29 protein-coding genes, 1 tRNA gene and 1 pseudogene are annotated in these 40,446 nt (G+C 37.8%); 18 read left to right on the top strand and 13 right to left on the bottom strand.

Features of this window, described 5'->3' with window-relative positions:
* Positions 1-17 precede the first annotated feature (17 nt).
* From FVQ77_09235 to recQ, 4 genes are all read left to right on the top strand, one after another.
* The gene (locus tag FVQ77_09235) at positions 18-836 is read left to right on the top strand and encodes a hypothetical protein (protein ID MBW8050506.1); all 819 of its coding nucleotides are present in this window, start codon (positions 18-20) and stop codon (positions 834-836) included.
* Between the two features lie 393 nt (positions 837-1,229).
* Complete coding sequence (locus tag FVQ77_09240) at positions 1,230-1,496, top strand: UPF0175 family protein (protein MBW8050507.1); 267 nt, start codon at positions 1,230-1,232, stop codon at positions 1,494-1,496.
* Between the two features lie 3 nt (positions 1,497-1,499).
* On the top strand, positions 1,500-1,985 hold the full coding sequence (locus FVQ77_09245) for a DUF3368 domain-containing protein (GenBank protein ID MBW8050508.1): 486 nt from the start codon (positions 1,500-1,502) through the stop codon (positions 1,983-1,985).
* A gap of 441 nt (positions 1,986-2,426) precedes the next feature.
* Positions 2,427-4,637 (top strand): DNA helicase RecQ, encoded by a 2,211-nt coding sequence (gene recQ / locus FVQ77_09250; protein ID MBW8050509.1) that lies wholly within the window; start codon positions 2,427-2,429, stop codon positions 4,635-4,637.
* 586 nt (positions 4,638-5,223) lie between these two features.
* Here recQ and FVQ77_09255 read toward each other — a convergent pair.
* The 8 genes from FVQ77_09255 to FVQ77_09290 form a co-directional block, all read right to left on the bottom strand.
* Entirely contained in the window at positions 5,224-6,234 is a 1,011-nt protein-coding gene (locus FVQ77_09255) for a hypothetical protein (GenBank protein MBW8050510.1), read from the bottom strand.
* Between the two features lie 59 nt (positions 6,235-6,293).
* The gene (locus tag FVQ77_09260; GenBank protein MBW8050511.1) at positions 6,294-6,983 is read right to left on the bottom strand and encodes a nucleotidyl transferase AbiEii/AbiGii toxin family protein; all 690 of its coding nucleotides are present in this window, start codon (positions 6,981-6,983) and stop codon (positions 6,294-6,296) included.
* Positions 6,947-7,243, bottom strand: coding sequence for a hypothetical protein (locus tag FVQ77_09265; GenBank protein MBW8050512.1), 297 nt, complete (start codon positions 7,241-7,243; stop codon positions 6,947-6,949). Before FVQ77_09265 ends, FVQ77_09260 begins: the two co-directional genes overlap by 37 nt.
* Positions 7,244-7,352: 109 nt before the next feature.
* Positions 7,353-10,499 (bottom strand): efflux RND transporter permease subunit, encoded by a 3,147-nt coding sequence (locus FVQ77_09270; GenBank protein MBW8050513.1) that lies wholly within the window; start codon positions 10,497-10,499, stop codon positions 7,353-7,355.
* A gap of 51 nt (positions 10,500-10,550) precedes the next feature.
* Positions 10,551-11,375 (bottom strand): hypothetical protein, encoded by an 825-nt coding sequence (locus FVQ77_09275; protein MBW8050514.1) that lies wholly within the window; start codon positions 11,373-11,375, stop codon positions 10,551-10,553.
* 16 nt (positions 11,376-11,391) lie between these two features.
* Positions 11,392-11,733 carry a heavy-metal-associated domain-containing protein gene (locus FVQ77_09280; protein ID MBW8050515.1) on the bottom strand — a complete coding sequence of 114 codons (342 nt, stop codon included), beginning with the start codon at positions 11,731-11,733 and terminating at the stop codon, positions 11,392-11,394.
* Positions 11,734-11,825: 92 nt separating this feature from the next.
* Complete coding sequence (locus FVQ77_09285) at positions 11,826-13,526, bottom strand: efflux RND transporter periplasmic adaptor subunit (GenBank protein MBW8050516.1); 1,701 nt, start codon at positions 13,524-13,526, stop codon at positions 11,826-11,828.
* Positions 13,523-14,722, bottom strand: a complete 1,200-nt coding sequence (locus FVQ77_09290; protein ID MBW8050517.1) for a TolC family protein — start codon at positions 14,720-14,722, stop codon at positions 13,523-13,525. Before FVQ77_09290 ends, FVQ77_09285 begins: the two co-directional genes overlap by 4 nt.
* A gap of 410 nt (positions 14,723-15,132) precedes the next feature.
* On the opposite strand from FVQ77_09290, the gene FVQ77_09295 reads away from it, so the two are divergent.
* The 4 genes from FVQ77_09295 (at position 15,133) to xth (ending at position 17,371) form a co-directional block, all read left to right on the top strand.
* Positions 15,133-15,207 (top strand) — tRNA-Val (locus FVQ77_09295).
* 38 nt (positions 15,208-15,245) lie between these two features.
* Positions 15,246-15,623, top strand: a complete 378-nt coding sequence (locus FVQ77_09300; protein ID MBW8050518.1) for a rhodanese-like domain-containing protein — start codon at positions 15,246-15,248, stop codon at positions 15,621-15,623.
* Positions 15,624-15,890: 267 nt separating this feature from the next.
* The gene (locus FVQ77_09305; GenBank protein ID MBW8050519.1) at positions 15,891-16,547 is read left to right on the top strand and encodes an NAD(P)H-binding protein; all 657 of its coding nucleotides are present in this window, start codon (positions 15,891-15,893) and stop codon (positions 16,545-16,547) included.
* A 59-nt stretch (positions 16,548-16,606) separates the two neighbouring features.
* A complete protein-coding gene (gene xth, locus FVQ77_09310) occupies positions 16,607-17,371 on the top strand; it encodes an exodeoxyribonuclease III (protein MBW8050520.1) in 765 nt (254 codons plus the stop codon).
* A 3-nt stretch (positions 17,372-17,374) separates the two neighbouring features.
* On the opposite strand, the gene FVQ77_09315 is transcribed toward xth, so the two are convergent.
* Positions 17,375-17,590 carry a DUF2283 domain-containing protein gene (locus FVQ77_09315; protein MBW8050521.1) on the bottom strand — a complete coding sequence of 72 codons (216 nt, stop codon included), beginning with the start codon at positions 17,588-17,590 and terminating at the stop codon, positions 17,375-17,377.
* A gap of 116 nt (positions 17,591-17,706) precedes the next feature.
* On the opposite strand from FVQ77_09315, the gene FVQ77_09320 reads away from it, so the two are divergent.
* The 10 genes and pseudogenes from FVQ77_09320 to FVQ77_09365 all read left to right on the top strand — a co-directional run bounded on the left by FVQ77_09320 (position 17,707) and on the right by FVQ77_09365 (position 33,820).
* Positions 17,707-18,924, top strand: a complete 1,218-nt coding sequence (locus FVQ77_09320; GenBank protein ID MBW8050522.1) for a TCR/Tet family MFS transporter — start codon at positions 17,707-17,709, stop codon at positions 18,922-18,924.
* 160 nt (positions 18,925-19,084) lie between these two features.
* Positions 19,085-20,806 (top strand): DEAD/DEAH box helicase, encoded by a 1,722-nt coding sequence (locus FVQ77_09325; GenBank protein ID MBW8050523.1) that lies wholly within the window; start codon positions 19,085-19,087, stop codon positions 20,804-20,806.
* A gap of 175 nt (positions 20,807-20,981) precedes the next feature.
* Positions 20,982-22,718, top strand: a complete 1,737-nt coding sequence (locus FVQ77_09330; GenBank protein ID MBW8050524.1) for an ABC transporter ATP-binding protein — start codon at positions 20,982-20,984, stop codon at positions 22,716-22,718.
* 366 nt (positions 22,719-23,084) lie between these two features.
* Entirely contained in the window at positions 23,085-24,509 is a 1,425-nt protein-coding gene (locus tag FVQ77_09335) for a site-specific DNA-methyltransferase (protein MBW8050525.1), read from the top strand.
* The gene (locus FVQ77_09340) at positions 24,482-25,462 is read left to right on the top strand and encodes a restriction endonuclease (GenBank protein ID MBW8050526.1); all 981 of its coding nucleotides are present in this window, start codon (positions 24,482-24,484) and stop codon (positions 25,460-25,462) included. Before FVQ77_09335 ends, FVQ77_09340 begins: the two co-directional genes overlap by 28 nt.
* Before the next feature lie 398 nt (positions 25,463-25,860).
* Positions 25,861-28,617: pseudogene (locus FVQ77_09345) on the top strand (class I SAM-dependent DNA methyltransferase).
* 532 nt (positions 28,618-29,149) lie between these two features.
* Entirely contained in the window at positions 29,150-31,819 is a 2,670-nt protein-coding gene (locus FVQ77_09350; GenBank protein ID MBW8050527.1) for an AAA family ATPase, read from the top strand.
* Positions 31,820-32,452: 633 nt separating this feature from the next.
* Complete coding sequence (locus tag FVQ77_09355; GenBank protein ID MBW8050528.1) at positions 32,453-32,944, top strand: hypothetical protein; 492 nt, start codon at positions 32,453-32,455, stop codon at positions 32,942-32,944.
* Entirely contained in the window at positions 32,937-33,377 is a 441-nt protein-coding gene (locus tag FVQ77_09360) for a helix-turn-helix transcriptional regulator (protein ID MBW8050529.1), read from the top strand. Before FVQ77_09355 ends, FVQ77_09360 begins: the two co-directional genes overlap by 8 nt.
* Positions 33,374-33,820 carry a hypothetical protein gene (locus FVQ77_09365; GenBank protein MBW8050530.1) on the top strand — a complete coding sequence of 149 codons (447 nt, stop codon included), beginning with the start codon at positions 33,374-33,376 and terminating at the stop codon, positions 33,818-33,820. Before FVQ77_09360 ends, FVQ77_09365 begins: the two co-directional genes overlap by 4 nt.
* A 419-nt stretch (positions 33,821-34,239) precedes the next feature.
* Here the strand turns inward: FVQ77_09365 and FVQ77_09370 are convergent, their stop codons facing one another.
* From FVQ77_09370 to FVQ77_09385, 4 genes are all read right to left on the bottom strand, one after another.
* On the bottom strand, positions 34,240-35,406 hold the full coding sequence (locus tag FVQ77_09370; protein ID MBW8050531.1) for a tetratricopeptide repeat protein: 1,167 nt from the start codon (positions 35,404-35,406) through the stop codon (positions 34,240-34,242).
* A 21-nt stretch (positions 35,407-35,427) separates the two neighbouring features.
* Positions 35,428-36,588: a hypothetical protein gene (locus tag FVQ77_09375; protein ID MBW8050532.1), complete on the bottom strand. Its 1,161-nt coding sequence runs from the start codon at positions 36,586-36,588 to the stop codon at positions 35,428-35,430.
* A 108-nt stretch (positions 36,589-36,696) separates the two neighbouring features.
* Complete coding sequence (locus FVQ77_09380; GenBank protein MBW8050533.1) at positions 36,697-39,615, bottom strand: insulinase family protein; 2,919 nt, start codon at positions 39,613-39,615, stop codon at positions 36,697-36,699.
* 62 nt (positions 39,616-39,677) lie between these two features.
* The gene (locus FVQ77_09385) at positions 39,678-40,073 is read right to left on the bottom strand and encodes a hypothetical protein (protein ID MBW8050534.1); all 396 of its coding nucleotides are present in this window, start codon (positions 40,071-40,073) and stop codon (positions 39,678-39,680) included.
* Between the last annotated feature and the right edge of the window lie 373 nt (positions 40,074-40,446).

The following is a 40,446-nucleotide window of genomic DNA, read 5'->3' on the forward strand; positions in this document are numbered from 1 at the left end:
CATCTGGTTCTCCAAATTTGAATTGGGCTCTTTATGCTGGATTAGAAGTTAAAGTCGGAGCAAGAATAGAAGCATTTAGTAAGACATTATTTGATTATAGCGCAACAGTAATTAAAGATTCAATAATTTTAGATCAAGGTGTTGGAGGTCCAATTACTTCTACTCTAACTGACCCAAGAGATGGCCAGGTATATAATACAGTACTTATCGGCACTCAATGGTGGATGGCAGAAAACCTCAATTACGGAACTTATGTGCCGATAGCAACCGGACAAGCGGGCGCAGGCACACAAAAATATTGTCAGAATCTTGCCGGAGTTAATGATGCTTCTTGTCCTTTTGGCGGTTTATATGAATGGACAGAAATAATGAATGGCTCCGCTTCCTGCAACGGCACAGGTGCGCCACCTAATGATAAGTGCCCGACAAATGTACAAGGAGTATGCCCTGCAGGCTGGCATGTACCTTCTCATTATGAGTGGACTACTTTAGAAAAAAATGTTGGCACCAACCCGGGTGCTTTCCCTTACGATATAACTACAACCGGAGTATGGCTTGGAACAGATGAAGGCGGCAACCTCAAACAAACCGGCATCGCCAACTGGACAACTCCCAACACAGGCGCCACCAACACCAGCGGTTTTACAGCCCTTCCGAGTGGCCAGTCCTGGTCCGGTTCGTTCTACTATACCGGTAGCTACGGTTACTGGTGGAGTTCTACCGAGAGCAGCGGGGCGAATGCGTGGGCCCGGGAGCTGATCTATAATACCGCTCAGGTGCGCAGGGGCTACGCCAATAAGGCAACCGGCTTTAGTGTGCGTTGCGTTAAGGACTAAGTGTGCCAGGAAGCACATCAAAACGATTACGTTTTAATGTGCATGTTGTTTTCAAGATGGTTTACCCTGTGGAATCCCGCAGAGCTGGACTATTCAACAGGGTGGGCTGTAAACACTTGCTTTGTAAGTATCAGAAACGAGCTGTTATAGATAAACAGAGGTCTCACAAACGATAAGGACAAAGAAAAGCATACAGAATTGAACCACCGACAGGGGGTAACGATGCTGATTCATGGGCCTATCGTTGTTGGATACCAAGATGATAATGAAATCAAACCTTGAAGGTTTAAGAAATAATAGGAATAACATCAAAAAAAATGAAACAAGAAACCAGTTAGGCTTCATAAATTGTAATTTGCATAAAAAACTGTATCTTTGATAAAAATAAATAAAATGAAAAATATTACGGTACCAATAGAAATACCATCAGATTTGTTGATTACGCTTAATCAGTCTGAAAAGGAGTTGAAATCGCATTTTCAGACAGCAATCGCTATTTGGCTATTCCAAGAAGGGAAATTGACAATTGGGAAAGCTATACAATTATCTGGATTAACCCGCTATGAATTTGAAAAAGCACTTACGAAAAACAATATCCCGATCTCAGAATTGGACACTGGCCAGATAATTTCTGATGTTGAAAAACTAAGTAATTTGTAGTCTATGAAAATAGTTATTGCTGACACGGGAGCATTAATTTCCCTTGGTCTGACTGGACATATTTACTTAATTGATAAAATTTTTGGGGACTTCTATATTGCAAATGCAGTTTGGGAGGAACTACAGAGATATGACAACCCTGATTTTGATAAAAGTCTTCTGGTTCAACTAAAAAAACGAGTAGAAAGTATCAAATCCAAAAATCATCTTTCTGTGATAATGGATTACGGTGAATCTGAATCAATAATTTTATACGAGGAATTAAAAGCTGACTATTTGCTTATAGATGACAATAGAGCCAGGATTATTGCTGAATCATTGGACGTTAAATGCATTGGATCAATAGGTTTACTTATAAAAGCAAAACAGAAAGGACTGTTAAGTGATTTGAAACCGATCTTTGAGAAGTGGATTATAACTGGTAGATATTTCTCAAAAAAACTATTGAACAAGATATTATTACAAACTGGAGAAACACTGATTAAATAAGAATTACAAAGCCTAACAAGCGGTCATAAATAATTGCGGGTGAGGTGGTTAGTCAAGCGTTTATGGTTCGTATCAACTTCATCTTGGTTTGAAAGGAAAGTGCCTCGTACTCCGCAACTATTCATACCTCCGATCCGATAACTATAACTCTAAACCAATAAACTAAAAACATTAATAATTCACTTAGCCTGATTAATTCATAAATTATTAATTAAATAGAACGCAGATTTACCCCAGACATTATCAATGCAAATTTTACGGTTTCGTTTATTACCTACATAAAATAAAAAAAACAAATATTGAAAATACGATTCAACATTTGTTAACTTTACTCCATCAAAACAAACAAGCAGCAGTAGGCAGCAGCAGGAGGCAGGACTGCCAACTGCCGCTGCCTACTGCTGCTTGTTAACTTTACTCAATCAAAACATTACAAGCAATATGCCAACTCCACACCAAATCCTAAAAGAAAGTTTCGGATTCTCTGAATTTCGTGACAAGCAACAGCAGATCATTGAATCGGTATTAAACGGCAAAGATAGCTTAGTGCTGATGCCCACGGGTGGAGGCAAATCACTTTGCTACCAGATCCCGGCATTGGTCTTTGAGGGGCTGACGGTGGTTGTTTCGCCATTGATCGCATTGATGAAAGACCAGGTAGATGCGCTAAAGCTCAACGGAATTGATGCGGCTTTTTTAAATTCTACATTAAGCTACGGGGAACAAGATCAAATAACAGCAAACCTGAAAGCCAACAAAATAAAGCTGCTTTATATTGCCCCTGAGCGCTTGTTTTCCCGGGAAATGCAATTTCTAAATTTTCTCAAATCACTATCCCTACCTGCCGACCTGTCCCGTGCCGAAGGTCGGGAAGCATCAGCGCAGGTAGGAATTTCACTATTTGCCATTGACGAAGCGCATTGCATATCACACTGGGGACATGATTTCAGGCCTGAATACCTCATGCTTTCTAAGTTAAAAAAGGAATTTCCAAAAGTGCCTGTGATAGCGCTTACTGCAACCGCAGATGTGCAAACCCGAAAGGATATTCTGCAAAAACTTCAGCTAAATAATCCGGAAACCTTTATATCCAGCTTCAACAGGGAAAACATTCATTATTTTATACAACCAAAAAGAAGGAGCTATGACAGGCTCGTTGATTTTCTTAGGCAGCATGAAGATGAATCAGGTATTGTGTATGTGTTGTCAAGGAAGTCGGCAGAATATACAGCAGAAGACCTTCAGAATGACGGATTTTCTGCTAAACCATACCATGCAGGATTAGACAAAGACATACGCGATAAGCACCATGAACTTTTTATCAAAGACCAGGTAAAGATCATTGTAGCCACCATTGCCTTTGGAATGGGGATTGACAAATCCAACGTCCGCTTTGTGGCACACATGGACTTGCCCAAAAACATAGAAAGCTATTACCAGGAAACAGGCAGGGCGGGACGAGACGGGATTAAAAGTGAAGCCCTGCTATTTTACAGCTATGCCGATGTCATCAAACTAAAAAAATTCGTAGAAATTGAAGATAACAAGGAGCAATCTGCCATTATGCTGCGCAAGCTTGATAAAATGGCTGATTACTGCCAATCAAAAAAGTGCAGGAGAAAATACATGCTGGAATATTTCGGAGAAACTTACCCGCATGAGAACTGTGATTCCTGTGATATCTGTCTTGACAAATATGAAAGATTTGACGGTACGGTCATAGCACAAAAGGCCCTTTCTGCAGTAACAAGATTAAACGAAAGGTTCGGTATCAACTATGTCATTGACTTTTTGAGAGGATCTCAGTCGGAAAAGATAAAAGAATGGCATAAAAAACTTAAAACCTATGGGATAGGGGCCGAAATAAGCAAAGATGACTGGCGCACGTATATCAGGAATTTGATAGATGAGGAGTATCTGGCAGTTACTGAAGGTGAATATCCTGTATTGAACCTGACCCAAAAAAGCTCTCCTGTACTCAATGGGCAGGAAAAAGTGATGTTGGTAAAAAGCGTTACAAGGGAAACTATAGTTGAACAAACGATGAGCTATGAAGATGAACTGCTTAAAAAGCTCAAAGCCATCCGTTACGAATTATCCATCCAGGAAAATGTGCCTGCCTATATCATATTTTCAGATGTTACTCTTATAGAACTTTCTACCTACCTGCCTCAGGATTTTGAAGAACTGAAACAGATATCAGGTTTCGGTGAAATAAAGCTGGCAAAATATGGAAACCTTTTCCTTGATGCCACCGTCCGATATTGCAGGGAGAAGGATTTGAAGTCTAAAATTCATTATAAAAAGCCAAAACGCCAAAGAAAAAGCAGACCGGGTTCTGCCACCAAACCCGATACGAAAGTAGAAACTTTTCAACTATTCAAAAACGGGAAAAGCATCCCTGATATTGCTACAGCAAGAGAATTAGCCACCAGTACCATTGAAGGACATTTAGCTCATTTTATCCTTGATGGACAGATTGAACTAAAAGACCTTGTACCTGCTGAAAAAGTACCGGATATTGAGAAAGCCGTCATGCTCCATGGCAGCCAGGCTTTATCGCCAATCAAAAATGAGTTGGGGGATAATTTTAGTTATGGAGAAATAAGGGCAGTGATAAATCATTTACAGAAGGAGAAGCTGAACGCATAAGGCATGGAGCATAGAGCAATACCATCACAGTTTGTTTCTTTTAACTAAACGGTTGAGTATGCTATCAAAGTTTTTTTAACAAATGTCAAATCTAAAACCATACAATGCTAAAATAAAGATCGGTAAAATTGAAGCCGAAATATTTTGGCAAACGACTAATTGTGAGCATTTCTTACAAAACTATTTTTTATATCAATGAATACAAAGACAATTACCAAAATAAAAAAAATGGCTAAAAGAGTTAATACGGCTGACAAGAAGAAAAAACCGTCAAACCAAAACTCGAAAATTTTTCCAAAAGCATTATGGAAAGACGCCAATGGAGATCTTTTCTACAAAAAAAATGGAAAATTAGTACCATTTACCGGTGATATTGAAAAATGGCTCGGGGTAGAAGAAAGTTAATCTAATTATATTTATCATAATTACTATTTTATGGATAAATGGAAAGAGTTTGAAATGCAGTTGATTTAATAAATATTAATAACAATAGGGTCAACCAGCACCCAGTAACCAGCATCCAGTAACTGATAATTTGATGCATGATGTTAATAATAATTACAATTTAAGTTGCTTTTTTTTTAATTTAGCTTTTTAGGTTCATTATAAAATTGGTAGTATGTATTTCTCCATTGTGATTGAATTGCATAAATACTTTGTACTTGCTTTCCCTGGGGAAATTAGTATGTAAGTAAATATCGGGTCCGGTGGTTTCAGATTCCATGGGATGAACATGTAAATATTCTTCAATGTCTTCACTAAGGATAACCATGTGTGCCAATGCTCCTAAATAAGTATCCAGGTTATTTACTGCTTTCCCGTCTTTGGTAATATTAATTTGTAATTGAATAGATGTTTTGATTGCAAAATCTTTGTCGGCACCTAATTTGACTGTATATCCATCTCCTTCCCATACTAATCTTTCATCTCCCAAAGGAATCTTTGCCTTTTCTTTTCCGGAAACTTTGATAGGAATTTTCTCTATCTGGTTAGCTGCCTTGGAGGGTGTGTAATCAAGGAATATAATATAATCGCCACCAGAGAGAAATTTCGTTTCTTTTAATCCCCTGCCTTTAGTATAATCTTCACTTTCAGCTAATACATCAATTATATGATCTCCACTAGCAGTGTACTCGGGATGGATATGTTCAAAATAAGACAAGTCTTTACTGAACACCATCATGTGGATTTTTTTTTCGTGTACGATATCTAATGGAACAAGAGCGGTCTCATTGGATTCATCTATGGGTCTAAAAGTAAGTGTAGCTGCTTTTCCGGCTTCAATTTGAACCGGGTCAGAACTGTAATCCATTCTATATGATTTTGAGCTTGTTGCTTTATCTGAATGTACTAAATTCATTCCGCAAACAGGGCATTTGCCGGGTTTATCACTCTGGCTTCCCTCGCAAGCCATCGGGCAGGTGTAAATATGCTTGTGATCATCACCTTCATCATGTGAATGTTCGTGATGTTCACCGTCCACGTGTTCGTGGGCTGCTTCACTTTGATTATCTCCTGAATTACTGCATCCGGAGATTAACATTGTTCCAAGCGTAAAAGCACTTGCAGTTCCTAAAATTAAAATTGTCTTTTTCATAATTTAATAAATTTAAAGGTTAGTATATATATTTTTGCCTCGTAGAAAGATTTCTTCATTTATTTCCTTTGTTTTTTTCTCAGCTTCATTTCTCTTTCTTTCAGAATTCCGTCAAAATAATCCTTCAATCCAATTTCAATTTTCTTCTTTGTCATTTCCCATGTCAATTCATTCAACATTTTTGGCATTTCAGTTTTTTCGGCATCGTCAAAATCCTTGATTCTTAATATAATGGTTTCTTCATAAGGCGCCATCGTTGAATATTTTTCTTTAAATAAGCCAACCATTTCTTTTATGCTGCATTTGTCGAGCAAAGCGGCAACATCCACTAAATCCTTTTTTGTTTTTCTCCCGGTGAAGGGGTCGCAGGTTATTTTAATTTTCATGGCGGCAATTTCTTCCGGGTGTGCCATGCGAATTCCATCTTCAACAAGGGCATTGCGGATGAATTTATTTTTGTGGTCCACAATGTCAACTTTTACTCCTTCATTAGTTATTGTTCGAATCATAATTCCACCCTTTGGTTTAACCCCGCTTTTCAAATTGAATTTTTCAATTAATTCAGCAGCTATTTCATCCCCTGAAAAATCATTACTTGTAAACAGGTCAATATCCATTGATTCCCTGTGCCCTAATTGTAATGACAGGGCAGTACCGCCAACAAGGCGGAAATTCTTAAGCGACTTCATCTCCATCAGTTGACGAAGGGCTTTTAGTAACTGCGGGGATACTCCTTCAGTTCGTAGCATTTGAATTTTTTTTCCGGAATTCCCAAAAATGCAGAGGCCGTTGCAAGTCCATATGCATCAAGGTTATTGGTAGAAAGTAAAAGTTTTGTCACATATTCTTTGCCATAGCAGATAATGATGTCGGCAACCTCCTGAAAGTTTCCATAATTAAAAACACGGCAAATTATAAAATCGCCACTTTTTTCGTAATTGATATTCTCTATGGAAACATCCCAGAAAACAGCAGGATTTATTTCGGGAATATACTTGGGAAATTTCATTAATGTAATTTTTAAAACTACGAAATTAAGAAAAAAACGAAAAAAAACTTCATTTATTATCTGAAATTATTGAATAGTAAGAATCCTGTAAATTTAACCGGATTAGTTACTAATCTTCAAATTCATTTTGATTCTTGTTTTCCAAATACTTTTTCAGCGCTCTTTCTCCAAAGAGGTGAAAAACAACAGGGGTAACAATCATATCTAATAAAGTTGAGCTAATTAGCCCACCAATAATAACAGTGGCAACGGGGTAAAGGATTTCCTTTCCGGGTGCATCTTTTGCCAATGTAAGGGGGATGAGTGCAAAAGCTGCCGTTAAAGCTGTCATCAAAACCGGAACTAATCTCTCCAATGAACCCCTGATAATCATTTTCTTGCTAAACTTTTCACCTTCGTGCTCTACTAAGTGCAGGTAGTGGGAGATCATCATAATACCGTTTCGTGAAGCAATGCCCGTGAGGGTAATAAATCCGACTAAAGAAGCCACAGAAAAAACGCCCCCTGTGAGCATTACGGCAATTATACTTCCTATCAATGCAAGTGGAATGTTCAGCATTACCTGTAACACAATACGTGAAGATTTAAAATAGGAATACAGCGCTAAGAATACGCCTGCCAGGGAGAATATGCTCAATATCAAAATAAGGCGTGAAGCTGTTTTTTGGCTTTCGAATTGCCCTCCATAGGTAATAAAGTATCCTTGCGGTAATTTAATATCCTGCCCGATCTTATCCTCTATTTCTACAACGGTGCTGCCCAGGTCCCTTCCCGATACATTACAGGAAACAACCATTCTTCGCTGTGTATTCTCGTGGTTGATGGTATTGGGGCCATTCTCAAAATAGATGTCGGCAATTTCTTTTATGGGAATTAACTCCCCTGTTGGTGTTTCCATCAATGCCCTGCTGATTTCATCAATATCGCTTCTTTCATTCTCAGGTAACCTAAGGATAAGCTCAAAACGTTTTTCTTTATCCAAAATTTGGGAAACTACTTTGCCCTGGTACAATATTTCCAGGTCCTGCACGACTTCTCCTCTCTCTAACCCGTAATATTTGAGCGCGTCTTCTTTAGGACGAATCAGCAACTGCGGTATTTGCACTTGCTTTTCAATCTGTATATCCACTACACCATCAACAGTAGAAATAGTATTTTTTATTTCATTAGCGTATTTTCTCAGTTCCATCAGATCATTCCCGAATATTTTAATAGCCACTTGTGCCCTTACGCCTGAAAGTAAATGGTCTAAGCGGTGTGAAATCGGCTGACCGATGTTGAAGGTGACCCCCTTCAATATAGACAGCTTTTCTCTGATGTCCTGAATGATTTTATCCCTGCTTCGTTTTTCAATATCTTTCTTGAAAGAAACCTCAATCTCGGAATTGGCAACCGGTTCAACGTGTTCGTCTAATTTCGCCCTGCCTGTTCTGCGAGCGGTAAATGCTACTTCGGGTACTTTTAGAATTTGTTTCTCAGCGATGCTGCCCAGCTTGTTGCTTTCTTCCAGAGAAGTGCCGGTAGGCGCAACTGTATTGATGGTTAAAGACCCTTCATTGAATGGAGGTAAAAATTCGGTGCCAAAAAACGGAACAAAAGAAAAGGCAATGAGAAACAAAATTGCTGCACCTGTTAACACTTTCTTCGGGTTGCTCAAACCAAAGTGGAGCAGCATGGTATCCTGCTTTTTGAGCCACCTGACTAAGAAGCCATCTTCCTCGGTTTTCATTCGTTTTATATTCGGAAGCAGGTAGTAGCACATTACGGGAGTAACAGTTAAAGCAACCAATAATGAAGCTATTATTGAGGTGATATAAGCAACACCTAATGGGGCAAATATTCTTCCTTCCATTCCGCTTAAAGCGAATAAGGGGATAAATACCAATACCACAATGATGGTGGCATAAAAAATCGAATTTCGCACTTCTGTTGAGGCATCATATATGACTTTGAGGGGCGGCTGCGGGTTTTCAGAATGACGGTTTTCACGCAAGCGCCTGAAAACATTTTCTACATCCACAATTGCATCATCAACCAGTTCACCAATGGCAATGGCAATACCACCGAGTGTCATTGTGTTTATGGTGATACCAAATGCCTTAAATACCAATGCAGTAATAATAAGTGATAATGGAATTGCTGTAAGGGTTATTAAAGTAGTTCTGAAATTGAGTAAGAACAGAAACAAAACAATGATAACTAAGACAGCTCCGTCTCTTAATGCTTCTACAACATTAGATAATGCAGCTTCAATGAAATCAGCCTGCCTGAATACATCTGTGTTTATTTTAACATCAGATGGTAAGGATGGTTTTAATTCATCCAGTGCTTTGATGACTTCAGCCGTAAGATCAATAGTGCTGGCGTTGGGCTGTTTTTCCACGGTCATTATAACGGCAGGAATACCATTTAAACTTCCATCTCCTCTTTTGAATTTAGCTCCGAATTTCACTTCGGCTACCTGTGATATAAGTATCGGGATGTTATCTTTATAACCGATGACAATATCCTCTATTTGTTTAATTGATTTCAGCCGTCCTAAATTGCGGATCAGCACTTCTGAACCACTTTTGTTAAAGAAATTTCCGGTGGTGTTGAGATTGGATTTTTCCAGGGCATCCATCACCTGGTTGATGGATAATCCGGCAGCATTGAGCCTGGGCATTGAAACCAGCACCTGGTATTGCAGGACATCCCCCCCGGTTGGAATAACCTGAGATATGCCGGGTATGGACAATAACCTTCTACGAATATTGTAGTCGGCTATGGTTCGTAAAACTGCCAATGAGGTAGAACCTGTCCCGATATTATCGGAATCTGTAGTAAGCCCGATCAGCATTATCTGACCCATAACGGAAGAAATAGGACCTAAAACGGGAGTAACACCATCCGGTAATTGCTCCTGAATGGTTTGCAGCTTTTCATTTACTATCTGGCGGGCTTTATAAATATCCATTCCATAATCAAATTCAACAAACACCAACCCCAACCCGATTGAAGAGTTAGAGCGGACTTGCTGAACATTGGCAGCGCCGTTCAAGGCGGTTTCCACAGGCAAAGTAACCAATGCTTCCACTTCTTCAGGCGCCATTCCTTCGGCTTCGAGAAAGATGGTTACGCGGGGGCGGTTCAAGTCAGGTAATACATCAACCGGCAGATCTATTGCTGTGTATGTCCCGCCAATCATAAGAATTACTGCGAAGGCAATGACGATTAAGCGGTTGGTGAGGGAGAATTTTATGATTTTGTTTAACATGGTTCTATTGTTGTGGCTCGTTATTTTTCATCTTCTTCATTTTCTGCTTTTTTATAGCATATATCTAATACCCACAATTAAATTCCCCCTGCTTTTCATCATTGCTTCCGGAGTGTTTTGATAAAGTGGTATCTGATAAAGTGCCTCAAAAATAAAGGAAGAATAAACCATTTTAAACCCGGGAGAACCAAGGAGTTTTTTAGAAGTGAACATTCCTGGCGTATTGGTGGTATTAAACTCATGTGAATAAGAAAATTCCATAACCGGAGAAAATAGATTATCCGAATTGTTCTTATATGGAAACAAACGAGAAAAGGCAGAATTGATGTGGAGCACATCGTTATAATTGCTTGTTGCCTTCTTGTTGATATCCTGAAAAGTATAAAAAATGTTAAGGTCAAATAACCAGAAACGGTGGCGATATGAACAATTAACTCCGGTTTTCGGACTCCATATTTTGTCGCTGATTTGTTCATTTCCTACTGGAATATTTGAGGCAATTGTAGGAGCAATACCAAAAGTGTATGTAGCAGTATTTTTCCGAAATGCCTTAATTTTCATTAGAAAATATGGATCGTCAAACCCATTTTGAGACGTTTTTTCATTAAAAACCATATTTCTTATCTGGTAGGATTGTCTTGTCATAAGTGTAATTTTCGATGTGAGTCCATACACTACCACCAGCGGAAAAGCGTGCACATATGTTTCCATGCCTGAATTATACATATTCATCAAACGATATTGCGTTCTTAAAATCCACCTATCTTGAGCGGGTGTCAGTCCTGCATCTACGCTTATTCCATCTGCATATACCAATAAAGCACATGACAACAGGAAAAAACAACTGAGTAATTTTTTCACTAATGAAGTTTTCATAAATACTGAATGGGCCTTATTCAACTTTTTCACCCGGGGTGAAATTGGCTTTTTTTATTCTTTTAAATACATCCTCTTCGGATATAATTGTATCAGAAAATATCTCTATTTCCTGTTTAACCCAATCGGCTTTTGAATATATTACACCTGGTATTTTGTTAATCTGCTTTTCAAGCGCTCCGTGACATCCCGGGCAATTCATGCCGTAAACCCGATACATTATGGCTATGGTATCTTTGTGCTGTATCTTGTTGCCGTCAGGTTTTATGCTGATGGTGTCAGGTAATAAGGTATCTGTATTTTGGGTGTATGCCTTTGTAAATACAAAAAGACACACAATGAATAATAACCTTTTCATTGTTTAAAGATTTAAGTGTTTAAATGTATTTTGTGCTGTTGACAATATACTTGCCGTTAATAAGGGAAAAATTAAAATAAAATGCTTCATTCTTATTGATTCAGATAAATAGATTTCACCTGATAGGTTCCGTTCACAACTACTCTTTCTTTATCTTCCAATCCTTTTAAGATGATTGTTTGATTCGTGTTGTTTTCACCTAAATGCACAAATTTCACTTCGAACATTTCAGGGGAAGTGTGAACAAACACAACAGGTTTTCCCTTGATGTCGCTGATTGCTGAAGTGGGCACTACGATGTGATTTTCATCAGATTTTGCCGTCACATAAACATTTGCAAATTGTCCGGGCTTGAATAACCCCTGTGAATTATCAATCTCCAGTATGACCTTTGATGATTGATTGACGGGATTCACAACATTTCCAAAGGCAATTAGACGTGCGCTTTCTGAATAATGTTTTTCCTCCTGTATGCACTCTACAAAAAAATTAACGTTTTGTGTAATACCTGATAGGTCTGGATGATGCAGCCTGTGTAAGTCCTTATCAAATATCTGTGCTTCTACTTTCAGTATTTTAGTGTTATAGACAGTGACAAGCAGCTCGCCCTGGCTTACCTGTTGCCCGATGGCTAAATGAAAGTTGTCAACCACTCCTTTGATAGGGGATTTAATGCTGATTATTTTACCTTTCAAACTACTGCCTGAAAGATTATCATATACTTTCTTGTTTTTCAAAGCGGTTTGGTAGCGAATTTCCGCTTCCAGGAGATCTTTTTTGGCAACAATATCTTCAATGGATTTTAAACGCTTGTATTCTTTCTTTGCAGCTTCAAACCCGGCATTGGTATTGCTTTTTTCAGTGGCAACCTGTATTTGCTCGGCAGCGGTGAGGGTTTGCTCTATAACTACCAGTATCTGTCCCTTGTGTACTTTTTCTCCAATGCTGATATTTATCGAAACAATGGAACTGTTCTGCGGTGCAATTATCAGCGCTTCTCCATTGGTTACAGGCATTACCTTGCCGTAAAGTTTCAACGTATTATAATAATCGCTGTACTTTGAAAAAGCAGTGCGAATTTCAAATAGAAACTGGGTTTCTTTAAGTATTTCCATTGCATCGGTGAGGGTTTGACTGCTTTTGGATTTTTTTTCATCCCCGTGGTCGTGCCCTTCATGAGCAAAGATGTTATTGGTTTGATTAGCTGGGATCGTAAGCGTTAAAAAAAGTAAGAAAATAGCTTTTTTTAGTCTTTTACCTATAAAAAGGGTAATGATAACACCTGTAATAAAACTGATTATTACAAATAGTATGGTTGTCCAGCTTACTCCGGAATGTTCACTATTGTTTTCGCCATCCATGGGCAGTTCTTTTCCTACTTCAATTCCTTCTAAAAGCATTAAATCAGCATTACCTGGAGTGGCTATGTTAGCAACTAAACTATATTCGCTGTTTTTAGGGAATATCCCTTCAATGATGTAGATACCGGGTTCTGCCTGCTTAACTGTAAATTTCAAATTCTCATCATCCATACAGGTAATGGTAATTTTTGCGCTGTTTGTCGGGACATTGGTTTCAAAATCAGAAATGAACAGTTTTATCTCTGTCATTTCGTTGGCAGTAATAGGATCATATCTTAAAACCAATTCAAACTTTTCGGAAATGCTGGTTACCGTAAACCAGGATTTTCCTGTTTGCTTTGAGTCCTTCTTTTCATCTTTGTGATCATGGCCTTCGTGGGCCAAAAGATGGGTTGAAAAGAGACACACCATTATTATTAAATACTTTTTCATGGCTGACCTTTTAGATAATTCAGTTCAATTGTGGATAGATTGTAATTCCTAACAGTTTCATAGTAATTCATTTTTATTTCAAAGGCCTGGTTCAAACTTTGCATATAGGTAATGTAACTGATTTGGCCTGCATTGTACGACCCTGAGGCCGTGCTGATGATAGTTTCGGCTTGTTTTAATGCAGATGTTTCAAAGTAGTTGATACTTCCGGTATATTTTTTATATTCAGTGACCGCTTGAAGGTATTCGCTGTTTAAATTCTGTTCTGCTAAAGCATATTGAGAATTAGCCATGTCAAACCTGATTTTGGCAGCTTTAATTTGAGAGGAGTAGGTCCAGAACCAAATCGGTATGGACAATCCGAACTGGTAGCGATATAGTATTTCAGAATTAGCATCTCCCTGGTTAAGGTAACCTACCATCAAACCGGGGGCTAATTTTGACCGTTCTAATTTTACTGATTGTTTATTCAAGGAGATGTTTTGCTGGTAATATTGTAGAAAGGGGCTTGACTTAATCACTCCCGGGTACCCGGGGGCAATGCTTATATCCTCAATCTCTGTGCTTGTTTTAGTCAGGGTTTCATCTGCTTTAATATTTTCATCTTTTATTCCGGCTAATAATTTCAGTTGCAACTGTGCATTTTGAAAATCCGTTTTAGCTTGCATCAATATGTTGTACATTTCTTTTGATTTTGCCTCAGCGCTCACTTTTTCCAGCAAATTGGCTTCTCCAGCATTATAGCGTCTTTCAGCTGCAAGATACAGGGCGTTGAAAATACTGTCCTGGTGGGTTAGTTGGTTTATCTTTATCTCGGCAAATTGTAGATTGAGATAAGCGATTTTTACATCTCTGATCAATAATACTTTGTTTACAATCATTCCCTTTTCAGCAAGTCCTATATTTTGCTTTGCCACCTTTGACTGTTGAATATAAACCAATGGAAACTCAATGGTTTGCTGAACGCCTACTGTAAACCGGGTGGTTGTTGGGCTTTCAATAAATACATCCGGATTTTGCAAATTGAAACTTCCTTTTTTGCTTGCTTTCTGCTCCTCAATTTCCTGCTGTGAAAGTTGCATTAACGGATGGTTTTTTAAAGTATAAACAATTGCACTATCTAAGCGAATTGTGGTTTGAGCAAACAGTCCAATATAGTTGATAAGCATTAAAACCGTTATAGATGTTTTATGCATTGTAATTGCAAACTTAAGTTCAAGGAATTGGCAATTTTAATCAGACCAATGAACAATATAAATCAGTGATGATGGCCTTCCTCGCTATTGCTTTCTTTCTCGAACTTAGCGCTTACGGTTTTGCCACCCACCAACTAAGTTGACTACGCAAGCAAAAGATGTACCAAGGTTTTTTAATTTCACAACAAAATGGTCATTCCCTTGTGCAGTTAGCTTTTCGGTAGCGGTTAGGTGGTTATCAAACTGAAGTATAGAAATTAACTTTTTCTTCACCCTTTACCATTTCAATATGATAATAAATTGTTATTTTTGTAAAAAATATTTTACTGAAAAATATAAATCGAAAATAAGAAATTCGTACTTCGCTTGCCACGGCAAAGTCGGGATCATTCTTAATTCGTACTTTTACCGGGTGATTAGCTCAGTTGGTTTAGAGCACTAGCTCGACAAGCTAGGGGTCACTGGTTCGAATCCAGTATCGCCCACAAAAGAATGAATGAATATTTAAACCAAAACAAAAAATATGAAACAACTAACTAAATCAACGTTTATCCTGCTATTGGCAGTTGCCTGTAGTAGTGCCCAAACACAGAATGAAGGGGCCAAAAATGTTTCCGTAACTGAATTCAATGAACTTATTGAAAAAGGAACCGGGCTTTTACTCGATGTGCGCACTCCGGAGGAGTTTGAGGAAGGGTATATTGAAGGCGCTAAAAATATGAATTTTTACGATGATGATTTTGATGCTCAAATCGAGAAATTAGACAAAGACAAGCCGGTGCTTGTTTATTGCGGTTCCGGTGGCAGGAGCGCCAAAACAATGAGCCTCATGAAGGAAAAGGGGTTTAAGGAAGTATATAATTTGCTCGGTGGTTATGGCGCCTGGGTTTCTCAAAAGTGATAATAAAAAAGTTAATAGCATGTTAATAACAGTTAACAACGGTTGCTTAAAACACTGCTTTTTTGCAATATGCTCCTTTTTTTCAAGATTAAGCATATGAAAAAGTAACAGATATTAACCATTATTAACCGCTATTAACTGTTTTTAACCATTTACATAAATAGGGTAGGGGCCTTCTGATTATCCCTTTAGTGTAGTTGTTTATGCACTGCATAGCCGCCCTATTTAAAAGGTATTAATGTCATACTATATTTATACCCGTTTTTTATGAAAACCGCAATATTATTAGGAGCTACAGGGCTGATCGGAACAGAGTTGTTAAATCAGTTGCTCCTGGATGATAATTATGAACAAATTAAGATCTTTGCGAGGCGTACCTCAGGCATTTCACATCCGAAATTAACGGAACTTATTATTGATTTTGATAAACCGGAGACCTGGATCCGGCACGTAACCGGAGATGTTCTTTTTTCTATGTTGGGCACAACGATTAAGAAAGCCGGAAGTAACGAAAAATATTATAAAATTGATTATACCTATCAATATCAAATGGCTGAAGCTGCTGTTAGAAACAAAGTTGAAAATTACGTGCTAATATCCGCTGCAGGAGCAAGTGCCAATGCCAGGTTGTTTTACAATAGAATGAAGGGAGAATTAGACAGGGATGTACAGAATCTTTCCTTTAAACATATTTCTATCATTAAACCGTCATTGTTAGATGGTGATAGAAAAGAAAGCAGGTTAGGGGAGAAAATTGGCATTATTGTTACCAGGCTGATAACATTGATTATCCCATTTACCAGAAGATACAGGCCGATTCATGCTTCGGTTATAGCAAGGGCTATGAGAAATGCAGTACAAAGAAATAATGAGAAAGTGAATGTATATGAATTGGAAGCTGTTTTTAACCTGGCAATCCCTTAACGAAAAAAAAGTTTATATTTGCATGAATATTAAATAACTAAAAAATAAATTATTTACAGATGAAATTAATTTCCTGGAACGTCAATGGCATCCGTGCAGTAGCCAAAAAAGGTTTTAAAGAATCCCTGAAAAACCTGGATACAGATATTTTATGCTTGCAGGAAACAAAGGCCCAGGATGATCAGGTCAAAGATGTTTTAGACGACATAGACGGCTATCATTTTTTCAGTAATTCAGCCGAACGAAAGGGATATTCCGGTACTGCAATTCTGAGCAAAACTCATCCGGTTAATATAACATACAACATTGGGATAGAAGAACATGATCAGGAGGGTAGGGTAGTGGTCGCGGAATTTGACAGCTTTTACCTCTTAAATGTTTATGTACCTAACTCCGGCCGCGGATTGGACCGCCTGCAGTATAGAAAAAAATGGGATACAGACTTTATAAAATACCTAAAGAAACTCGAAGAGCATAAGCCGGTGATCGCATGCGGTGATTTCAATGTAGCGCATCAACCTATAGACCTTGCCCGGCCCAAATCCAACTATAACAAAACAGCAGGTTATACCCAAACCGAAATAGACGGAATGTCAAATTTTATTAAAGCAGGTTTTACAGACACTTTCCGGCATCTGCACCCGGATAAAATAGCATATAGTTGGTGGAGTTACATGTTTAATGCACGCTCAAAAAACATTGGGTGGAGAATTGATTATTTTCTCATTAGCAGCTCAATGTTAGGGAAGGTTACATCTGCATTTATTCTTCCTGACTACCAAGGCTCTGATCATTGTCCGGTAGGTATTGAGATTTTAATTTAGTACCTAAGCAGTAATAGTATCTGTCTTTTTTACCTCAAGGGCCTGTTCTATCCAATTCAGCAAATATTTCTTTGCATTTAAAATTTCAATCTCAACAGGTGAATTATTTTTATCAAAATGTATAATAATACCCTCGCCAATATCCTCGCCATAACTTGGTTTATTATTAGCAAGTTTTATTAATAACACGTTTGCGTCCTTATCATATGTTGCTTTCATTTCTTATGTTTTTTAAAATATCTTTCCTAATTTTATATATTATGCAAATATAAAGTATTTGATCCTGTAACCCAAAAATTATTATCTTTATTTGTAACACGATTAATGTCTAACCAATGCTCCGAAAAAAAAACGCTTCCTTAATATTTATTTTTATTACTGTCGTATTAGATACGATGGGGTTAGGGATTATAATTCCAATAATTCCTACACTGATCACTAAATTAACAGGGCAGGGGCTTAGTGACGCCTCGCTGTATGGCGGCTGGTTATTAGTTTCATTTTCGCTTATGCAGTTTTTGTTTGCGCCATTGTTAGGAACGTTGAGTGATAGGTTGGGACGAAGGCCGGTGCTGCTGGTGGCTATGTTTGGCCTGGGTGTTGACTACCTGATACATGCTTATGCGCCAACTATAACATGGTTATTTGCAGGGAGAATATTAGCAGGTATTACCGGGGCCAGTTATACGGTGGCCAATGCTTATGTAGCAGATATAAGTAAGCCTGAAGAAAAGGCTAAAAACTTTGGAATGGTTGGCGCCGGTTTTGGGTTGGGTTTTATACTGGGGCCTGTAATCGGAGGTTTTTGCAGCAGATGGGGCGTACAAGCGCCTTTTTTGATATCAGCAGGGCTGAGCTTTCTCAACTTTTTATACGGATTGCTGATCTTGCCTGAATCATTACCTAAAGAGAAGCGAAGAAAGATAAACTGGCTAAAAGCCAACCCCGTAGGTGCATTGTCTTATCTCAAAAAATATCCGATGGTGATGGGCCTTGTTGTAGCCTTCTTTTTTGTGCATTTTGCAGCACAGTCATTGCCCTCTGTATGGGTGTTTTTTACAGAGCTTAAGTTTTCCTGGTCTGAGAAAGAGGTAGGCCTGTCATTGGGTGTGGTAGGATTGCTGGTAGCCATCGTACAGGGTGGACTGACCGGGGTAGCCGTAAAAAAGTTAGGTGAGCGCAAGACTGTTTTTTTAGGTTTTCTGATGTGGAGTAGTGGAATGCTTTTATTCATGCTTGCAAATAGTTCCCTCATGCTTTACATAGTGTTGATCCCTTATTGCCTTGGCGGGATTGCAGGGCCTACTTTGCAAAGCATTATTTCTAACCAGGTTCCTGATGATCAGCAAGGGGAATTGCAGGGCGCTTTGGCCAGTGTTATGAGTTTGTCAGCCATAGTTGGGCCACCGGTTATGACGGGGGTATTCTTCTTTTTTACCAAAGATACTTCACCGGTATTCGCCCCCGGGGCGCCTTATGGCCTGGCTGCTTTGCTTATGCTAGTAGGCTGGGTCTTGGCTTCATATTATTTGTCTAAACTGAAAAAAGATTAATCTAAAAACGTATTCAGATTCAATAACACAAGTAATCCGGGCTGATTTGCCTACCTTCGCGGTTTATTTAACAAACGGGCATCTCTAAAAACTACATATTTTTTAAAACACACCCCTTGCCCCTCTTGATAGAGGGGAATATATGGTGTAGTTTTTAGAGATGCCCAAACATATATTGAATAACTTCAGCAAGCTGGGACTCTCACTTTCGATTATTGAAGTCCTTGATCAACTCGGGTTCGAAAACCCAACTCCCGTACAGGAAAAAGCCATTCCAATTTTATTGGGCAATGATCCAACGGATTTTATTGGGCTTGCACAAACCGGAACAGGAAAAACTGCCGCATTTTGTCTTCCATTAATTGACCTGATCGATATAAACTATAAGGCTACGCAGGCCCTTATTATGGCTCCAACACGTGAGTTGGGACAACAAACAGCTCAGGAGTTAGTTCGTTTTTCTAAAAACAACAAAAACCTCAATGTAGAAGTGGTTTATGGTGGTGCGGCCATTATCAATCAAATAAAAGCGCTTAAAAAACCTACCCAGGTCATAGTGGCCACTCCCGGCCGGTTATTGGATCTGATCAAACGAAAGGTCGTGAAGCTTGAAAGTGTCAGGTATGTAGTGTTAGACGAGGCTGATGAAATGCTCAACATGGGTTTTAAGGATGATATTGATAAAATCCTTTCATACACCCTTAAAGACAGGGTGATCTGGTTGTTTGCTGCAACCATGCCTCCTGAGATTCGAAAGATCATTAAAAAGTACATGGATACACCACAGGAGGTATCCATCAATACACAGGAAAAGATCAACAAGGATATATCTCATAAATATGTGATTACCAAAACAGCCAATAAAATACCTGCACTAAGGCGATTCCTGGACTTGCAACCGGACATGCGGGGCGTCATGTTTTGCCGTACCAAATGGGAAACCCAGAAGATCTCCGATGACCTTGGCAACCTCGGTTATGCGGTAGAGGCCCTTCATGGGGACCTTTCGCAAGCACAAAGGGATGCGGTTATGAAGCGATTCAAGACTCGCTCGATGCAATTGCTCATTGCAACAGATGTAGCTGCACGGGGTATTGATGTCATAGACCTGACGCACGTGCTCCACCACACCCTTCCCGACCAGTTGGATATCTATACCCACCGAAGTGGAAGAACCGCGCGTGCCGGTAAGAAAGGTATTTCGCTTGCTTTTATCAATCCACGCGAAGGAAGGCGGATTGCAGAGCTGGAAAGGAAGATCCAGGTCAGGTTTGAGCGCATTGAAGTACCGGGTATTGAGGAGTTAAAATCCAGCCGCATCAACAACTGGGCAACCCTGATCATCAATACGAAGGTTGATGACCGGGCCGGAGATATATTGCACGACCTTCACGGCCAGTTCGCCCATCTAAGTAAAGAAGATCTACTAAAACGACTGATCACAACCCAATTAGACCATCTGATGATCCATCCTGATGGTTCCCGGAATGCGGAACAGGCAGATCTCAATGAAACGTCCGGAGGATCACCCGGAAAACGCGATAATAGCCGGTTTCATCGCTACTTTGTCAACATAGGATCGATTGATGGGATGACGAAAGCTGATCTTATTCATTTTTTGTCAGACGTTTCGGGCATAGACCGTAAGTTTTTCGGGGAGTTGACCATGCAAAAAAACTGTGCATTTTTAGATGTAGACAAGGCTTACGACAAGGATCTAAGCAGAAGTTTCCAGGGAATTGAAATTGAAGGCCGCAACATTCGTGTAAACAGGGATGATGATGGAAACAGGCGCCCGAAAGCATTTTCGTTTAAGAAAAAGTTCAAAGGCAAGCGCAAAAGCTCAAAACAGGATTTTCATCGTTCGGGAAAAAGAAGATGATATCCTCTGTATATCTCCAGGAATATCAGCTAATTCTTTTCTACTTAGCGGAAAAGATACATAATGAAATAAAGAAACCACGAAACCACTAATTACACGAATTACACTAATTAAGAATTATACTAATTAAATTAGTGTAATTCGTGTAATTAGTGGTTTCAAAGTTTCAAAAGAAATGAGCAAGAATAAAGTAACCATAGGAAGTGTTTTTAAAACGATAGTCTGGCCACGGAGGAAGTTGCTCTTTGTTGGTTTGATATTAATAGTAATTAGTCGTTTGGCTAGTCTCATACTTCCGGGTGCATCAAAATATCTTATGGACGATGTTATTGTTAATAAGGATTTTGATATGCTATATAATATCATATTGTGGGTAGCATCTGCAATAATTATCCAGGCAATAACGTCATTTGCATTAACCCGGTTACTTAGTGTAGAAGCACAACACCTTATAGCTCAACTCAGAGTAAAAGTTCAAAAAAAAGTATTGAACTTACCCATTAACTTCTTTGATAACAGCAAGTCCGGGGAGTTGGTCTCACGAATAATGACAGATGTGGAAGGCGTGCGAAACCTGGTTGGAACAGGATTGGTTCAGATGATTGGCGGTACGTTAACATCTGTGATCTCCTTGTTCCTTTTAATCAAGATCAGTCCGGCCATGACAGCCTATGTGCTTGTTCCGGTCGTTATATTTGGGTTAGTAGCATTAAAGGCATTTGGATTTATTCGTCCGATTTTCCGGGAACGTGGAAAGATCAACGCAGAGGTAACCGGAAGATTAACAGAAACATTAAACGGAATCAGAGTAATAAAAGGGTTTAATGCGGAGAAACAGGAGATCAAAACGTTTGAGGCAGGAGTGGAAAAACTGTTTAATAACGTTAAAAAAAGTTTAACCTCCACAGCGCTGGTTACCAGTTCATCAACATTTTTGTTAGGTCTTGCCTCCACCGGAATCATGGGTATCGGTGGTTATATGATGATCAATGATGACTTAACTTTCGGGGATTTTTTGGCCTTTACTCTTTACCTGGGATTTATGATAGCCCCCATTGTACTAATGAGCAACATTGGGAGTCAATTGACAGAAGGGTTTGCCGGATTAGACAGGACAGAAGAATTGATGAACATGGAATCTGAACATGATGATGCAGAGCGTACTATTGAGCTTGCAGCGCTAAAAGGAGATATACGATTTGAAAATGTATCGTTTGCTTACGAAGAGGCTAAAGAAGTGTTAAATAAAGTCACTATAGATGCTCCGGGTGGTTCGGTTACGGCCCTGGTCGGTTCTTCAGGTTCAGGAAAAAGCACCATAGCCGGTTTGGTTTCTTCCTTTTTGATTCCTAATGAGGGTGTGGTAACTATTGATGGGAATGACCTTGCTCATGTAACCCTTAGTAGTTATAGAAAAAACCTGGGAGTCGTTCTTCAGGATGAATTTCTGTTTGATGGAACTATCCGGGAAAATATCATCTTTCCCCGGCCTGATTCTACAGATGAAGATATACAAGCAGCCGTCAAGGCTGCTTATGTTGATGAATTTACAAATAGGTTTGAAGATGGATTGGAAACGGTAATAGGAGAGAGGGGAGTAAAACTTTCCGGAGGCCAAAGGCAACGAATTGCTATAGCAAGGGCATTATTAGCAGACCCTAAAATTTTGATCTTAGATGAAGCCACCTCAAACTTAGATACGGAAAGTGAAGCTATGATCCAGCAAAGTCTATCAGGGCTAATGAAAGGAAGAACAACTTTTGTAATAGCTCACCGGTTAAGCACCATTCGAAAAGCAGACCAAATCCTTGTTGTTGAACAAGGAGAAATCAAAGAAAGAGGCACTCATGATGAGCTGATTGACCTAAAAGGCAGATACCATGAGTTATTTACCTATCAAGCCAGGATATAAGGCTGGGGAAAATATAAAAACCTGTGCGTGGTCAAAAAGACAATAAATCCGTGCGGATATTTACCGAAGGCGAAGCACAGGGAAGAGACATAACATAAATTATAGCTGACCAAACGAATAACTTGATTATTAACCAGCCTTTTTGTCGTATAATATAATTGCATTATGTTAATATAGCTTAGCTTTGCGCGCAGGGTTTTATTTATTTTTTTTTAGGGGGGAAACCTAAAACCGCTCAAAGAGCGGTTACTCTTTCTTGTTTTTATCTTTCTTACCTCTTTCCACACTTAAGTTTTAGTTTCATTTTGTGAATAAAAAACAAGGAAGTATCTATGCGAATATCTTTTGTTTTTTTAACTTTGTAAGATGCTAAAAGAAGCAGAAATATTTCCCACTGAACGACAAAGACTTTACAACCGATTAGAAGATAGGCTGGAAACTGCCTATCATTTAAATCGTAAGGTAGTAAGTTTTCAAGCTAATAAAGATATACCTATTTATCGTTGGTTTAAATATAAAGAGGGGTTTTCTTCTAGTCTTGTTAAATATTTCCTTTCAGAATATTCATCCAAACCCGGAAAAATATTAGACCCTTTTGCAGGGGTTGGAACAACTTTGTTTGCAGGACAGGAGATGGGCTGGCAATCTTATGGCATTGAACTTTTACCGGTTGGCGCTTTCGTTATGCAGGTCAGAGAAGCCATTAACGGTATTGATAAGGAAAAGCTCAAAAAAAACGTAAAAAATATCTGGACAGATCTAAATAAACTTGACAGCTATGATACACACATCAACCATATTACAATAACTAAAGACGCTTTCCCGGACGATACGGAGCTATTTTTAAATAAGTATTTAACCTTTTGCTCCAGCATAAAGGATGAGAAAATACAAACTATTTTACGATTTACAGCTTTTGCTATGCTTGAAGAGATCAGCTATACAAGAAAAGATGGACAATATTTGCGATGGGATTCCCGCTCAAAAAGAGAACTTTCAGGTAAACCGTTTAACAAAGGAAGAATCTTGACTTTTAAGGAAGCTCTCAATCATAAGCTTAATCAAATTGTCAGTGACTTATCAGCAAACAAAACCAATTTGCTATTTGATTCTTTTGAGAGTAACGGACATCAAAACTTCCCGGTGAACATTACTCATGGTTCATGTCTTGAAGAATTGCCAAAACTTGAAGATAATTATTTTGATTTTATCATTACTTCACCTCCATATTGTAATCGTTATGATTATACCAGGACGTATGCTTTAGAGTTGATTTATCTCGGCTGTGACCACGAATTTGTACGTGACATTAGGCAAACAATGCTCTCTTGTACAGTTGAGAACAAAGAAAAAATTGATTATTTAAATAAATTTTATGAATCAATTCAAAGACCGGGAATTTTTGAAAAGGTACTGAATGTTTACAACAATTCAGAAGCTATGTCAGAAGTTAATTCTGTGCTCGATGAGTTGAATAAACTTGGAAAACTAAATAACAACAACATTCCGAGGATGGTTAAAAACTACTTCCTTGAACTTTGTTTTGTTATCTATGAAATGGCAAGAATAACGAAAAGTGGTGGTTATTGCGTAATGGTAAACGACAATGTTCGCTATGGAGGCGAGGAAATCCCCGTTGACTTAATATTATCGGAGTTTGCGGGAAACTTCGGTTTTAACATCAATAAAATTTTTGTTCTACCCAAAGGCAAAGGCAACAGTAGCCAGCAAATGGGAAATTACGGGCGAACTGAAATACGCAAATGTGTATATCTATGGCAGAAAAAATAATTAATGACAGTTCAATAAATAGTGCAACGGATTTAGTAACATCCAGAGAAAAAACCAGGGCAGGTTTCATATCCCTTGCTTTAGAAAAAAATTATCTGGCTGTTCCCTATATCGAAGAAGCAAAAGCACTTAAAGCATTAGCAGGCAAAGTAAAATATCCAAAAGATTTGTTAGATGTCACTGATCTTGGAACGGGTTTGTTAACAGCTTCCGGTTTGTCCGATAAATCTTTAAATTATCTGACAGAAGAGGATAAGATAACTGCCATTAAAGGATTAATTGAAAAATTTCTTGAGCCGGCAGGTGATAGTTTTGTAGATGAACTCATTTATAGATACTTACTGATCAAAGGTGATGCCTTAGGAGGAAAAGCGAGGAATTTAGCCGGTTCTTTAGGAGAGAGAAAATTTCTTAGGTCATTATTGTCTGTTTTCACTATATCAGGAGTTGAATACTACTGGAAAGATAAAGATTCAAATTCATGGTTAGAAAAGCCAAAGGACGATACAGGAGTGGAGAATAGAATAAAAGGTCTTTGTTGGAATAAAAGAGGAAGAGACAAACTCTTAATTATGAATAAAACTATTCCTGTTGTAGGAAAGAATATTGATCTCTGCATTTTAAATGCCAACATTGAAGAAATTACGAAAGGGAAAGATTCGATTATTCATTTTGGTGAAAAATATATTGCTCTCGGTGAATTAAAAGGGGGTATTGATCCTGCAGGCGCTGATGAGCATTGGAAAACAGCAAATTCAGCGTTAGATAGGATCAGGGAAGGTTTTAATAGCTTTGGGTTAAAACCTAAAATATTCTTTATCGGTGCCGCTATTGAAAACAGTATGGCTTCAGAAATTTATAAGCAATTACAAGATGGAAGCTTAAATAATGCTGCGAATCTCACCAATGATGAACAATTAACCTCTGTTTGCAACTGGATTGTGAACCTATAAAGAGTTCTTGCAGATTTTTTTATTTCTGAGTCGCCTTTTGTCCTATAATATAATTGCATTATGTTAATATAGCTTGGCTCTGCGCGCAGGGTTTTATTTATTTTTTTTAGGGGGGAAACCTAAAACCGCTCGCAGAGCGGTTACTTTTTCTTGTTTTATCTTACTTACCTCTTTCACTTGCCGGCAATAGGTTTTCTGGCGGACTTTTTGTTATGAGCGGTGGCGCAATGATTTGCCCAACTTGTTTGGGCAATTGATTGCATTGCGTGGGTACAAAAAGCATGACAGAAAAACGAACTCTTTTTTCGAGCCATGTAAAGAACCCCTCTTTTTGAGGGGTTTTTTGTTTTACGAATTTGTATTTTTGTAAGTTATATTTTATCTCTGACGTTATGGCTATTAAATTGAATCAAAGAGAAATAAAAAGCAGAGCTATTCATTTTGCTAAAGAATGGGAAGATGTTGAGAATGAAAGAGCTGAAGCACAAAGCTTTTGGAATGATTTCTTTGAGGTTTTTGGTGTTAGCAGGAGAAGATTGGGGACTTATGAAGAACCTGTAAAACGGTTAGGAGATAAACGAGGGTTTATTGATTTGTTCTGGAAAAAACAATTGATTGTTGAGCATAAGAGCAAAGGCGAGGATCTTGACAAAGCTTATACACAAGCTGTTGAATATTTGAATGGTATTGCTGATGAAGATTTACCAAAGTACATACTTGTTTCAGATTTTGACCGTATTCGCTTACATGATCTTGAAGATGATACAGATGTTGAGTTTAATTTAAAGGACTTACATAAGAAAATAGAACTATTTGGATTCATCTCAGGGTATGAGAAACGGGAATATAGAGATGAAGACCCGGTGAATATAAGAGCAGCAGAACTTATGGGTAAGCTGCATGACTCTCTTTATGATAATGGCTATATAGGTCACGAATTAGAAATTTTTCTTGTACGGACTTTATTTTGCTTGTTCGCTGATGATACAGGAATTTTCCAACCCAAAGATCAGTTCACTTTTTTTATTGAAGAACTTACCCGTGAAGATGGGTCTGATTTAGGAGCAAGGTTAAATCATTTATTCCAAATACTTGATACACTTGAAACCAAAAGACAAAAGAATTTAGATGAAACACTTAACTCATTTCCTTATGTGAACGGTGATTTGTTTAAAGAGAATTTGCGCGCACCAGCATTTGACAGTAAGATGCGGAAAATCCTTTTGGATTGTTGCTATTTTGATTGGTCGCAAATTTCTCCCGCTATTTTCGGTTCCATGTTTCAATCAGTAATGGATAAGGGCAAGAGAAAAAATCTTGGAGCGCATTATACTTCTGAGCAAAACATAATGAAAGCTGTTAAAGGTTTGTTTTTAGATGAATTATATGAAGAGTTTGAGAAGATAAAAGGACTGAGAAGGGATAAGAAAAAACAACTGACCGGGTTTCATCGCAAACTTGCTAATCTGAAATTCTTTGACCCTGCCTGTGGTTGCGGAAATTTCTTAATTATCGCTTACCGGGAAATTAGACTGCTTGAAATGCTTGTTTTAAAAGAGATTTTCAAGCTGGAAGGTAAGCATGCAACTGCGGTTTTTGATTTGGAGCATTTAACCCTTATTGATGTTGATGCCTTTTATGGAATTGAGATTGAAGAATTTCCAACCCGGATAGCAGAAACTGCTATGTGGCTTGTTGACCACCAAATGAACATTAAGATGGGCGAAGAATTCGGTGATTATTTTGTGAGATTACCGCTAAAAAAGTCGCCTCATATTATACATGGCAATGCGCTGGATATGGATTGGAACGAAATAGTGAGCAAGGATGAATTGAGCTACATTCTCGGGAATCCACCTTTCATTGCAAAAAAGAACAGGGACACAGCACAGAATGAAGATATGAAACGGGTTTGCTCCGATATTAATAATTACGGGTTGTTGGATTATGTGTGCTGCTGGTATGTGAAAGCGGTGGAATACATTAACGGAACCGGTATAAAGGTTGCTTTTGTTTCTACAAATTCCATTACACAAGGGGAGCAAACAGGTGTATTGTGGCCGTACCTGTTCCGCAAGGGGCTTAAAATTCACTTTGCGCACCGAACTTTCAAGTGGTACAATCAGGCAAAAGGCAAGGCACAGGTTTACGTTGTAATTATCGGGTTTGCATTGTCTGATACGGATAAAAAACTGCTGTACGATTATGAAACACCTTCGTCTGAGGCAATGGAAATGAGAGTTAAGAACATTAATCCTTTTCTGGTGGATTTTGATGATTTGGTGATAGTGAATCGTAGCAAACCGATTTGCGATGTGCCGGATATTGTGTTTGGTAGTATGCCTAATGATGGTGGTAACTTTCTATTTACAGATGATGAAAAGAAAGAGTTTTTGAAAATGGAACTAAATGCTAAACAATACATAAAGCCCCTCATCAGTGCAAAGGAATATTTGAGCGGTGAAAAACGGTGGTGTCTTTGGCTTGATGGTGCTAAGCCAAGCGAATGGCGAAAACTTAAAGAGGTTGTAAAGCGCGTAGATAATGTGAAAAAACTGCGGTCAGAAAGCAAAAGAGAAGCTACAAATAAGCTGGCTGCTTATCCGCATTTGTTTGGAGAAATCAGGCAACCGGTTTCAAACTATATTTTTATACCCCTTACTACTTCTGAGCACAGAAGATTTATCCCGATGGCTTTTTTGACTAAAGATAAAATTGTCAATAACACTTGTAGCGTAATTCCTAATGCTACACTATTTCATTTTGGAGTGCTGATGTCAAGCATGCACATGGCTTGGGTACGTCAAATTTGTGGAAGGATGAAAAGCGATTACAGGTATTCTAACAATCTTGTCTATAACAACTATCCCTAGCCAGAAAAAGTGCCAACACAAAAACGGTCGGGCGTGGAAATGAAGGTAAAGCACCTGCTTAATGTGCGGGAAAAATTCAAAGATCAGTCGCTTGCGGATTTGTATGACCCGGTTGCTATGCCTAAAGAATTGGTAAAGGCGCACCAGCAATTAGACAAGGCGGTTGACCAATGCTACCACAGCAAAGCGTTTGAAAACGAATTGAGCCGGTTGCAGTTTTTGTTTAATCTGTATAAGAAGTACAGGGAGCCGTTGTTGGTGGTGGAAAAGAAAGGAAGTTAAAGGTTGAGGAGGGAAAATGAGGATGAAGGAATTAGAGATACCATATATTAGCAGGCACAGGAAGGTGAAGTTTTTGAGAAGATTTGTTTAGGCAACCAAAGGGATTAGGAGTCGTCTTAATTACTGACTAAAATAAGAATTATGGGAGTAGAAGTAAAAAACTTAAAACGACCTGCTGCAGCGCCAACGTGTGGCTGTTCGAGTTTCCTTAAACATTGGGAAAAAGCTACGCGAGTAGCAGCAGACAAGTGTAGCACGAAAGGTTGTAAAAGAGATGCCGATGTAGGGGCGCATGTGAAGAAGTGCAGCAAGACGTCAAAAGATTCATGGTGGATAGTTCCATTATGCAATAAGTGTAATAGTTCGGCAAATACTGATTGCTTTGAACTAAAGAATAGAGTGAGTTTTATAGGTGCTGGCAAAAAGAAAAGTTGCGGAAAGTAAAAAAATAGAAATAGGAATCAATATCTTACAAGTCTACCGAAGAATGTCTGCGGATACGGTCCTTTTTCGGTGTTAAATATGAGTAATAATGAGTGAAATAATTGAAGTAGCAGCAGAGGCCGTTGAGGAGCCGCAACAGAATCCCATTATCCAATGGGCGGAATCAAGACCTTATTGGGAAAAATATATCTGGAAGAAGTGCTTGGAAAACGGTGATTTAACGGATACTGAACTGGGTGAGGCCTTTAAGTATTTCAAGATGGAATATGACTTGGCTGAACAAGAGGATTTGCCGGAATTAAGCCTTAACGGATTGGTGCCTCCTGAAGATGCAGAAATGGATGTTATCCACTTGAAGGAAGTAAAGAACTGTGAAAACGTCAATGCCATACCAAACGACCAGTGCTTGCAGTTCGGTAAGCAATTGACATTGGTTTGGGGCGGGAACGGTAGTGGAAAGTCAGGATATGGCAGGCTAATGGCAAATGCATGTTTTTCGAGAGGTAAGCGTATAATTCATCCGAACCTTAAAGAGGAAAATGTCTCTACTGAACCTGCAACAGCTGATATAGTGATAGATGATGGTACCGAGGACGGGAACACCGTACAGTATGTAGATAACGGGGCAAGCGCAGGGGACTTGAAGCGGTTTGCTGTATTTGACAAAGAGAGTGTCCCTATTCGGCTTGATAGGTCCAACTCAGTACATTTTACTCCTGGTCAACTCGTGGTGTTTGACCATGTTAATTCATACATATATGCTATCGAGGAAAAGCTAAAGACAGAGAGAGATGCTCTTAAAAAAGAGAATCCCGTGGAGAACTCATTTGCAGATACCACCAGCATTGTATCCAAATTGTTGCTTGACTTAACAGCGGAGGTTACAGTTGAACAAATAAAGGAGTTGACGGCCTTTCCTGAAGATGGCGATGAACAGATTGCAAAACTCAAAGAGGAGCGCGAAGCATTGAGGAAACTTGATGTACCAGCGAAGAAAAAGACCTTCGCAGAGGAACAGCAAACGCTGACAAGGTATAAGCAAGCACTAGAGACGGTGTGGAAGCATCTTACTGATGAGAATGTAGCGGTAGTAAACGGACTCGTCAAGGAGGTTATTGATAAGAATACGCTGGTAGAGAAGTTGGGTGTCGATAAGTTCGATGATGGAATATTTGAAACCACTGGTTCGGAGAATTGGAAAGGTCTGCTTGTTGCTGCGAAGAAGTTATACGAAGCGGAACAGGTGAAAGCCGATGACAATGAACTTGAGCACTGTTTGCTGTGCCACCAAGAGCTCACAGACAAGGAGAAACAACTGTTTAAGGATTATTGGGCATTCTTGGGAAGTACAGCAGAGGCAGAGTTGAGAAACGCATTAGGAAAACTCACGGAACTTCAACAAGTGTTGCAAACCCTTCGATTGAAGCTACCTGAAACAAATGATGAGCAACCTGCAATAAAAATACTGTTGGAAACGGAAGATGCATTTGTTTCTGAGGTAAGAACTGGAATAGAAAAGCTGGGCGAAATATTTAAAAGTTGGGATGACGAGATTGGGAAACTAGAACCTATAAGCAATGAACATGGACCGGAGCTAAATTTGGAGACTATTGACAATCTGGTTGCAGCCAAAAAGGACGAAGAAGGAAAGTTGAAAGACCCAACTGATGACATTGAAAAACTGAAAGGGAAAATCGTGGAGTTGCAGCATAAGAAGATAACCCTCAAAATACAGGAGCAAATACTGCAATATGCTGCTTGGTTATCATGGAATGACAAGGCAAGTGCTACAAAAATTCCAAAAGCGATGTACACTGGCACAAGAACGGAGTTCTTTAATCAAATTGTTACCGAAGAATTTACGAGAATATTTAACAAAGAATGCAAGAACCTGGATAGTGAGGTTGGTCTTGAGATTGAATCGCACGGTGAACATGGAGATACGGTTATTGGTTTGCAATTGGGATTCGCTAAAAACGTCAAACCAACAGAAGTGTTAAGCGAAGGTGAACAAAAAGTATGTGCTCTTGCTGACTTTCTGAGTGAAGTGCAGTTGGATAAAAACAACTGTGGAATTATTTTCGATGACCCAGTTACCTCTTTGGACCATGATAGGAAAGATGTAATTGCTGAACGGTTGGTAAAAGAAGCCAAGAAACGGCAAGTAATAATCTTAACCCATGACATCGTTTTTATGAGCATGCTTGCTCGACATGCAGTCGAGAACTCCGTGGAGTTTTTCGGACATTGGATTAAGAAACTGCTGGATGGGACGCCTGGAGTTATTGAGCATCACCGGAATCCTAAGTTGTCCAATTTGGTAAGTTTGAAGAAGGATGCTGATGAGGCAGTCGAAGGATATACTGAATTAGGAGAAAAAGAAAAGGAGAAGGCATTAGGTGTTTCACTTGACTATTTGAGAAGTGCTTGTGAAGCAATGGTTAGAGAAATATTATTCGCTGGCGCGATGAAAAGATATGATGACCATATTCGCGTGCAAAATATAGAAGAAATGCCATTCGATAAGGAGCTCGCATTGCAGCTTGTAAGTTTGCACGGCAATATTTCTGAGCAAGCTTTGATGCATGACAGGAGTGATGAAGTGCGCGGAAAACTCCCTGGAATGGAAGAATGGAACAAAATTCGGAAAGAGTTTGAAGAATTGGAGCGTAAACCAAAAGCTGTTAGAAAAGAAGCGCGAAAAGAAAGAGAGGAACGTGGAAAGAAATTAGCCGAAGAAAGTCAAGGATGGCTATAATGCAATAGCGGAAGGAAAGTTCCAAAATAGCGAAACCGCTAATAAGCCGCTGGCTGTGCGTTGGGCAGCAGGTTTTTCCATTTCTAAGTCGCTTTTGCCCTAAATGTTTTTTTTCAAATTTAATACTCCGAATGGTTGTTGTTTGATAGAGGTATTAAACTGCAATAAACGGTTAATAACACGTGAAAAAAACATTTAGTTTATAGGCAAACAGGCGAAGAAATGGGATAAAAAAACCTGTATATTTATGCCGTAATTGATTTTTAAGTGTTTATTGAATGGAAACGATAATTAAATACGCAGAATACCTTGTTAAGCTGGAATTCCTGCCTACGTTTTACTTCGGCAGGCAGGTATGAAAGCCCGGTACGAGGTTTTCGTAAATGAAAGCGGGGGTAGGGGAGTGGACTTTATAATAAGGGCCAAATCAGGAAATAACATTTGAAAATTGTATTTTTGTAATATGGATAATACAATAATATATTAGATTGGGTACGGCAATAAGAATATTAACGATTTTATAAATGAAATGAAGGAACAAGAGGAGATATTAACTAAAAGTAAATAACATCCGATTTTTTACGATTTTCACTTTAAAGTAAAATGTATTATCTTTGCAAATCCTATGGGTAGATGAAATATAAGCTGGTAAAATTGAGTAATTTCAGTGGAGAAGAGGCTTCTATATACTCTGTTTACATGGAGGACTTGAAGAAAACATTATTTGATGTATTTTTGGAAGAAAACAAAAATTCATTTAAAAGTGAACTAAAAGACATTTTACAACGTATTAAAGTCATTGGAAGCAAAACCGGAGCAAGAGAACAATTTTTTAAACTGAATGAAGGCAAACCTGGGGATGGTGTTTGTGCTTTATATGATGATGACAGGAACCTACGTTTATATTGTATCAGATATGCTAAACAGCTTGTAATAATAGGTGGTGGTGGCGAAAAATCAGTTCAGGTATTACAAGACGATGAAAAACTAAAAGAAGAAAACTATTTATTAAGAGAAATATCAAAAATAATAACTGAAAGAATTAAAGAAGGTGAAATAAATTACACAAATGACTATAGGGATTTTGAAGGAAATTTAGAATTTAACACCGAAGATTATGAATAAAGCAGAAACATATACAAGCAAAATCTCAGAAGATTTTCTACAGGAACTTACACCGGAAGAAGCAGATAAAATTGAAAAAAGGATGCTGCTTGCAGCCAAAATTGATGATTCCTTAAAATCAAAGGGCTGGAAGCAGAAAGACCTTGCTGAATCTTTAAATAAACAGCCCTCTGAAATCACAAAATGGTTAAGTGGTACACATAACTTCACAACTGACACTCTTTGGGATATTGAACGTGTTTTAGGTATTGAATTGGTTCGTCTTGAAGAAAAGCCTCAAGAGCAAGTCATTTTATTTCATTTATCCATCAGTGAAGATGCTGAAATTAAAGACCCCTTTGATTATGGGCAGCTTTATTATGGAAGCCTGCTTAGTACAGGACAAAAGAAAATAATAAGGCAATATGAACCTTTAATATCCTATCAGGCATGACAAAAGGGAAGACCAAGAAAAAGCAAGAAATTTCCTTTCAGATAAAAGGGGTGGAACTGTTAGATGCTACGATTAACCAACCCAAAAAACAACTACCGGAAAAAATTACTTTTCATTTCGATATTTCCATTGAACTCAGAATTAATTTTGATAAAAAGTCTGTTTTCGTAGTCACATCCATTAAAGTATCGGATAAAAATGACAAAGAAACCCAACTTGGAGCTATAACAACCAGTTGTAATTTTGAAGTTACCAATTTTGATAAATTTATAGATAAAGAAAAAAAACAAGTATCATTCCCGGATGAAATAATTTTCATGTTGAACTCAATAGCCATATCCACTACGAGAGGTATAATGTTCTCTCAATTCAAAGGCACATTCTTACATACTGCATATTTGCCAATAATTGACCCAAAATCCTTTAAGCAAAAGCAAAGGTAATGCAAACCTGTCGGCAGGCAGGCAGGCAGGCAGGCTGACCGAAGGGAGTTTGCAATTACTTTTGCGCTGTAAACAGATAAATACAATAAAAATGGCCTTTTGAAAATTGGCGTTAAGAAATTGCCGGAGTGTAGCGTTAAGAAAAATTCGGAGAAGCACAGCGGCTTGAATTTTTTAGTGTAACGCAGGCAATTTTAGCTAATTTTCAAACAGCCTTGATTTTTTGGTTCTTTTGCAAATAAAGACATACAGTTAAATAACCACTAAACCTCAAATGCACCCTTTTGTCTTATAATTTATATTATGTTAAATTACATATTGAACACCTCGTACTTGATACCTAACACAAAAAAAGCGAAACCCCTACTCTACTGGTTCCGCTTTTTATAAAAAAAATATCCAATATAGCCCTTGAAAATTTAATTCCCTGCATTTTTCAGCGCTTGATCTATCCTCATCTCATCAGACTTCATGTTCAAAGAATTGTATATCATCTTTAGATTATTAAGCGTAGTTTTATCTTTAGGATCAATATTATGCGATTTTTCAAAGTATGGAATTGATTGCTTAAAATATCCATTCGCCTTGTTTTCTAATTGCATACCCTCTCTTTGGTATTGAGCAAGGTCCATGTCCATGGTTTTTTCGTATATTTCAGCTCCTTTATTGTAAAACATCACCGCAAGGCTATAATTGGCATCAAGGTCGTTTGGTTTAATATTTATAGCTTTTTTATAATATTCAATTGCTTTATTAGTTTCTCCTTTCGTATCGTAAAAGGATGCCAGGTTGATCAGAAAATCTGTGTTTGTAGGCTCTTTCTGTACGAGTTTCTCCAGATTCATGATCGCTTCATCAATTTTGCCGGTTACCTGGTACAGGTGGGCTTCTGCAGCCATCAGATCACCGTTATCAGGCTGCGAAACCCTTCCCTCTTTGATGATTTGCAGAGCCTTTTCGTTGTCATTATCAGCATTTTCAAAAATACGCGCTAAATTTATATATACATCAGCGCCTTTATAGTTGATATTGTCCTTTAGATGGATATAAAAACTTTTAGCTTTTTTATAATCTTTAAGTTCCTCTGCGGCGTAAGCGCCATAGAGATATGCGTTTGTATCTTTTGGGTTAATTTTTTGCGCCAGTATAAATGATATCAGGGCTTTTGAATAATCTGCATTCTGATATTGTGCAGCTCCCACATAAACTGCATTTTTCGCAAGGTTGATCAAATGATCTTTAGAATTTTCTGCATAATCACCTCCGGATCCGTCTAATTCAATAGATTTTTTATAAGCTTGAAGTGCTATTTCTCCCGGGTTATCAGCCAGGTTTTTATATGCCGGATTTTCAGAGGTATAAATATCCATATAGATATCGCCTTTATAAAACCATGTCTTAGCTTTTGATGATGTTTTTTCATGTACACATGCCTCATCTATTGCAGATTTTGCCTTGTCTAATTCACCATCTTTAAAGTATAAAATGGCAATTGTAACTGTGCTTTGCTGGGCAAACAACAAAAAAGAGCTAATGCAAAAAATGAAGATGGTGGTTAATTTTTTTGTATTCATAATATAAATCATTAATTGAGTTTTAGAGGCGCCCTATTGTTTAAGTAATTCATCTATTCTTTTTTCGTCTTCTTTTCTTCGTAGCTGATTATAGATAGTTTTAAGGTTTTGCAAAATTGATTTATCATCCTGTTTTATTTTATATAACTTTTCAAAATATGGTATTGACTTTTCATAATATTCTTTCCACTGTGCTTCTAATTGTTTACCTCTTTTTTGATACTGCTGTAAATCCATAGCATTTACTTTATTTTTGATTTTAAAACCATTGTTATAATACATTACACCGATGTTATAATTAGCATCATAATTAAGTGGGTCAATTTCTATAACTTTTTTATAATCAGCTTCAGCATTTGATATTTCGTTAATTTTTTCGTAAACTTTTGCTCTGTGAATATATATTAATGCATATTCAGGGTTAGCTTTTATTGCATCAGTAAGCTTTTTCAATAGTACGTCAACTTTTCCGATCGTCATATAATGGTTCAATTCAGCATTGATCAATAATTTATCCTCTTCAAATTTCTTCCTCCCCTGCTCTATGTATTTCAGAGCATTGGCGGTGTCTTTCTCAGCCATATAAATTTCGCTCATTGCAATATATATGTCAGGATCATTATAATTAAGATCCATCAATTTTTGGAGGTAAAATTTGGTTTTTTCAAAATCTTTTAATTCCTGTGTGCACAGATATGAATTATAACATATTGTTTGAGTTGAAACGTTGTTGCGTTTTAAATCGTTTTCTGTATCATAAGGCACAACTTCAAGTATAAGTTTGTATAGCTCCAGCGCTTTTGTATAGTTTTTATTTTGTTGTGCTGATACGGCTTTATTATAAGCATGTAAAGAAGCGTACTTGATCAGTTCAGCTTTTGTTTTTTTTGTGTATTTTTTCTTCACATCGGTTTCTAAGCATTTTATGTAGCTTCTGATTGATTTCTCAATCGCTTCATCATCCAGGTTTTTCTCTTTATATTGATGTACTTCAAGGTATGTATAGCCTCTGTAATACCACATTCTTGGGTCATTAGAGGTTGTGGGATGCTCGTAAGCAATATCAATATATTTTTTTGCATCCTCCCAATTTTTTTCTTTGATAGAAAGATATGTATTTTCAACATTTAGCTTTTGCGCATAATTGATTGTTGATATTAAAAGCAGCAATGTTAATGTTTTTATTTTTTTCATCAGTTGTATATTTATTATAGGGCATCTCTAAAAACTACACCATATATTCCCCTCTATCAAGAGGGGCAAGGGGTGTGTTTTAAAAAATATGTAGTTTTTAGAGATGCCCTATAGATTGTCAATATCCAGCACTTTTATTTTACCATAATCCAAATCTTTGATCCTGTGTTTGATTAAATATTGATCACCTACCAACATAATGATCATTTTATCGGGTTGAAGGTACTTTTTTGCAAGGGCATTGATCTCATCTTTTGTTATGCTATTTAAAATTTTGTTCTGTTGATCCAGATAATCATCAGGCAGATCATGCTCTAATATTTCTAATAAGAAAAAGGCTTTATCAAAAATTGTTTCATAATCTAAAACCTGGCTATTTAACAGAGAATTTTTTGTAAATTCAAGCTCCTCATCAGTTATACCTTCATCTACGTATTTATGTAGTTCATTCATAATTTCTATAACAGTCCGTTTTGTAGCACGAAATTTCACGCTGGTAGATACAGCAAAAGGGCCTGTATAATTTGAGCCTGAAAAATACGATCTTGCACCATAAGTAAAACCTTTTTTTTCTCTGAGATTCAAATTCAACCTGCTATTAAAAGAGCCTCCTAAAGCAAAATTCATGAGCTTGCATTTATAATAATCTCCCGCAAAATCATAGGGTAAAGATAAATAACCAATGCGGACCTGGGTTTGTTTAGTTACTTCCTTATGGATAAGGTATATCTGATTTTGTTCTGAAACCGGGAAGTCTTCTTTTTTAAATTCCGGAACGGCAACTTTTTTAGCCTTCCAGCTTTTCAGAAAATCAAGCTTTGGCATAATTTCTTCCTGGGATATATCGCCCACAATAACCAATTTTGTAACAGAAGGTGAATAATAGTTTTCGTAAAACTCGTTGATATCATTTAATGTAATTAATGCTACAGATTTAGAAGTACCTGTATAAAAAGAACCCAAAATGGTTTTGCCGTATAATAATTTATTAAAAGATTTAAATGCTGTAAGGCCTGCACTATACTTTTGATTTCTAATACTTTCTTTAAGCTGTTTCTTTTCCCTTTTAAAATCTTTGGGAGTAAAATTAGGGCTGAGCAGCTTTTCTTCCAGCAGCTTTAATGTTTCATCTATATTTTTGGTGAGTGATTCAATAAATATGGTAGTGTTATCTGTTCCTGCAAAAAATGAAATATCACTGCCTAATCTGTCAAGCGCTGCGCTGAATTGCTCAGAGGTATAGTTTTGGGTTGCTTCTCCCATCATTATTGCGGTAAAATTTGCTCCCCCTTGTTTAGTACCTTTGCCTGCTTCCAGTAAATGCCCGCCTTCAATTTCCATGATCATGTTAATTTTTGGTATCTCAGACGTTTTTGTACCTATGATCTTTAATCCGTTATCAAAATTTACTTTATAATATTCAGGAATTACGGGAACTTTTGATTCACCTGCTTTTGGTTTTGTACTCCTGTCAAAATTATCAACCGGAGGTTCATATTTCAAGGTAACAAAGAGAGGGTCTTCTTTAGATTTTACATCTTTATAGGGATTAATGCTTTTTTTCTCAAATTTTTTCCTTTCTTCACCTGGTTTAGGAGGTTTAGGGGGTAGTATGTTAACAATTGCTGCATTTTTGTTTTTAATGTATTTATTGAATACCCTTAAAACATCTTCTTTGGTTACTTTTTCGTACCTGTTTATCTCTTCATTCATATTATATGATTTTTTATCATACATATGCCATTGTGTGAGAAAAAATGATTTATTCAGAATGCTTTGTAAACCGCTAATTAAACCAGAGGTATAAATAGATTTTGCCCTGAGCAATTCATCATCTGTGATGCCTTTTTTGTCAAAATCATCTATTGTTTTCTTCATAAGCTGCTCAACTTCATTAAGGGAAAGAGCGCCTTCCATCCTTGGATTATATGCCGTAACATACAACCAAAATTCACCTGATAATTCCTTGCTATTATTAAATATAAATGCGTTAGTCGCTTTTTCTGAATCTACAAAATTTTTATAAAGTAAAGAACTTTTACCACCACCCATTATTTCACTAAGCAATTCTAATGCAGGTTCATCGCGATGATATGAAGGCGCTGTTGGAAAAACCATCAAGGTTCTGGGCATAAAAATTTCGTCAATGGAATTTGCATATTTGTCAACAGGTATTCTGGGAACATTAGGCATTTGCTTTTCAACCTCTGGCCCTCTTTTTATAGGGCCAAAATATTTTTCTGTTAATTTCAGCACTTCTTTTGGATCAATATCTCCGGCAACGTTCAATATCGCGTTGTTGGGACCATACCATCGTAAAAAGAACTTTTTTACATCGTCAAGTTCAGCTCTGTCCAGGTCATCAACATATCCGATCACAGGCCAGCTATAAGGATGGCCGGCAGGATATAATGTTTGACCTAAAATTTCCCACTGCAGCCCGTAAGGCGGATCCAATTGATTTTGTTGCTTTTCATTCTTTACCGTTGATCTCTGGATCTCAAATTTTTCCTTTGTCAGAGAATCCAGCAGTAAACCCATCCTGTCTGCCTCTAACCATAAAGCCGTTTCAAGCTGATTGCCCGGAATCATCTCAAAATAAACCGTCATGTCATCTGTTGTAAATCCATTGTTAGCTCCTCCGGATTCCGATACAATCTTAAAATGCTCATCATCTGCAACGTTTTTTGAACCCTGAAACATCATGTGTTCAAAAAAATGAGCAAAACCAGACTTTCCTGGTACCTCCCTTGCCGAACCTACATGATATGTGATCTGTACGAGCGCTATCGGATCAGAATGATCTTCGTGCATGATCAATGTAAGACCATTTGGTAATTGCCACTTTTCGTAAGAAATTTTTATTTCTCCCGGATCCGCTTCTACTTTCTCAATAAGCTGAGATTTCGTAATATCTCCCGATGTTGTCTGGCTAAAAAGTAACGTAATTGAACATAGGGAAAAAATAATGATTGCTGCAAAAGAAACAATGATCTTGTACAACTGGCTGATTTGTAATTTGTTCATAATGTTTAGTTCTGGTTACTGGTAACTGGTTACTGGTTACTGGTTTCTGGTTACTATTCCCTTTATTTCCTTATTCCCTGTATTCCCTTTATTTCCTTCCTAAATAAGATCAATGCAATTCCTCCAAATAAAATTCCAAACCCCCAAAGCATAAAGGTTTGATTAGAATCAATTCTTTTTTCTATTTGTTGAAAACGTTGATCAATTCGTTTTTCCATTTGTTCAAAACGTTGATCAATTCGTTTTTCCATTTGTTGTAAACGTTGATTAAATAGTTTTTCCATTTGCTCCATTGTTACCATTAACTTTTCCATCGTTATTCTTAACTCTACCATCGTATTTCCTAATTCTTCCATCTTTTCTCTATCTTTTTGAGTAAACTCATTTTGAGCAAAAACAATATTGAAGGAGAGTATAGATATGATAATTATCAAACTACTTTTTACCAACTTTTTCATCAACAAATAATTTTTTAATAATACACTATCCATCGTAAATTGAATTTGCAAACTTAAGATTGTTAAATGAAATAGACAAATTTTTTATCTTATTTTTTCTTATTCTTTTTACCCTTCTTTTGCTTCTCCTTGGGCCCTATATCTTTTATCTCCTTTGTTTCCTCTATATCCTTTATTTTCTCTATCCCCTCTTCCTCCTCAATTTCTTTTATTTCCTCTATATCCTCTATTCCCTCTTTACCGGGTGGGAAAAGGGATGGCAAAGTCCCCCCTTCGGGGGGATTTAGGGGGGCTGACTCCCCTTTAACTTCCTCTATTTTAGCAACGGAAGTTATTTCGTCATCTTCATTTAATCTTATCAGCTTCACGCCCT

Source organism: Cytophagales bacterium, assembly GCA_019456305.1.
GTDB lineage: Bacteria > Bacteroidota > Bacteroidia > Cytophagales > VRUD01 > VRUD01.

Coding starts and splice junctions, on each gene's coding strand:
- FVQ77_09280 (MBW8050515.1), bottom strand. CDS start 11,733: ATGAAAAGGTTATTATTCATTGTGTGTCTTTTTGTATTTACAAAGGCA.
- FVQ77_09355 (MBW8050528.1), top strand. CDS start 32,453: ATGAAATATAAGCTGGTAAAATTGAGTAATTTCAGTGGAGAAGAGGCT.
- FVQ77_09340 (MBW8050526.1), top strand. CDS start 24,482: ATGTGTATATCTATGGCAGAAAAAATAATTAATGACAGTTCAATAAAT.
- FVQ77_09335 (MBW8050525.1), top strand. CDS start 23,085: ATGCTAAAAGAAGCAGAAATATTTCCCACTGAACGACAAAGACTTTAC.
- FVQ77_09350 (MBW8050527.1), top strand. CDS start 29,150: ATGAGTGAAATAATTGAAGTAGCAGCAGAGGCCGTTGAGGAGCCGCAA.
- FVQ77_09265 (MBW8050512.1), bottom strand. CDS start 7,243: ATGAAATTTCCCAAGTATATTCCCGAAATAAATCCTGCTGTTTTCTGG.
- FVQ77_09290 (MBW8050517.1), bottom strand. CDS start 14,722: ATGCATAAAACATCTATAACGGTTTTAATGCTTATCAACTATATTGGA.
- FVQ77_09365 (MBW8050530.1), top strand. CDS start 33,374: ATGACAAAAGGGAAGACCAAGAAAAAGCAAGAAATTTCCTTTCAGATA.
- FVQ77_09380 (MBW8050533.1), bottom strand. CDS start 39,615: ATGAACAAATTACAAATCAGCCAGTTGTACAAGATCATTGTTTCTTTT.
- xth (MBW8050520.1), top strand. CDS start 16,607: ATGAAATTAATTTCCTGGAACGTCAATGGCATCCGTGCAGTAGCCAAA.
- FVQ77_09275 (MBW8050514.1), bottom strand. CDS start 11,375: ATGAAAACTTCATTAGTGAAAAAATTACTCAGTTGTTTTTTCCTGTTG.
- FVQ77_09385 (MBW8050534.1), bottom strand. CDS start 40,073: ATGAAAAAGTTGGTAAAAAGTAGTTTGATAATTATCATATCTATACTC.
- FVQ77_09305 (MBW8050519.1), top strand. CDS start 15,891: ATGAAAACCGCAATATTATTAGGAGCTACAGGGCTGATCGGAACAGAG.
- recQ (MBW8050509.1), top strand. CDS start 2,427: ATGCCAACTCCACACCAAATCCTAAAAGAAAGTTTCGGATTCTCTGAA.
- FVQ77_09240 (MBW8050507.1), top strand. CDS start 1,230: ATGAAAAATATTACGGTACCAATAGAAATACCATCAGATTTGTTGATT.
- FVQ77_09325 (MBW8050523.1), top strand. CDS start 19,085: ATGCCCAAACATATATTGAATAACTTCAGCAAGCTGGGACTCTCACTT.
- FVQ77_09315 (MBW8050521.1), bottom strand. CDS start 17,590: ATGAAAGCAACATATGATAAGGACGCAAACGTGTTATTAATAAAACTT.
- FVQ77_09360 (MBW8050529.1), top strand. CDS start 32,937: ATGAATAAAGCAGAAACATATACAAGCAAAATCTCAGAAGATTTTCTA.
- FVQ77_09300 (MBW8050518.1), top strand. CDS start 15,246: ATGAAACAACTAACTAAATCAACGTTTATCCTGCTATTGGCAGTTGCC.
- FVQ77_09370 (MBW8050531.1), bottom strand. CDS start 35,406: ATGATTTATATTATGAATACAAAAAAATTAACCACCATCTTCATTTTT.
- FVQ77_09270 (MBW8050513.1), bottom strand. CDS start 10,499: ATGTTAAACAAAATCATAAAATTCTCCCTCACCAACCGCTTAATCGTC.
- FVQ77_09255 (MBW8050510.1), bottom strand. CDS start 6,234: ATGAAAAAGACAATTTTAATTTTAGGAACTGCAAGTGCTTTTACGCTT.
- FVQ77_09330 (MBW8050524.1), top strand. CDS start 20,982: ATGAGCAAGAATAAAGTAACCATAGGAAGTGTTTTTAAAACGATAGTC.
- FVQ77_09320 (MBW8050522.1), top strand. CDS start 17,707: ATGCTCCGAAAAAAAAACGCTTCCTTAATATTTATTTTTATTACTGTC.
- FVQ77_09245 (MBW8050508.1), top strand. CDS start 1,500: ATGAAAATAGTTATTGCTGACACGGGAGCATTAATTTCCCTTGGTCTG.
- FVQ77_09285 (MBW8050516.1), bottom strand. CDS start 13,526: ATGAAAAAGTATTTAATAATAATGGTGTGTCTCTTTTCAACCCATCTT.
- FVQ77_09260 (MBW8050511.1), bottom strand. CDS start 6,983: ATGCTACGAACTGAAGGAGTATCCCCGCAGTTACTAAAAGCCCTTCGT.
- FVQ77_09375 (MBW8050532.1), bottom strand. CDS start 36,588: ATGAAAAAAATAAAAACATTAACATTGCTGCTTTTAATATCAACAATC.